Origin of the sequence: Pseudomonas sp. S32 (assembly GCF_016648095.1) — a bacterium.
In the GTDB taxonomy this organism is placed as follows: domain Bacteria; phylum Pseudomonadota; class Gammaproteobacteria; order Pseudomonadales; family Pseudomonadaceae; genus Aquipseudomonas; species Aquipseudomonas parafulva.
In genome coordinates this window covers 57,672-113,720 of sequence record NZ_JACVVF010000009.1, presented here as the reverse complement: position 1 = coordinate 113,720, position 56,049 = coordinate 57,672, and the positions used below count along the sequence as shown (strand labels likewise).

54 protein-coding genes and 1 pseudogene (2 of these 55 running past the window's edge) are annotated in these 56,049 nt (G+C 63.9%); 25 read left to right on the top strand and 30 right to left on the bottom strand.

Annotated elements, in window-relative coordinates:
* Together IAE38_RS07465 and coaD are read right to left on the bottom strand one after the other, a co-directional pair.
* Window positions 1–197, bottom strand: partial view of a YfhL family 4Fe-4S dicluster ferredoxin gene (locus tag IAE38_RS07465; RefSeq protein WP_028632069.1) — the 5' portion only. Its footprint begins 55 nt before the window's first position; only the first 197 of its 252 coding nucleotides appear in the window; it begins with the start codon at window positions 195–197; the stop codon falls past the left edge of the window.
* 107 nt (window positions 198–304) lie between these two features.
* The gene (gene coaD / locus IAE38_RS07460) at window positions 305–784 is read right to left on the bottom strand and encodes a pantetheine-phosphate adenylyltransferase (RefSeq protein ID WP_028632068.1); all 480 of its coding nucleotides are present in this window, start codon (window positions 782–784) and stop codon (window positions 305–307) included.
* A 205-nt stretch (window positions 785–989) separates the two neighbouring features.
* On the opposite strand from coaD, the gene IAE38_RS07455 reads away from it, so the two are divergent.
* Window positions 990–1,844: a sulfurtransferase gene (locus IAE38_RS07455; RefSeq protein ID WP_201216832.1), complete on the top strand. Its 855-nt coding sequence runs from the start codon at window positions 990–992 to the stop codon at window positions 1,842–1,844.
* Window positions 1,845–1,851: 7 nt separating this feature from the next.
* Here IAE38_RS07455 and IAE38_RS07450 read toward each other — a convergent pair whose 3' ends face one another.
* The 6 genes and pseudogenes from IAE38_RS07450 to IAE38_RS07425 all read right to left on the bottom strand — a co-directional run bounded on the left by IAE38_RS07450 (window position 1,852) and on the right by IAE38_RS07425 (window position 9,156).
* On the bottom strand, window positions 1,852–2,844 hold the full coding sequence (locus tag IAE38_RS07450; RefSeq protein WP_201211765.1) for a hydrolase: 993 nt from the start codon (window positions 2,842–2,844) through the stop codon (window positions 1,852–1,854).
* Window positions 2,845–2,903: 59 nt separating this feature from the next.
* A complete protein-coding gene (locus IAE38_RS07445) occupies window positions 2,904–4,304 on the bottom strand; it encodes a M16 family metallopeptidase (RefSeq protein WP_201216830.1) in 1,401 nt (466 codons plus the stop codon).
* The gene (locus IAE38_RS07440; protein WP_201216828.1) at window positions 4,301–5,533 is read right to left on the bottom strand and encodes a M16 family metallopeptidase; all 1,233 of its coding nucleotides are present in this window, start codon (window positions 5,531–5,533) and stop codon (window positions 4,301–4,303) included. Before IAE38_RS07440 ends, IAE38_RS07445 begins: the two co-directional genes overlap by 4 nt.
* A gap of 182 nt (window positions 5,534–5,715) precedes the next feature.
* Window positions 5,716–6,318: a 16S rRNA (guanine(966)-N(2))-methyltransferase RsmD gene (gene rsmD / locus IAE38_RS07435; RefSeq protein ID WP_201163020.1), complete on the bottom strand. Its 603-nt coding sequence runs from the start codon at window positions 6,316–6,318 to the stop codon at window positions 5,716–5,718.
* A pseudogene (locus IAE38_RS07430) lies at window positions 6,318–7,670 on the bottom strand (M16 family metallopeptidase); the annotation flags it as partial. The pseudogene IAE38_RS07430 and the gene rsmD, both read right to left, overlap by 1 nt.
* 130 nt (window positions 7,671–7,800) lie before the next feature.
* Window positions 7,801–9,156, bottom strand: coding sequence for a M16 family metallopeptidase (locus IAE38_RS07425; RefSeq protein WP_028632061.1), 1,356 nt, complete (start codon window positions 9,154–9,156; stop codon window positions 7,801–7,803).
* Between the two features lie 230 nt (window positions 9,157–9,386).
* Between IAE38_RS07425 and ftsY the strand changes: the two genes are divergently transcribed.
* The 4 genes from ftsY (at window position 9,387) to rpoH (ending at window position 13,561) form a co-directional block, all read left to right on the top strand.
* A complete protein-coding gene (ftsY, locus tag IAE38_RS07420; RefSeq protein WP_201216823.1) occupies window positions 9,387–10,904 on the top strand; it encodes a signal recognition particle-docking protein FtsY in 1,518 nt (505 codons plus the stop codon).
* 2 nt (window positions 10,905–10,906) lie between these two features.
* On the top strand, window positions 10,907–11,578 hold the full coding sequence (gene ftsE / locus IAE38_RS07415; RefSeq protein ID WP_028632059.1) for a cell division ATP-binding protein FtsE: 672 nt from the start codon (window positions 10,907–10,909) through the stop codon (window positions 11,576–11,578).
* Complete coding sequence (gene ftsX, locus IAE38_RS07410; RefSeq protein ID WP_028632058.1) at window positions 11,575–12,597, top strand: permease-like cell division protein FtsX; 1,023 nt, start codon at window positions 11,575–11,577, stop codon at window positions 12,595–12,597. Before ftsE ends, ftsX begins: the two co-directional genes overlap by 4 nt.
* Window positions 12,598–12,706: 109 nt before the next feature.
* The gene (gene rpoH, locus IAE38_RS07405) at window positions 12,707–13,561 is read left to right on the top strand and encodes an RNA polymerase sigma factor RpoH (protein ID WP_028632057.1); all 855 of its coding nucleotides are present in this window, start codon (window positions 12,707–12,709) and stop codon (window positions 13,559–13,561) included.
* 65 nt (window positions 13,562–13,626) lie between these two features.
* Here the strand turns inward: rpoH and mtgA are convergent, their stop codons facing one another.
* Window positions 13,627–14,337, bottom strand: coding sequence for a monofunctional biosynthetic peptidoglycan transglycosylase (gene mtgA / locus IAE38_RS07400; protein WP_201216842.1), 711 nt, complete (start codon window positions 14,335–14,337; stop codon window positions 13,627–13,629).
* A gap of 64 nt (window positions 14,338–14,401) precedes the next feature.
* Between mtgA and IAE38_RS07395 the strand changes: the two genes are divergently transcribed.
* From IAE38_RS07395 to trmB, 4 genes are all read left to right on the top strand, one after another.
* Window positions 14,402–14,773, top strand: coding sequence for a DUF423 domain-containing protein (locus tag IAE38_RS07395; RefSeq protein WP_060480819.1), 372 nt, complete (start codon window positions 14,402–14,404; stop codon window positions 14,771–14,773).
* 102 nt (window positions 14,774–14,875) lie between these two features.
* Window positions 14,876–15,076, top strand: coding sequence for a sulfur carrier protein ThiS (gene thiS, locus IAE38_RS07390; protein ID WP_201216821.1), 201 nt, complete (start codon window positions 14,876–14,878; stop codon window positions 15,074–15,076).
* A gap of 53 nt (window positions 15,077–15,129) precedes the next feature.
* Window positions 15,130–15,924, top strand: coding sequence for a thiazole synthase (locus IAE38_RS07385; protein WP_043208630.1), 795 nt, complete (start codon window positions 15,130–15,132; stop codon window positions 15,922–15,924).
* Window positions 15,925–15,933: 9 nt separating this feature from the next.
* Window positions 15,934–16,656 carry a tRNA (guanosine(46)-N7)-methyltransferase TrmB gene (gene trmB, locus IAE38_RS07380; RefSeq protein ID WP_060480818.1) on the top strand — a complete coding sequence of 241 codons (723 nt, stop codon included), beginning with the start codon at window positions 15,934–15,936 and terminating at the stop codon, window positions 16,654–16,656.
* A gap of 285 nt (window positions 16,657–16,941) precedes the next feature.
* Here the strand turns inward: trmB and IAE38_RS07375 are convergent, their stop codons facing one another.
* The 9 genes from IAE38_RS07375 to IAE38_RS07335 all read right to left on the bottom strand — a co-directional run bounded on the left by IAE38_RS07375 (window position 16,942) and on the right by IAE38_RS07335 (window position 23,498).
* A complete protein-coding gene (locus tag IAE38_RS07375; RefSeq protein WP_060480817.1) occupies window positions 16,942–17,268 on the bottom strand; it encodes a DUF3392 family protein in 327 nt (108 codons plus the stop codon).
* 9 nt (window positions 17,269–17,277) lie between these two features.
* On the bottom strand, window positions 17,278–18,453 hold the full coding sequence (gene hemW / locus IAE38_RS07370) for a radical SAM family heme chaperone HemW (RefSeq protein WP_201216819.1): 1,176 nt from the start codon (window positions 18,451–18,453) through the stop codon (window positions 17,278–17,280).
* Window positions 18,450–19,046 (bottom strand): RdgB/HAM1 family non-canonical purine NTP pyrophosphatase, encoded by a 597-nt coding sequence (gene rdgB / locus IAE38_RS07365; RefSeq protein WP_028632049.1) that lies wholly within the window; start codon window positions 19,044–19,046, stop codon window positions 18,450–18,452. The genes hemW and rdgB overlap by 4 nt, the downstream gene beginning before the upstream one ends.
* A complete protein-coding gene (locus IAE38_RS07360) occupies window positions 19,043–19,477 on the bottom strand; it encodes a DUF4426 domain-containing protein (protein ID WP_028632048.1) in 435 nt (144 codons plus the stop codon). The genes rdgB and IAE38_RS07360 overlap by 4 nt, the downstream gene beginning before the upstream one ends.
* A 20-nt stretch (window positions 19,478–19,497) precedes the next feature.
* On the bottom strand, window positions 19,498–20,118 hold the full coding sequence (gene metW, locus IAE38_RS07355; protein WP_028632047.1) for a methionine biosynthesis protein MetW: 621 nt from the start codon (window positions 20,116–20,118) through the stop codon (window positions 19,498–19,500).
* Window positions 20,119–20,125: 7 nt separating this feature from the next.
* A complete protein-coding gene (gene metX / locus IAE38_RS07350) occupies window positions 20,126–21,265 on the bottom strand; it encodes a homoserine O-succinyltransferase MetX (protein WP_201216817.1) in 1,140 nt (379 codons plus the stop codon).
* Window positions 21,266–21,353: 88 nt separating this feature from the next.
* A complete protein-coding gene (locus IAE38_RS07345) occupies window positions 21,354–21,944 on the bottom strand; it encodes a YggT family protein (RefSeq protein ID WP_060480814.1) in 591 nt (196 codons plus the stop codon).
* A gap of 10 nt (window positions 21,945–21,954) precedes the next feature.
* Entirely contained in the window at window positions 21,955–22,773 is an 819-nt protein-coding gene (gene proC, locus IAE38_RS07340; RefSeq protein ID WP_201216815.1) for a pyrroline-5-carboxylate reductase, read from the bottom strand.
* A 38-nt stretch (window positions 22,774–22,811) separates the two neighbouring features.
* The gene (locus IAE38_RS07335) at window positions 22,812–23,498 is read right to left on the bottom strand and encodes a YggS family pyridoxal phosphate-dependent enzyme (protein WP_201216812.1); all 687 of its coding nucleotides are present in this window, start codon (window positions 23,496–23,498) and stop codon (window positions 22,812–22,814) included.
* Window positions 23,499–23,562: 64 nt separating this feature from the next.
* On the opposite strand from IAE38_RS07335, the gene IAE38_RS07330 reads away from it, so the two are divergent.
* On the top strand, window positions 23,563–24,561 hold the full coding sequence (locus IAE38_RS07330) for a type IV pilus twitching motility protein PilT (protein ID WP_201216810.1): 999 nt from the start codon (window positions 23,563–23,565) through the stop codon (window positions 24,559–24,561).
* Window positions 24,562–24,639: 78 nt separating this feature from the next.
* On the opposite strand, the gene IAE38_RS07325 is transcribed toward IAE38_RS07330, so the two are convergent.
* The gene (locus tag IAE38_RS07325; protein ID WP_201163028.1) at window positions 24,640–25,269 is read right to left on the bottom strand and encodes a C40 family peptidase; all 630 of its coding nucleotides are present in this window, start codon (window positions 25,267–25,269) and stop codon (window positions 24,640–24,642) included.
* 168 nt (window positions 25,270–25,437) lie between these two features.
* On the opposite strand from IAE38_RS07325, the gene IAE38_RS07320 reads away from it, so the two are divergent.
* A complete protein-coding gene (locus IAE38_RS07320; protein ID WP_028632040.1) occupies window positions 25,438–25,857 on the top strand; it encodes an NINE protein in 420 nt (139 codons plus the stop codon).
* A 60-nt stretch (window positions 25,858–25,917) separates the two neighbouring features.
* On the opposite strand, the gene IAE38_RS07315 is transcribed toward IAE38_RS07320, so the two are convergent.
* From IAE38_RS07315 to IAE38_RS07300, 4 genes are read right to left on the bottom strand one after another with little or no spacing between them, the layout of a single operon-like run.
* Window positions 25,918–26,619 (bottom strand): SPOR domain-containing protein, encoded by a 702-nt coding sequence (locus tag IAE38_RS07315; RefSeq protein WP_028632039.1) that lies wholly within the window; start codon window positions 26,617–26,619, stop codon window positions 25,918–25,920.
* 1 nt (window position 26,620) lies between these two features.
* Complete coding sequence (gene argS, locus IAE38_RS07310) at window positions 26,621–28,357, bottom strand: arginine--tRNA ligase (protein ID WP_201163029.1); 1,737 nt, start codon at window positions 28,355–28,357, stop codon at window positions 26,621–26,623.
* Window positions 28,354–28,578, bottom strand: coding sequence for a hypothetical protein (locus tag IAE38_RS07305; RefSeq protein ID WP_201163030.1), 225 nt, complete (start codon window positions 28,576–28,578; stop codon window positions 28,354–28,356). Before IAE38_RS07305 ends, argS begins: the two co-directional genes overlap by 4 nt.
* Before the next feature lie 50 nt (window positions 28,579–28,628).
* Window positions 28,629–30,848 (bottom strand): primosomal protein N', encoded by a 2,220-nt coding sequence (locus IAE38_RS07300; RefSeq protein ID WP_201216808.1) that lies wholly within the window; start codon window positions 30,846–30,848, stop codon window positions 28,629–28,631.
* 167 nt (window positions 30,849–31,015) lie between these two features.
* Here IAE38_RS07300 and rpmE point away from each other — a divergent pair, with 167 nt between their 5' ends.
* The 3 genes from rpmE (at window position 31,016) to IAE38_RS07285 (ending at window position 33,501) form a co-directional block, all read left to right on the top strand.
* The gene (rpmE, locus tag IAE38_RS07295; protein WP_028632036.1) at window positions 31,016–31,231 is read left to right on the top strand and encodes a 50S ribosomal protein L31; all 216 of its coding nucleotides are present in this window, start codon (window positions 31,016–31,018) and stop codon (window positions 31,229–31,231) included.
* Window positions 31,232–31,233: 2 nt separating this feature from the next.
* Window positions 31,234–32,064, top strand: a complete 831-nt coding sequence (locus IAE38_RS07290; RefSeq protein ID WP_201216806.1) for a thermonuclease family protein — start codon at window positions 31,234–31,236, stop codon at window positions 32,062–32,064.
* Window positions 32,065–32,232: 168 nt separating this feature from the next.
* Window positions 32,233–33,501, top strand: a complete 1,269-nt coding sequence (locus IAE38_RS07285; protein ID WP_028632034.1) for a malic enzyme-like NAD(P)-binding protein — start codon at window positions 32,233–32,235, stop codon at window positions 33,499–33,501.
* Window positions 33,502–33,628: 127 nt separating this feature from the next.
* On the opposite strand, the gene IAE38_RS07280 is transcribed toward IAE38_RS07285, so the two are convergent.
* Entirely contained in the window at window positions 33,629–36,070 is a 2,442-nt protein-coding gene (locus tag IAE38_RS07280; RefSeq protein ID WP_201163033.1) for a penicillin-binding protein 1A, read from the bottom strand.
* Window positions 36,071–36,246: 176 nt separating this feature from the next.
* On the opposite strand from IAE38_RS07280, the gene pilM reads away from it, so the two are divergent.
* The 10 genes from pilM (at window position 36,247) to hemE (ending at window position 50,751) form a co-directional block, all read left to right on the top strand.
* Window positions 36,247–37,110, top strand: coding sequence for a type IV pilus biogenesis protein PilM (gene pilM, locus IAE38_RS07275; protein WP_201216804.1), 864 nt, complete (start codon window positions 36,247–36,249; stop codon window positions 37,108–37,110).
* Window positions 37,107–37,643, top strand: coding sequence for a PilN domain-containing protein (locus tag IAE38_RS07270; protein WP_201216802.1), 537 nt, complete (start codon window positions 37,107–37,109; stop codon window positions 37,641–37,643). Before pilM ends, IAE38_RS07270 begins: the two co-directional genes overlap by 4 nt.
* Entirely contained in the window at window positions 37,640–38,656 is a 1,017-nt protein-coding gene (locus tag IAE38_RS07265) for a pilus assembly protein PilP (protein ID WP_201216800.1), read from the top strand. The genes IAE38_RS07270 and IAE38_RS07265 overlap by 4 nt, the downstream gene beginning before the upstream one ends.
* A complete protein-coding gene (locus tag IAE38_RS07260) occupies window positions 38,580–39,848 on the top strand; it encodes a type IV pilus secretin PilQ (RefSeq protein WP_201216798.1) in 1,269 nt (422 codons plus the stop codon). Before IAE38_RS07265 ends, IAE38_RS07260 begins: the two co-directional genes overlap by 77 nt.
* A gap of 4 nt (window positions 39,849–39,852) precedes the next feature.
* Window positions 39,853–40,371 carry a shikimate kinase AroK gene (aroK, locus tag IAE38_RS07255; protein ID WP_028632028.1) on the top strand — a complete coding sequence of 173 codons (519 nt, stop codon included), beginning with the start codon at window positions 39,853–39,855 and terminating at the stop codon, window positions 40,369–40,371.
* A gap of 96 nt (window positions 40,372–40,467) precedes the next feature.
* The gene (gene aroB / locus IAE38_RS07250; protein WP_201211704.1) at window positions 40,468–41,565 is read left to right on the top strand and encodes a 3-dehydroquinate synthase; all 1,098 of its coding nucleotides are present in this window, start codon (window positions 40,468–40,470) and stop codon (window positions 41,563–41,565) included.
* Window positions 41,566–41,580: 15 nt separating this feature from the next.
* A complete protein-coding gene (locus tag IAE38_RS07245; RefSeq protein ID WP_060480802.1) occupies window positions 41,581–43,164 on the top strand; it encodes an SPOR domain-containing protein in 1,584 nt (527 codons plus the stop codon).
* 371 nt (window positions 43,165–43,535) lie between these two features.
* Complete coding sequence (gene gltB / locus IAE38_RS07240; RefSeq protein WP_201216796.1) at window positions 43,536–47,981, top strand: glutamate synthase large subunit; 4,446 nt, start codon at window positions 43,536–43,538, stop codon at window positions 47,979–47,981.
* Window positions 47,982–48,104: 123 nt separating this feature from the next.
* Window positions 48,105–49,523, top strand: a complete 1,419-nt coding sequence (locus IAE38_RS07235) for an FAD-dependent oxidoreductase (protein WP_028632024.1) — start codon at window positions 48,105–48,107, stop codon at window positions 49,521–49,523.
* Between the two features lie 163 nt (window positions 49,524–49,686).
* Complete coding sequence (gene hemE / locus IAE38_RS07230) at window positions 49,687–50,751, top strand: uroporphyrinogen decarboxylase (protein ID WP_028632023.1); 1,065 nt, start codon at window positions 49,687–49,689, stop codon at window positions 50,749–50,751.
* A gap of 30 nt (window positions 50,752–50,781) precedes the next feature.
* Here hemE and IAE38_RS07225 read toward each other — a convergent pair whose 3' ends face one another.
* Window positions 50,782–52,026 (bottom strand): MFS transporter, encoded by a 1,245-nt coding sequence (locus IAE38_RS07225; RefSeq protein WP_201216794.1) that lies wholly within the window; start codon window positions 52,024–52,026, stop codon window positions 50,782–50,784.
* 109 nt (window positions 52,027–52,135) lie between these two features.
* Here IAE38_RS07225 and IAE38_RS07220 point away from each other — a divergent pair, with 109 nt between their 5' ends.
* Window positions 52,136–53,029, top strand: a complete 894-nt coding sequence (locus IAE38_RS07220) for a LysR family transcriptional regulator (RefSeq protein ID WP_201163044.1) — start codon at window positions 52,136–52,138, stop codon at window positions 53,027–53,029.
* Between the two features lie 29 nt (window positions 53,030–53,058).
* On the opposite strand, the gene IAE38_RS07215 is transcribed toward IAE38_RS07220, so the two are convergent.
* The 5 genes in view from IAE38_RS07215 to IAE38_RS07195 are tightly spaced (at most 22 nt apart) and all read right to left on the bottom strand, a layout consistent with a single transcriptional unit that may run on beyond the window.
* Window positions 53,059–53,505, bottom strand: coding sequence for a hypothetical protein (locus IAE38_RS07215; protein WP_028632020.1), 447 nt, complete (start codon window positions 53,503–53,505; stop codon window positions 53,059–53,061).
* A gap of 21 nt (window positions 53,506–53,526) precedes the next feature.
* Window positions 53,527–53,952 carry a hypothetical protein gene (locus IAE38_RS07210; protein WP_201216792.1) on the bottom strand — a complete coding sequence of 142 codons (426 nt, stop codon included), beginning with the start codon at window positions 53,950–53,952 and terminating at the stop codon, window positions 53,527–53,529.
* A gap of 22 nt (window positions 53,953–53,974) precedes the next feature.
* Window positions 53,975–55,201 (bottom strand): beta-ketoacyl-ACP synthase, encoded by a 1,227-nt coding sequence (locus tag IAE38_RS07205; RefSeq protein ID WP_060480797.1) that lies wholly within the window; start codon window positions 55,199–55,201, stop codon window positions 53,975–53,977.
* Window positions 55,201–55,929, bottom strand: a complete 729-nt coding sequence (gene fabG, locus IAE38_RS07200; protein ID WP_028632017.1) for a 3-oxoacyl-ACP reductase FabG — start codon at window positions 55,927–55,929, stop codon at window positions 55,201–55,203. The genes IAE38_RS07205 and fabG overlap by 1 nt, the downstream gene beginning before the upstream one ends.
* Window positions 55,922–56,049 carry the 3' portion of a hotdog family protein gene (locus IAE38_RS07195; protein ID WP_028632016.1) on the bottom strand. It continues 343 nt past the right edge of the window, so 128 of the gene's 471 nt are visible here — the last part of the coding sequence; its start codon lies off the right edge, out of view; it ends in the stop codon at window positions 55,922–55,924. The genes fabG and IAE38_RS07195 overlap by 8 nt, the downstream gene beginning before the upstream one ends.

Sequence of the window (56,049 nt, the reverse complement as noted above, 5' to 3'; positions counted from 1 at the left end):
GGGTGGGCTTCATCCAGCGGGATGCAGTCTACCGGGCATACCTGCTGGCATTGAGGCTCATCGTAGTGCCCTACGCACTGGGTGCACAGGTTGGGGTCGATCACGTAGATCTCTTCGCCTTGGGAGATGGCCTCGTTCGGGCACTCGGGTTCGCAGACGTCGCAATTGATGCAATCGTCGGTGATGATCAAAGACATGGGGGCTCCGGCCGGGGCTCCTGGCCCGGGCATGTTCAACGCAAGGGCACAATTGTGCCGCATTCGCGCCCGCAGTGCACGCGGGCGCGACAAACTGGCAAGCGTGGCTACTGCTTGAAGCGCTCGGTCAGCGCGTCTGCCACCGCCGGGTGGACGAACTTGCTGATATCGCCGCCCAGCGCTGCGATTTCCCGCACCAGGGTCGAGGAAATGAACGAGTAGCGCTCGGAAGGCGTGAGGAACAGGCTTTCTACATCCGGCGCCAGTTGCCGGTTCATGTTCGCCAGCTGGAACTCGTACTCGAAATCGGACACCGCGCGCAGGCCACGAAGAAAGACGTTGGCGCCCTGTTCCTTGGCAAAGTGCGCCAGGAGCGAAGAAAAGCCGATGACTTCGACATTGGGCAGGTGCTTGGTGACCTCACGCGCCAGCGCTACCCGTTGCTCCAGTGGGAACAGCGGGTTTTTCTTGGGGCTGGCTGCCACCGCGATGATCACGGTGTCGAACAGCCGCGAGGCGCGCTCGACCAGATCGCCATGGCCTTTGGTAATGGGGTCGAAAGTACCCGGGTACAACACTCGGTTCATCGCGTCATCCTGGCTGGAGTGCGTTGGGGAGTCGGATGGTAGCGCAGCGACTGCGCCCGGCCAAGTCATGTGGCCGGCTGGGGCCACTATACTTCTCCCCATGCTGCGGCGCGAGGTTTGTGCGCCATCGCCAGGTATTTCATGTACCGTTCAACCAGGCCCTGCAGACCTGGCAAGGCTTGGCGTCATCGACCAGGAGATTGTCATGCCACTTGCGCAACTGATCACCCCACAGCAATTGGCCGAGCGGCTGGACTCGCCCGGGCTGGTGATCCTCGACTGCCGCTTTGCCCTTGAGGATGGGGACTATGGCCAGCGTAGTTACGCTCAAGGGCATATCGCCGGGGCCCATTTCGCCGACCTGGAGCGTGACCTCAGCGGCCCGATCAGCAAAGGGGTGACCGGCAGGCACCCGTTGCCCGACCCGGCCAGGCTGGCCGAGCGGCTGCGCGACTGGGGTATCGACGACGATAGCCAGGTGGTGCTTTACGACGATGGCCCCGGGGCTTTCGCTGCCCGGGCCTGGTGGCTGCTTGCCTGGCTGGGCAAGCGTAGCGGCGTGGCGATTCTGGACGGGGGGCTGAAGGCCTGGCACGCCGCACATTTGCCATTAAGCCTAGACCCACCGCCCAAGCGTCAGGGAGCGTTCGTTGGCAAACCCGACGGCAAGCTGCTGATCGATGCCGAGCACTTGGCCAGCCGCCTGGGTGCGAGCGACCTGACCCTGCTCGATGCCCGCGCGCAGCCACGCTTTCGCGGTGAGGTAGAGCCGATAGACCCGGTGGCGGGGCACATCCCCGGCGCCCAATGTGCGGCCTTTACCGACAACCTGGGGCCTGACGGGCGTTTCCTGCCGCCTGAGCAGCTGCGGCAGCGGTTTGACCAGCAGTTGGCCGGGCGTGCGCCGGAGCAGGTTGTGGCGTACTGCGGCTCAGGTGTAACGGCGTGCCATAACCTGTTTGCCCTGGCGCTTGCCGGTTACCCGTTAGGCAAGCTGTATGCCGGCTCGTGGAGTGAGTGGATCAACGACCCGGCACGGGGTGTAGCGACTGGCAACTGATCGCGGCTCATTGGCCCTGCATCAGCCACTGCGGTATCCGGCGTTCGAGGTAATACCCCGGGCGCCGCAGGCTGCCCTCCACAAACCCCACATGGCCACCTCGACCGTGCAGTTCGAACCGGGTGTTCGAAGCCAGGTCCCCAGGCCCCGGCAGGCTCCGGGTCGAAACGAACGGGTCATCGTTGGCGTGGATAATCAACGTGGGCGTACAGTTCTGCTTGAGGAAGAAGTGGCTGGATGACCGACGGTAGTAATCGTGCACGTCGCTGAAGCCGTTGAGTGGCGCGGTGACCTTGGCGTCGAACTCCCAGAACGTGCGCAGGTTGCCCAGTGGCCCCAATTGTTCCAGGGTTGCCAACCGGTCGTGATGGGCATTGTCATGGAAGTGACGTTGCTTGACCTGCACATAGGCCAGCATCTCGCGCATGAAGTGGGCCTGGTACACCTTGGAAAACCCCTGGGCGATGCGGTCGGCGCAGTGATCAAGACGAAACGGCACCGAAACCGCCACCGCGGCCTGCAACTGGCTGGCCGCGCCGCATTCGCCCAGGTACTTGAGCAGCACGTTGCCACCCAGCGAGTAACCTACCGCATACAGGGGCGCCAGTGGGCGCCGCGCCCTTACGTGGCTGACGACTTCAGCCAGGTCTTCGCTGGCACCGGAGTGATAGCTGCGTGGCAGCAGGTTGGGTTCACCCGAACAACCACGCCAGTTTACCGCTGCGCTGGCCCAACCACAGGCGTGCAAGGCTTGCTGCAGCCCTTTTACGTAATGTGACTGGGACGAGCCGGTGAGGCCGTGTAGCACCAGTACCAAGGGGGCGTCTGGCTGGTGTGGGCCGTACCAGTCGAGGTCGATGAAGTCGCCATCGGCCAGCCACATACGCTCCCGCTCGCGCTGCAAGTCAGGCATCTTGCGCCACAGCGGCCCCCACAATGTCTGCAGGTGCGGATTGGAAAGGCCGGTGGCGGGGCGAAAGGTGGCGTCAGGGTTGGGCATGCTGGGCGGCTCATGAGGTGCCCGCCTAGCATGCCACGAACCGCGCCGCCCTGCCTGGGCTAGCGCTCGTCTGCTGTGGGCTGCGAGAGCGGCAGTTGCTCGACGGCAGGGCCGCTGGTAACGAACACTTCTGGCGCCTGGCCCAGCCATACCTGAGCGGCTTCCAGCAGGTTGGCAGGTGTCAGCGCCGCCAGGGTGTCCACGTAGGTAGTCAGGTGGTCGGCCGGCAAGCCTTGGTGGCTGTAGGTTGCAAGTGCACTGGCCAGTTTGCCGTGGTCGGCCAGGTCATGGTGCAGCCGGGCGGCGATCTGGTTTACCGCCAGGTCACACTCGGCCTGGCTGGGCCCATGCTCGCGCAGGCAGTTCAGCATGGCCGATACCAGCGCACCCGATGCATCGCGGTGCTGGGGCACGACATCCCAATGAATCTGGAACAGGGTGGTTGCATCGAGCGGCCTGAGAAACGCCGACACGGCGTAGGTAAGGCTGCGCAGGTGGCGCAGCTCCTGGGTAAGGCGAGCCTCGTAACTGCCCCCCAGAATGGCCGTGAGCAGCACCAGTGCAGGGTAGGGCGGGTCTTTGGGGGCAACCCTGGCCGCGATGGTCAGCATCGCCTGGGTAGCGCTGCCAGCGAAATCCAGGTGTTGCACCAGGGGTAGAGGGTCGGCCGGGGCGGGCGGGGTTTGCGCCGCCCACTGCTGCGGTAGCGCCTGCACCAGCACATTTACCAACTGCTCGGCCTCAGCGCGGCTCACATCACCGACCAGGCCGATGTCCAGATTGTTGGCCGAGTAGGCCTTCTGGTGGAAGGCGCGAACCTGCTCGGCACCCAGGTCATCAGCCGGTCGTGCAGCCGGCTGCGCAGCGTAGGGGTGGCCGTGGAACACATGGCTCATGGTGGCATTGGCCATTCGCAGAATGGGGTGTCGGCTTTGCCGGGCCTGATTGAACGCTATGCGTTCGCGGATCTTCGCCACCTCAGCCTCGCGCAGTGCTGGCCGGGCCACCATTTGCGTCAGCAAGCCGATCGCTTGTGCCCGTAACGTGGGCATGCTCAGGCATCGCAGGGCGATGGAGGTGCTGTCCTCGCTGATTTTTCTGCTCAGGGTTGCACCCAGCCCTGCCAGCCGTTGGGCGAACTGTGCCGCGTCCAGGTCTTCGGTGCCTTGGTCGAGGCTGTACAGGGCAAGTGCTGCCAGGCCTGGGGTGTCACCGTCCAGCATGCTGCCGGCCCTGAAGCGCAGCACCAGGTCGATCATGGGGCGACCCTGCGCGGCAATGAAGCTGACGCGCGTTCCCTCGGCCGTTTGCCATTGCTCGGCGGTCGCCTGCACGGAGGGCGCCCTGCCGAGCTCGATAGCCTGCATGGACTCCAGGTTCGCCATCGCGGCCAATGCCGGGTCTGTGGTGGGGCCTTGGCAAAGCAGGGGTTGATGAGGTGGCAACTGTTCGTGCGTCATGCTTGCGCTCCTGGCCGAAGGAAGGTGATGGTCAGGCGCTCACGCCCCAGGTAGGTATTGGCCACTTGTTGCAGGGTGCTTGCGTCGATGGCCACCAGCCGAGCTGCTTCGCTGTCGACCAGGCTGGCGGGTTGACCGGCCGCAGCTACCGAGCCAATGCGCTCGGCCTGCGAGGCGGGGTCTTCAAGGGTGAACAGCCGCCTTGCCAGCAGGCCCAGCTTCAGGTGCTGCAGATCACTGCTGGGCAGCGTCAGGCTGCGTAGCTGGTCAATTTGCTGGTACACCGCCTCGGCGGCCTGCTCGGGGGTGGCGTGGGTGGTATTCACATAGGCAGCAACGGTGAGCAGCGTGTCCCCGCGTACCAGGGGGTCATAATTCACTCTTACACCTGTCAGTACACGCTGGTCCCGCACCAGTTCGCTGTAGAGCCAAGAGCTGGCGCCTTGGCCAAGCAGCTCACCGATCAGTTCGAGGGCCGCGGTGGTAGTTTCGTCGGGTGCGGTGGCGCAGCCAGGAACGTTGAACGACATGAACAGGCCATGGGCGAGCCCCGGCAAGCTGACGGTGTGCGTGCGCGCTTGTAGCGCGTCGTCGTGCCTGGGTGCCGGGCAGTCTGTGACAGGCCCACTGACCAGGGGTGAAAAGTACTTGTCCACAGGCCCGCGCAGGGTCGCCAGGTCGATATCGCCGACCACCACCAGGGTGGCATTGCTCGGGCGGTACCAGGTGCGGTACCAGGTACGCAGTTGCTGCAGGTCGAGGCTGCCCAGGTCGGCCGCGGTGCCGAAGCTTGGGGCTGCATAGGGGCTGTTACCGTGTGCCAGTGCCTGGTGGTGGTCGAGTGCTTGCTGAGCTGGCTGTGTATCGAGCTTGAGGCGGCGTTCATCGACGATCGCCTTGGCAGCCCGGGCCAGGTCAGGGGCGTCGAAGGTGGCGCTGTGCATGGCATCGGCCATGATCTCCAGCGCCACTGGCAAGCGTGAGACGGGTAGCGAGATCTCGTAAGCGGTCGCATCCAGGCGGGTGCTGGCATTGGCCCGGCCGCCCAGCCGTGCGACGACGCGGGAATAATCCCCAGCCGCGAGCTTGCTGCTGCCTTCGAAGATCAGGTGTTCCAGCAGGTGTGAAAGGTTGGTGTGGCCTGCCGGTTCGTGGCTGGTGCCCACGTGGTACCACAGTTGCACAGCGGCAAGCGAGGTTCCGTGCTGCTGGCGAAGGTAAACGGACAAGCCGTTTTCCAGGGTGAAATGCTGAAGAGGGGAAGGGGTGGCCGCTGCAAGAGACGCAAGTGCCTCGGGCACCCCTTCGAGAGGGGCCGGCGCAGGTGAGGGTAGTGGCATGGCTGAAGTGCTCGGGTGGTTGGAAACCCCAACAGCTTCAGCCAATGGCGCGCCCTGCCTGCGCTAGATAACTAGCCCCGCTGCCACAGTGCGTAATGCACCTGGCCGGTTTTTTTCTCACGGTGCAGGCGCCAGCTGGCAGGCAGTTGCAGGCTGGACGGCGCCGCTTCGCTCTCGGTGTACACCCATGCCTGCTCGCGCAACCACTGGTTCTGCTCCAGCAGGTTGCAGGTTTCAGCCAGCAGTTGCTGGTGGAACGGCGGGTCGAGGAACACCACATCGAACTGCTGTTTGGCCGGTGCCTGCAGGTAGCGCAGGGCGTCGGTCTGCAGGATCTGCCCCCGTGGGCAACGCAGAAGCTCCAGGTTGTTTTTCAGGTTGGCGATGGCGGCCGGGTTGCTGTCCAGCGCCACGGCATCCTCGGCCCCGCGTGACAAGGCCTCGAGCACCAGGGCGCCGCTGCCGGTGAAGGCATCCAGTACCCGGGCCCCTTCGATGTAGGGCGCCAGCCAGTTGAACAGGGTTTCACGTACCCGGTCGGGGGTTGGGCGCAGGCCTTCGCCGTCAGGCACCGCCAGGCGCCGGCTGCGCCAATGGCCGGCGATAATGCGCAGGTGGCCCGAGCCTTTGCTCTGGCCCGGCTGCGGGCGGGCGGGAGGGGTGGATCTTGGCATTAGTGCTCCGGTACCCCGAGGGCTGGCTCGGTGGGTTTGTCGGTGGGGGCAGGCAACGGCTTTTGCGGCACGTTCGGGCCGACGGTGACGATCACCAGCTTGTCAGCGGCCAGGTGCCGGTTCATGGCGGCCTTGACCTGCTCGACGGTCAGCGCCTGGGACTGCTGCATGAAGTCCTCCAGCCAGGTCAGTGGCAGGTTGTAGAAGCCAATGGCGCCCAACTGCCCGACGATGCTTTCGTTGCTGGCATTGGACAGCGGGAAGCTGCCGGCCAGCTCGCGTTTGGCGTCGTCCAGCTCCTGCTGGGTCGGGCCCGTGCTGAGGTAATCGGCAAGAATACCCTGAACCAGCTTCAACGTCCCTTCGCTAAGCTCGGCACGGGTTTGCAGGTTGATCATGAAGGGCCCGCGCACCTGCATCGGGCTGAACGCCGAATACACGCCGTAGGTCAGGCCACGTTTTTCCCGCACTTCGCTCATCAGCCGCGTACCGAACGCGCCACCGCCCAGGATCTGGTTGCCCAGCGAAAGCGCTGGCCAGTCCTTGTCCTGGCGGTCGATGCCCAGCTCGGCCAGCATCAGGTGGGTTTGCTTGGAGGGGAAGTCGATGTGGGTGAGCCCGGCCTTGGCGTCGGCTGGCTGGGCCGGGGCGGGCAATGCACGGCCTTTCGGCAGGCCGGCGGACACCTGGGCGGCGATGGCCTCGGCCTCGCTGCGGCTCAGGTCGCCGACCAAGGCAATGACCGCGTTGCCTGGGGTATAGGCCTTGGCATGGAATGCACGCAATTGTGCAAGGCCAAGGCTGTTGATGCTCTCAGGGCTGCCGTCGCTCGGGTGCGCGTAGGGGTGGGTACCGTAGAGTTTTTCGAACAGCGCCTTGCCTGCGATTTTACCCGGGTTCTGCTTGTCGTACTCGAAGCCCGCCAGCATCTGGTTCTTGATGCGTTTGAGGGCCTCCTCAGGGAAGGTGGGCTTGCCCGCAACCTCAGTGAACAGCTTCAGTGCAGGCTCACGCTTGTCCTTGGCACTGAGGCTGCGCAGCGAGGCCACGGCCATGTCGCGGTAGGAGCCATTGCCGAAGTCCGCGCCCAGGCCCTCGAAGCCCTGGGCGATGGCGGTCACGTCCTTGCCGGCCACGCCTTCATTGAGCATGGCGTTGGTCAGTGCTGCCACCCCGGGGGTGGCGCCATCCTGGCTGCTGCCAGCGGCGAAGGTTACGCGCAGGTCGAACATGGGCAGTTCGCGGGCTTCGACGAACAGCACGCGTGCGCCCTCGGCCGTATTCCAATGCTGAATGTTCAACTGACGACGGCTGGGGGCCTTGCCGTCGAGCTCGGCCAGCGATTGCAGCGTATTGGCCGGGCGGGCCGCCGCGGTGTCGGGCTTGGCCGCCTGGTCGGCCAGGGCCGGTGCGGCCAGCACGGTCGCCAGTGCCAGGGCACGGATGCCCGTGGCCAACAGGGTGGGGCGTGATGCGCGGCGGTCACTCATGGGCGGACTCCTCGGGCAGTACATGGGCAACGCTCAGGCGTTCGCGGGTGAAATAGGTGCGCGCGGCGTTCTGGATGTCCTGCGGGGTGACGCGCTTGAGCTCGTCCAGCTCGCTGTCGATCAGCTTCCAGGACAGGCCGACGGTTTCCAGCTGGCCAATGGTGGTGGCCTGGCTGCTGATGGAGTCGCGGTCGTAGACCAGGCCGGCAATGACCTGGGCGCGTACCCGCTCCAGTTCCTCGGCGGTGGGCGGGGTGGTCTTGAGTTCATCCAGCAATTGCCAGATGCCTTTTTCGACGTCGGCCAGGGTCTTGTGCTTCTGCACGTTGGGGGTGGCCGAGATCAGGAACAGGCTGTCGCCGCGGGTGAAGGCGTTGTAGCTGGACGATGCGCCAGCCACCAGCTCCTGGCCGCGCTCCAGGCGGGCAGGCATGCGCGCACTGTAGCCTCCGTCGAGCAGCGCCGAGATCAGGCGCAGGGCATGCACCGTGCGCGGGTCCTGTGCGGTGGGCAGGCCCGGCACGTTGAAGCCGTAGATCAGGCTGGGCAACTGGGTGCGCACATGCAGGGTCAGCTGGCGCTGGCCAGGTTCGGCCAGCTCCAGTGGCAGCTTGGCGGCGGGCACGGTGCGCTTGGGGATGGCGCCAAAGTACTTTTGCGCCAGGCCTTTCACCTCATCGGCGGTGACATCGCCCACCACCACCAGCGTAGCGTTGTTGGGGGCGTACCAGGACTCGTACCAGTGGCGCAGCTCTTCGACCTTCATGCGGTCAAGGTCGGCCATCCAGCCGATGGTGGGGGTGTGATAGCCGCTGGCAGGGTAGGCCATGGCGCGGAACAGCTCGAATGCCTTGGCATTGGGCTGGTCGTCGGTGCGCAGGCGGCGTTCTTCCTTGATGACCTCGATTTCACGGCTGAACTCGTCGGCCGGCAGGCGCAGGCTGGCCAGGCGGTCGGCTTCGAGTTCCAGAGCCACCGGCAGGCGGTCGCGGGCCAGCACCTGGTAATAAGCGGTGTAGTCGTCGCTGGTGAAGGCGTTTTCTTCGGCACCCAGGTCGCGCAGGATGCGCGAGGCTTCGCCCGGGCCGATTTTGGCACTGCCCTTGAACATCATGTGCTCAAGCGCGTGGGACAGGCCTGTCTGGCCGGGGGTTTCGTAGCTGGAGCCAACCTTGTACCAGATTTGCGAAACCACCACCGGGGCACGGTGGTCCTCACGCACGACCACTTTGAGGCCGTTGTCGAGGATGAATTCGTGGGTGGGTTGCACATCGGCGGCGAAGGCCGCGAGCGGCAGGCACAGTGTGCCGAGCAACAGGCCTGCGGCGCGGCGGGCTAGAGCATTCATACGGTGTTTAACCTGTTCGGCGGCCCGCTGGGTTTAGCGTCGGCAGGCCAGGAGGTGCTAGGATACTGATCCGGTTGCCTGGCGACCATGCCTGTCGCCGTTCTGGCTTGCAGGACATCAAGACAAAACGTTGCGCATGAACCAGCCGGCTTCAAGATAGTCTGTTCTGCGTAGAAAGAATTCCCGATGCGCCATAGCTGGCCCATCGCTACCCTGAGATAGCCGTCTCCATGTTTGGTTCCAACGACGACAAGAAAGCGCCGGCCGAGGCCAGCGAGAAGAAAGGCCTGTTCAGCTGGTTTCGCAAGAAGCCGCAGCAACCTGTCGCCGAACAGCCGCAAACCCCAGAACCGCCGTCCGCCGAGCCGCATGCTGGCGAGTCGGTAGCGCCTGCCCCGGTTGCCGAGCAGCCGCAGGAAGCGCCGGCCGAGCCTGTTGCCCCTGCGCCGCAGCCTGCCACGCCCGAACCGCAGCCTGTCACCCCCGCACCGGTCGTTTCACCGCCTGCGCCAGCGCCCGTGACTCCCCCCAGCGTGCCCGAGCCTGAGCAGGTTGAACCCGTTGTGCCTGCGCCGGTTGCCCAGCCAGTTGTCGAAGCGCCTGGCACGCAGCCCGTCGAGCAGGCCGCGCCTATCAGCAACCTGGTGTTGCCCGTGGCTGAAGAGCCTGTGGCGCTGGTGCCGGACCTCGAACCCAAGGCCCCGCCTGCCATCCCCGAGCGCCAGACCCCCGAGCCTGCCGCCCCCGTTGCCGTCGAAGTGGCTGAAGCCCAGGTAGATGCGCCTGCCGAAGCGGCGGTGGCCGCCCAGGTGGAAGCCGCGAAGCCTGGCTTCTTCGCCCGCCTCAAACAGGGCCTGTCCAAGACCAGCGCCAGCATTGGCGAAGGCATGGCCAGCCTGTTCCTGGGCAAGAAGGTGATCGATGACGACCTGCTGGATGAAATCGAAACCCGCCTGCTAACGGCCGACGTGGGTGTGGAGGCCACCTCCACGATCGTGCAGAACCTGACCCAGAAGGTCGCCCGCAAGCAGCTGGCTGACGCCGATGCGCTGTACAAGTCGCTGCAGGAAGAGCTGGCTGCGCTGCTCAGGCCGGTTGAGCAGCCGCTGGTGGTGCAGGCGCAGAACAAGCCCTACGTGATCCTTGTGGTCGGTGTGAACGGCGCCGGTAAGACCACCACCATCGGCAAGCTGGCCAAGAAGCTGCAACTGGAAGGCAAAAAGGTCATGCTGGCTGCGGGTGACACCTTCCGTGCCGCTGCCGTGGAACAGTTGCAGGTGTGGGGTGAGCGCAACAAGATCCCGGTCATCGCCCAGCACACCGGCGCCGATTCAGCTTCGGTGATTTTCGATGCCGTGCAGGCTGCCAAGGCCCGTGGCGTCGACGTGCTGATCGCCGACACCGCCGGCCGCCTGCACACCAAAGACAACCTGATGGAAGAGCTGAAGAAAGTGCGCCGGGTCATCGGCAAGCTTGACCCCGAAGCGCCTCACGAGGTGCTGCTGGTGCTCGATGCCGGTACCGGCCAGAACGCCATCAGCCAGGCCAAGTACTTCAACCAGAGCGTCGAACTGACCGGCCTGGCCCTGACCAAGCTGGACGGCACGGCCAAGGGCGGCGTGATCTTCGCCCTGGCCAAGCAGTTCAAGCTGCCCATCCGCTTCATCGGTGTCGGTGAAGGTATCGATGACCTGCGCACCTTCGAAGCCGAGCCGTTCGTCAAGGCTCTGTTCGCCGAGCGAGACTGACCATGATCCGATTCGAACAGGTTGCCAAGCGCTATCCCAATGGTCATGTGGGGCTGCATGAGCTGAGTTTCCGGGCGCGCCGGGGCGAATTCCTGTTCGTCACCGGCCATTCGGGCGCCGGCAAGAGTACCTTGCTGCGCCTGCTGCTGGCCATGGAGCGCCCCACCAGCGGCAAGCTGATGCTGGCCGGCCAGGACCTGGGCCAGATCAGCAACTCGCAGATCCCGTTCCTGCGCCGCCAGATCGGCGTGGTGTTCCAGAACCACCAGTTGCTGTTCGACCGCACGGTCTTCAACAACATCGCCCTGCCGCTGCAGATTCTTGGCTTGTCCAAGCCCGAAATCGCCAAGCGTGTGGATTCCGCGCTGGAGCGTGTTTCGCTGTCCGACAAGGGCGAGCTGTACCCGGCGGACTTGTCCACGGGCCAGCAGCAGCGGGTAGGCATCGCCCGCGCCATCGTTCACCAGCCAGCCCTGCTGCTGGCCGACGAACCCACCGGTAACCTCGACCCGCGCCTGGCGGCAGAAATCATGGGCGTGTTCGAAGACATCAACCGGCTGGGCACCACTGTTTTGATCGCCAGCCACGACCTGGCACTGATTGCGCGCATGCGCCACCGCATGCTGACCCTGCAGCGCGGCCGCTTGATCGGCGATGGGGAGGCCGGGCAATGAGCACTACACGTACGCCGAAGGTGTCCGAACGGGTGGCGCCTAAACCGGCCGACCCGCAAGCGCCTAAAAAACGCACCGCCGACGATGACGGGCCAGACCTGCGCACGCTGATGCATGCCTGGCTTGAAAGCCACCGTGCCAGCCTGGCGGACAGCTTGCGCCGCCTGGGCAAGCAGCCGATTGGCAGCTTTTTCACCTGCATGGTGATGGCGGTGGCCCTGAGCATGCCCATGGGCCTGTCGTTGCTGCTCAAGAACGTGGAGCAACTGGGCGGTTCGTGGCAGCGCGCGGCGCAGATTTCCCTGTACCTCAAGCTCGATGCCAACAGCCGTGATGGCGAGGCGTTGCGCGATGAGATCAAGGGCATGCCCGGCGTAGCCGAAGCCCAATACGTCAGCCGCGAGCAGGCACTGCAGGAGTTCCAGCAGCAGTCCGGGCTGGGTGAAGCCTTGCGCGAATTGCCCGACAACCCACTGCCCGGTGTGGTGGTGGTCACCCCCACCGAGGTCGACAAGCCAGCCCTCGAAGCGCTGCGCCAGCGCCTGTCGGAGCTGCCGCGCGTTGACGTGGCTCAGCTTGACCTGGTGTGGGTGGAGCGCCTGGCGGCCATCCTCAAACTGGGCGACCGGTTCGTGTTCGGCCTGGCGGTGATGCTGATTTCTGCATTGTTGTTAGTAATCGGTAACACAATTCGTCTACATATCGAAAACCGCCGTATCGAGATCGAAGTCATCAAGCTGGTCGGCGGTACCGATGCCTACGTGCGCCGGCCCTTCCTGTACATGGGCGCCCTGTACGGGCTGGGCGCGGGCCTGCTGGCGTGGGCCATCCTGGCGTTTGGCCTGAGCTGGCTGAACGAGGCCGTGGTTGGCTTGTCCGGCCTGTACGGCAGTGACTTCGCCCTGGGCGGGGTACCACCGTCCGATGGTCTGTCGCTCTTGATCGGAGCGGTGCTGTTGGGGTATATCGGTGCATGGATCGCAGTGGCCCGCCACCTGAACGAGCTGGCACCGCGATAGTTTTCTGTGCCTCATTGACGTTCTGTTCACGCAGGAACTTGTACCGTGGTTCCAGGTCAATGTAGGCAGCGCCCAAAAGGCGCGAGTTTAGTAAGTCGGAGGTTCTTGAATGACCACATCGTTGCAGCCTGCCTATGCCCTGGTACCCGGTGCAAACCTGGAAGCCTACGTGCACACGGTCAACAGCATCCCGCTGCTGACGGTCGAGCAGGAGCGTGATCTGGCCGAGCGTCTCTACTATGAGCAGGATCTCGAGGCCGCTCGGCAGATGGTGATGGCCCACCTGCGTTTCGTCGTACACATTGCCCGTAGCTACGCAGGCTACGGGTTGGCCCAGGCTGACCTGGTGCAGGAAGGTAACGTCGGCCTGATGAAGGCCGTGAAGCGCTTCAACCCCGAAATGGGCGTGCGCCTGGTGTCGTTCGCCGTGCACTGGATCAAGGCTGAGATCCACGAGTTCATCTTGCGTAACTGGCGCATCGTCAAGGTGGCTACCACCAAGGCGCAGCGCAAGCTGTTCTTCAACCTGCGCAGCCAGAAGAAGCGTCTGGCGTGGCTGAACAACGACGAGGTGCATCGGGTGGCCGAAAGCCTCGGCGTAGAGCCGCGGGAGGTGCGCGAGATGGAAAGCCGCCTGAGCGGCCACGACATGGCGTTCGACCCGGCTTCCGAGGCGGATGACGACAGTGCCTTCCAGTCGCCTGCGCACTACCTGGAAGACCACCGTTACGACCCGGCCGTGCAATTGGAGGATGCTGACTGGAGCGACAACTCCACCAGCAACCTGCATCAGGCCCTGCAAGGCCTGGACGACCGTAGCCGCGATATCCTGTACCAGCGCTGGCTGGCGGAAGAGAAGGCCACCCTGCACGAGCTGGCAGACAAGTACAGCGTATCGGCCGAGCGTATTCGCCAGCTGGAGAAGAATGCGATGAACAAGGTCAAGGCGTTGATCGCTGCCTGACCCTGGTTCACGTCGCAAAAAAAGCCGCTGCCCCGCAAGGGACAGCGGCTTTTTCATGGCTGTGTTCAGAGCTTGCGGGAAGTGTTCAGTTGCATCAGGTAGCTGGGGCCGCCCAGTTGGCTCATCTGCCGGCTGATCCAGCCGGCGCGGCTGGCCACATAGGCACTGGGCCGGCCCGCGTTCCATTTGATCGGGCTTGGCAGCACCGCCGCCAGCTGCGCGGCCTGCTGGCGGTTCAGGCGGCTTGCGTCCACACCGAAGTGATAGCGTGCTGCAGCCTGCGCGCCGAATACCCCTGGGCCCCACTCGGCGCTGTTCAGGTACACCTCAAGGATGCGCTCCTTGGACCATAACAGCTCCATCAGGGCCGTGAACCATGCTTCCAGCCCCTTGCGCAACCAGCTGCGCCCCGACCACAGGAACAGGTTCTTGGCCACCTGCTGGGTTAGGGTGCTGGCGCCACGGATGCCGCCGCCGCGTTCGTTGTAGGCCAGCGCAGCCTGGATGGCTGGCAGGTCGAAGCCCCAGTGAGTGGCGAATTTCTGGTCCTCGCCAGCGATTACCGCCACTTTCAGGTCATCGGAAATGCGCGCCCACGGCACCCAGTCACGCTGCAGGTCGATGGGCTCGCCGTCTACCCAGGACTCCACCTTGCGCTCCACCATCAATGCCGTACCCGGTGGCGGTACCCAGCGGAACACCAGCACCAGCACGATACTGCCGGCGGCGAACCAGAGCAGGGCGCGGTACAGGCGGCGTAAGAGGTTTGGCAGCATGGGGATGGCTTGGCCGTACGGATGGAAGGGGCCATTATACAGACCCGATACAAGGAGTCGTCCCATGCTTCGCAGCTTCCTGATGCTTGCCGCCTTTTTCGGTTTTACCGGTGTCGCACTGGGCGCCTTCGCCGCGCACGGCCTCAAGAACAGGCTCAGTGCCGATTACCTGGCGATTTTCCACACTGGTGTGACCTACCAACTGGTGCATGCCCTGGCGCTGTTCGGGGTTGCACTGCTGGCAGCGCACTTGCCCGGGCGGCTTGTCGGTTGGGCAGGCGGCCTGTTCGTGCTGGGTATCGTGCTGTTTTCCGGCAGCCTTTACCTGCTCACCCTCAGTGGCATCGGCAAGCTTGGCATCATCACCCCCATCGGCGGTGTGTGCTTCCTTGCCGGCTGGCTGTGCCTGGGGCTTGCCGCGTGGCGGCTGGGCTGACTGGGCGGCCCGCTATCGCGACTAATGGCGTGTGGCGGCCTTGGGTTGCAGGCCCTTTCGGGGCTAGAATGCGGGCCCCAAAGAACAATGGTGGCCGTGAGCATGCGCATTCAACTCAATGGTGAGCCTTACGAATTGCCGTCGGGCGAGAGCGTCGCGGCCCTGCTGGCCCGCCTGGACCTGGCTGGCCGCCGCGTGGCGGTAGAGCTCAACCAGGATATCGTGCCGCGCAGCCAGCACGACAGCACTGCGCTGCGCGAGGGCGACCAGGTCGAAGTGGTGCACGCCATCGGCGGCGGCTGATCGCTGCCGGCGAACCCCCTGCAAGCCCAGCAACCTTTTCCCGAGGAACAACCATGAGCAACGTTCGCAGCGACAAGCCCTTCACCCTGGCCGGCCGTACGTTCCAGTCGCGCCTGCTGGTCGGCACCGGCAAGTACCGTGACATGGAAGAAACCCGCCTGGCCATCGAAGCCTCGGGTGCCGAAATCGTCACCGTTGCCGTGCGCCGCACCAACATCGGCCAGAACCCGGGTGAGCCGAACCTGCTCGATGTGCTGCCGCCAGATCGCTATACCATCTTGCCGAACACCGCAGGTTGCTATGACGCCGTCGAGGCCGTGCGCACCTGCCGCCTGGCCCGAGAGCTGCTCGATGGCCACAACCTGGTCAAGCTGGAAGTGCTGGCCGACCAGAAAACCCTGTTCCCCAACGTGATCGAAACCCTCAAGGCTGCCGAAGTGCTGGTCAAGGATGGTTTCGACGTGATGGTCTACACCAGCGACGACCCGATCATCGCCCGTCAGCTCGCCGAAGCCGGCTGCATCGCGGTCATGCCCCTGGCAGGCCTGATCGGCACCGGGCTGGGCATCTGCAACCCGTACAACCTGCAGATCATCCTTGAGGAATCGAAGGTGCCCGTGCTGGTCGACGCCGGTGTAGGCACCGCATCGGATGCCACCATCGCCATGGAAATGGGCTGCGAGGCGGTGCTGATGAATTCGGCCATTGCCCACGCCCAGCAGCCGGTGCTTATGGCTGAGGCCATGAAGCATGCCATTGTCGCCGGCCGCATGGCCTACCTGGCCGGCCGTATGCCCAAGAAACTCTATGCCAGCGCGTCTTCACCGCTGGAAGGTCTGATCAAGTAAGAGCCCCTGATGACTGAATCGCACGATACGCCGACCACCCCTGACGGCGACGCCCGCCCACACCGTCGCATCAAGAGCTTCGTGATGCGCGCCGGGCGCATGACCGAAGGCCAGCAACGTGGCCTGGACCAAGGTGGCCCGCAGTTCATCCTGCCGCTGGCCGACAGCCCTGTGGACTACGATCAGGTGTTTGGCCGGTCGGCGCCGCGCACGCTGGAAATCGGTTTTGGCATGGGCCATTCCCTGCTGGAAATGGCGGCGGCCGCGCCAGATCAGGATTTTATCGGCGTAGAGGTTCACCGCCCGGGTGTGGGTGCGCTGCTCAACGGTGTGCTCACCCAGGGCCTGCAGAACCTGCGGGTGTATGACTGCGATGCCATCGAAGTGCTGAACCGCTGCGTGGCCGACAACAGCCTCGACCGCCTGATGCTGTTCTTCCCCGACCCCTGGCACAAGGCGCGTCACCATAAGCGCCGTATCGTGCAGCTGGAGTTTGCCGAGCTGGTGCGCCGCAAGCTCAAGCCCGGTGGGGTGTTCCACATGGCGACGGACTGGGAGCCCTACGCCGAGTACATGCTGGAAGTGATGAACGCAGCGCCGGGCTATCGCAACCGCGCGGCGGATGGCACCTATGTGCCCCGCCCCGAAGAACGCCCGATCACCAAGTTCGAACGCCGCGGCGAGCGGCTGGGGCATGGGGTGTGGGACTTGAAGTTCGAGAAGGTTGACTGATCGGCTTTCGCAAGCTGTGGGAGCAACTGTCTTCCCCAAGATCTCAAAGCTGGCGCAATCACTGTGGGAGCGGGTTTACCCGCGAAGCAAACAGCGCGGTGTATGGCACCGGCTTTGCCGGTGTTCGCGGCTGAAGCCGCTCCCACAAGGTGGATTGCGCCAGCATTCAGACTTTGTGGAAGACAGTTGCTCCCACGGGTTGGTGCTGAATCACAAGATTATGTGCACTTGCGTGAGCATCAGCTTCGCGTGCCGACCAACTGCAGACCGCGCCTGACTGGTCAATCACCCGCGCCGATCAGCAACCACCCCAATCAGCACCAGCACCACCAGCAACACCGGCGCCAGCGCATAGTTGTTGAACTGGCCCAACCCTTTCACCACCCACGGTGTGGCATAGATCAGTGCCGCGCCGCTGCCGATCATCACCAGCAAGGCCATCAGGGGTACCCGTAGGGCGCCTGCCAGGCTGCCCAGGCGTTGCTCCACCCAGGTCTTGATGTCGGTGCCGAACAGCACCAGTAGGCAGCCCACCAAGGCGAGCGAAATTTCAGACAGGTTGCTGCGGCTCCAGCGGGAAACCGTCGCGAGCAGATCAAGTACCAGATCCATGGGTCATCCTTAGGTCAAGAAATACTGCAGCAGGTCGTTGAGGAACAACTGCCCCCGGGGCGTTGCGGCCAGCCGATCCGGTTCGACCTGCAAAAGGCCCTTTTGTTCGGCACTGCGGCGGGCCTCGGCCAGTTGCGCGAGGGGCAGCCCGGTGCGTTCGGTGAACAGCCGGGCTTCAACGCCATCAGTGAGCCGCAGGGCGTTCATCAGGAACTCGAACGGCAGTTCCGCGACCGGCAGCAGCTTTTCCCCCGCCTTGAATGGTTTGGCCAGGTTCAGGTAGTCCTTGGGCAGGCGCGTCTTCCAGGTGCGCAGAATGCGGCCATCGGCAAAGGTGAGCTTGCCATGGGCGCCGGCGCCGATGCCGATGAAGTCGCCAAAACGCCAGTAGTTCAGGTTATGCCGGGCAGCGCGGCCAGGTTGGGCGTAGGCGGACACTTCGTACTGGGCAAAGCCGTTGGCGGCCATGAGGTGCTGGCCGGCTTCCTGGATATCCCAGAGGATATCGTCTTCGGGCAGCGCTGGCGGCTGGTTCCAGAACACGGTGTTAGGTTCCACCGTCAGCTGGTACCACGACAGGTGCGTCGGGCCCAGGTCGATGGCCTGGCGCAGGTCGCCGAGCGCATCATCCAGCGACTGGTCGGGCAGGCCGTGCATCAGGTCCATGTTGAAATTATCGAAGCCGGCGGCGCGTGCCATACCTGCTGCGCGTACCGCTTCGTCGCCGTTGTGGATACGCCCCAGCGCCTCCAGTTTGCCGGGCTGGAAGCTCTGCACGCCGATGGACAGGCGGTTGATGCCCGTTTGCCGGTAGGCCTTGAACTTGTCCTGTTCGAACGTACCCGGGTTGGCCTCCAGGGTTATCTCGATGTCCGCTGCAAACGCAATGCGTTGTTCCACACCGCGCAGCAGCCGGCCCAAGGCGGCGGCGCTGAACAGGCTGGGCGTGCCGCCCCCGAAGAAGATCGAGCTGATGGGGCGGCCCTGTACGGCGGCCAGCTCCTGGTCAAGGTCGGTGAGCAGTGCCGCGACATAGGCATCCTCCGGCAGCTCAGGCCCGGCCGCGTGGGAATTGAAGTCGCAGTACGGGCATTTGCGTACGCACCAGGGGATGTGGATGTACAGCGACAGCGGCGGCAGTTGCTGGAAGCCTGCCGCAGCGGGGGAGGACTGCGGTGGGATCATGCCAGGCCCAGACGTTGACGCAACAGGGCCATGGCGCGGGCGCGGTGGCTTAGCTGGTTCTTGTCCGCGGGCGCCAGGTCGGCGCTGGAGCAGTCTCGTTCGGGCACCCAGAACAGCGGATCGTAGCCAAAACCGTGGTCACCGCTGGCCTGGAACAGAATACGGCCATGCCACAACCCTTCGCACAGGATCGGCAGTGGGTCGTCTGCGTGGCGCACCAGCGCCAGCACGCAGACGAACTGGGCGCCGCGCTCGGCCTCAGGCACGTCTTTCAGTGCTTCGAGCAGCTTGGCGTTGTTCGCCGCGTCACCCTGGCCATTGGCATAACGCGCCGAGTAAATCCCCGGAGCACCCCCCAGGAAGTCCACGGCCAGGCCCGAGTCATCGGCCAGCGCCGGTAAGCCGGAGATGCGCGCTGCATTGCGGGCCTTGAGGATGGCGTTTTCAACGAACGACAGGCCGGTTTCTTCCGGTTCGACCTGGCTGAACTCGCCAATGGACCGCAATTGCACGCTCTGGCCGAGCATGGCTTGCAGTTCCTTGAGTTTGCCGGCGTTGTGGCTGGCCAATACCAGTTGCTGGAAATTCATCATTCGCCTGGGAACACTTCCTGGTTGAAACTGAAGGAGTTGCCGATGCCGCCGGTTTCGACATTCAGGTCGAACGTGACGGTTTCGGGCTGTTCGATCTTGAACTGGGCCACGTACGACACCGTGCCCTGGTCGGTAACCTGCCTGAACGACAGGGGGCTGCTGCGCCCGGTGAGGTCCTTGACCGTACCGCTGACCACTGCCGTTGCCGGTTTGCCGGCCTTGAGCGCAGTCAGGGTGAGTACCCCCAGGTTCTTGCTGCGTACCAGGCCCGTGGCCGCAGCTACCTGGGGTGTGAGCATGCTCGAGGTGAAGGCGCTGTAGTGCACCGTCACGTTGCCGAATACCTCTTTGCGATCGGCGCGGGCAGTATCGGCGGCCACCGCCGGCAAGGCCAGACACAAACTGACGAGAAACAATGCAAGGCGACGCATGGTGCGATCCCTCCGAATAATCAGACTGCGAGCTGGTGTTCCTGCAGGCCGGGGCTGCTGACCCGGTAGATGCCGATTTCACCCAGAAGATTAGGCCAAAGCCGGCCACCCCACCCATTGCGGTGCAGGTTATCGACAGCCAGGCGGTCCAGCACCTTGGCCTTGCGTTCGTGCACCAGCTCCTCGAAGTCGGCGAAGGTGCAGAAGTGGATGTTTGGCGTGTTGTACCAGGTATACGGCATGAAGTCCGACACCGGCATGCGGCCTTTGGTCGCCAGGTACCAGCGGCAGCGCCAATGGCCGAAGTTGGGGAAGGTGATGATGCACTGGCGGCCCACGCGCAGCATCTCGTCCAGGATACGGTCGGGGTACTCCACGGCCTGCAAGGCCTGGGTCATGATCACCACGTCGAAACTGTTGCTGGCGAAGTTGCCCAGGCCTTTGTCGAGGTCTTGCTCGATGACATTCACGCCCTTGGCGACGCACGCAGCGATATTATCGGCGTCGATTTCCAGGCCGTAACCGGTGACCTGCTTGCGATCGCGCAGCGAAGCCAGCAGTTCGCCGCTACCGCAGCCCAGGTCGAGGACCCGGCTACCGGCGGGGATCCAGTCGTGGATGATTTCCAGATCGGCTCTCATGCTGTCCTCAGATGGCAATGCGGTTCATGTAGTTCGAGAAACCCTGCATGTAGCGAGGTGTGGGGATCAGGAAAGCATCGTGCCCATAGGGCGAGTCGATTTCCAGGTAGCAGACGTTCTTGCGGGCGGCCATCAGCGCGTCGACGATTTCCCGCGAGCGGGCAGGGGAAAAACGCCAGTCGGTGGTGAACGACATGATGCAGTAGTTGGCCTTGACGTCGGCCAGGGTCGCCGCCAGGTCGCCGCCGTGGGTGGCTGCCGGGTCGAAATAATCCAGCGCCTTGGTCATCAACAGGTAGGTATTGGCATCGAAGCGACCGGAAAACTCTTCGCCCTGATAGCGCAGGTAGCTTTCTACCTGGAACTCGACACTGTGGAAGTCGTAGTTGAGTTTGTCGCTTTTCAGCTCACGGCCGAATTTCTCACCCATCGAGTCATCGGACAGGTAGGTGATATGGCCGACCATGCGCGCCAGCATCAGGCCGCGTTTGGGGATCACCCCCTGGTCCTGGAACGAACCGCCATGGAACTCGGGGTCGGTCAGAATCGCCTGGCGCGCCACTTCGTTGAAGGCAATGTTCTGCGCCGACAGCTTGGGTGCCGATGCGATGTCGACGCAGTGGCGCACGCGCTCGGGGTAGGTGATGGTCCACTGCAGCGCCTGCATGCCGCCCAGGCTGCCACCGACCACTGCCGCCCACTGTTCGATGCCCAGGCGCTGGGCCAGGCGCACCTGGCTGTGCACCCAGTCTTCCACCGTAAGCACCGGGAAATCGGCACCGTAGGGCTTGTTGGTGGCGGGGTTGAGGCTGCTGGGGCCGGTGCTGCCGTTGCAGCCGCCCAGGTTGTTCAGGCTGACCACGAAGAAGCGGTTGGTGTCGATTGGCTTGCCTGGGCCGATGCAGCTGTCCCACCAACCCGGCTTGCGGTCGCTGGCGTCATGGTAGCCGGCAGCGTGGTGGTGGCCGGACAAGGCATGGCAGATAAGCACAGCGTTGCTCGCGCTGGCGTTCAGGGTGCCGTAGGTTTCGTAGACCAGCTCGTAGCTGATCAGGGAGCGGCCGCAGGCCAGGGCCAGCGGTTCATCGAACCTGGCGGTTTGCGGTACTACCAGACCGACGGAATCTTCGGGAAAGACAGTGGACATCGACCCTGCTCACGCTTGACGGAGGCGTAAGTCTAAAGAGCGCTACCCCCAGCGGCAAGCAAAGGCTTGCTGCCGGGGGTGGGCCGGGTCAGATCATGCGCCACAGCTCTTGCGGCATGCCGGCATAGGCGGCCAGCGGTGGCATGACGAACGACTGGATCACCTGGATCGCCAGGAAGGCGAAGATCGGCGAAATATCCATGCCGCCCAGGTTGGGCACGATGCGGCGGAAGGGCGCCAGTACCGGCTCGCTGATCTGGTAGGCAAGCTCTGCCGCCGGGTTGTTCGAGTTGGGGGCCACCCACGACACGATCACCATCACGATCATCGCTACCCAGAAGATCTTCAGGAACAGCGAGGTGATGCCGATGATGGCCCACATCAACAGGTGCAGCACGTCACCGAAGGTGCCGTAGGTGACCATCAGCACAAAGCCCATCAGCAGCGCCTGGATGACCACCGCCAGCAGCAGCGACGAGGTATCCAGCCCGGCAATGCTGGGGATGACCCGGCGAATGGGTTTGAGCAGTGGCTGGGTGGCGCGTACGGTGAACTGGGACAACGGGTTGTAGAAATTGGCCTTTACCAGTTGCAGCACGAAACGCAGCAGCACGATCACCAGATACAGGCTGACCAGGGTTTGCACCACGAAGATCGCGGCGCCGGACAGTGCATTCATCTAAAACTCCTTATTGGCCCAGTTGTTCGGCCAGCTCTGCGGAACGCTTGGCGGCGGCCTGCAGTGCCTGCTCGACGATGGCTTCGAAACCGCTCGCCTGGAACGACGTGATGGCGGCTTCGGTGGTGCCCGCGGGCGAGGTGACGCGACGGCGCAGTTCGGCTGCATCCACTTCGCTGGCCACCGCCATGCGGGCAGCACCCAGTGCGGTGTGCAGGGTCAGCTGAGTGGCGGTTTCACGGGGCAGGCCGAGTTTCTCGCCTGCGGCCGTCATGGCCTCGATCAGCAGGAAGAAGTACGCCGGGCCACTGCCGGAAACAGCCGTCACTGCGTCCAGTTGCTGCTCCTGCTCAAGCCACAGCGCGGTACCCACTGCCGACAGTAGCTGTTCGGCCTGCTGACGCTGTTCGGCAGAGACCTCGTGGGTGGCATACAGGCCGCTGACGCCCTGGCGCAGCAGGGCCGGGGTGTTGGGCATGCAGCGCACCACCGGCCGGGCACCGAGCCAGCTTTGCAGGCTTGCGCAGGTAATGCCCGCAGCAATGGACACAATCAGCTGGCCGCCCTGCAGGTTGGGTTGCAGGGCCTGGCACACGGTTTTCATCACTTGTGGCTTGACCGCCAGCACGATCACGTCGGCGTCAGCGATGGCCTGGGCGTTGTCTTCGAAGGTTTCGATGCCGTGATCGGCCTGGATGCGGGTGCGGGTGTCGGCGCCAGGGTCGCTGGCGCGGATCTGCGAAGCCTCCAGGCCCTGGGCACGCAGACCACCGATCAGGCTGGCGGCCATGTTGCCGGCGCCAATAAAGGCAATACGTGTCTGGCTCATGTCAGGTCCTTGTGGGGAAGAGTGAGTAAAGCATGGAATCAGGCGTTGCCGTAATCGCGTGCACCGAACAGGGCGGTGCCAATGCGCACCCAGGTCGCTCCCTGGGCAATGGCGGCTTCCAGGTCGTGGCTCATGCCCATGGACAAGGTGTCCAGGCCAAGCCCCAGGCCTTCTTGCAACTGGCGCAACCTCTCAAAGGCGGCCTCTTGGGCGGCGCGGTCTTCGGTGGGCTCGGGGATTGCCATCAGTCCGCGTAGCTGCAAGTTGGGCAGTGCCGCAATCGCCTCGGCCAACGCTGGCAGGTCGGTGGGGGCACAGCCGGCCTTGCTGTCTTCGCCACTCACGTTCACCTGCAGGCAGATGTTGAGTGGCGCCAGCCCGGTGGGGCGTTGCTCCGACAGGCGCTGGGCAATTTTCAGGCGATCCACGGAATGTACCCAGTCGAAGTGCTCGGCGATGGCTTTGGTCTTGTTCGACTGAATGGGGCCGATGAAGTGCCAGATCAAGGGCAGGTCGCCCAGTTGCTGCTGCTTTGTCAGCGCCTCTTGTAGGTAGTTTTCCCCAAAGTCGCGCACACCCGCAGCGTGAACCTCGCGGATCGCGCTGGCCGGCTTGGTTTTGCTCACGGCCAGCAGGTGCACGCTGGCGGGGTCGCGCCCGGCGGCCTGGGCACCCTCGGTGATGCGGGCGCAAATCGTGGATAGGTTGTCTGCTAGGGTGGACATTGATCGATGCCGGCAGCTGAGAGGTTGCCGCATTTTACCTGGTTGAACGCCGAAGGGGAGTCTCATGGACGTGACTGACCTGCTGGGCAGGGCCGTGGCAGCGGGGGCGTGCGACCTGCACCTCGCTGCGGGCCAGGTACCCATGCTGCGCAAGGACGGCCAATTGCAGCGCTTGCCGGGCCCCGCCTTGCAGGGGCCCGAGCTGGCTGAGGGTATGGCCTGCATGCTGAGCGAGGCCCAACTGCACCAGTGGCAACACGGCGATGAACTGGACATGGCATTGGCACTGCCGCCGCTGGGGCGTTTCCGGTTGAACCTGTTCAGGCAATTGAACGGCCTTGCACTCACGTTCCGCCTGATACCCGGGCGTATTGCCGGGGTGGACGAGCTCGACCTGGCAGGCATTTTCAACACCATCGCAGGCTGCGACGATGGGCTGGTGCTGGTCGGCGGCCCTACCGGCTGCGGCAAATCCAGCACCCTGGCCACGCTGGTGGATCAGTTGAACCGCGAACGGGCCTTGCACATCATCACCCTCGAAGACCCGGTGGAAGTTATTCACAGCAGCCAGCGCAGCCTGGTGAACCAGCGTGAAGTTGGCCGGCACTGCACGGGCTTCGCCCAAGGTTTGCGCAGTGCCCTGCGCCAGGACCCGGACGTGATCATGATCGGCGAGTTACGCGACCTGGCCACCATCCGCCTGGCGCTGCGTGCGGCCGAGACCGGTCACCTGGTACTGGCCACGGTGCACACGCGCTCGGCAGTGAACAGTATCGACAGGCTGGTGGAGGTGTTTGCTGCCGAAGAAAAGCCCCTTGTACGCGCCATGCTCGCGCAATCGCTGCAGGTAGTGGTGGTGCAGCGGCTGGTCAGGCGGGCAGGCGGGGGCAGGGTGGCTGCACGGGAAGTGCTGGTGGCCACCGCGGCTGTGCGCAACTTGATCCGCGAGGGGCGCATGGCGCAGTTGCATTCAGTGATGCAAGCCGGTACGGCAGATGGGATGCAGACGATGGAGGGGGCAATGCGCAGGCTGCGGGACAGGGGGTTGGTTGAGGCGGATTAGTCGAGGCGGGGTGACGCCCGTGCTGCCCGTTGCGTAGGGATGACGCCAGGCAGGCAGCACGCACGTGCAGCCGTGGTTTCAGCGCTTGGCCAGGTTCAGCTGTTGCTGCTCCTTGGGCAATACACGCTTGGCGACAACGTAATGCTTTTGCCAGTAAGGCTTGCTCAGGTTGTCGATGCTAACCCGCTTGCCCCGGCGAGGCGCATGGATGAAGCGGTCGTTGCCCAGGTAGATCGCAACGTGGTTCACCCGGCGGCTCTTGATGTTGAAGAAAATCAGGTCGCCCGGCTTCAGGTCACCCTTGGCCACCTTCGTGCCGTGGCCCTGGGCCATGGCGCTGGAGGTGCGCGGCAGGTTCACGTCGGCAACGTCGTTGAAGGCGTATTGCACCAGCCCGCTGCAATCGAAACCTTTTTTGGGGTTGCTGCCGCCCCAAACATAAGGGGTACCCAGCACGTTGACGGCCCGGCTGAGCACGTCGCTGCTCTGCTTGGCAGACATGGCGACAGCGGGCCTGCCATGTTTGCTGCTGGCGGCATTGCCAGGGCGAGCATGCAGGGTGGCCTGTTTGACAGGGGCACGCTTCACTGCGGCATTGGTGGTATAGCCGGTGAAACCGTTGGGAAGACGTTGCTCACGGTTGGTGGCGTGGGCGGCCAGGGGCAATAATAGGCAGAGGGTCAGCCATGTCTTGATCAAAGGCGGCATAGATGAAGCTCTTATGAATAGTTGTGTGTTGGGCGCGCAACTTTATAACAGCTTTTTGATCAATCTTTGATCCGTTGGTCGATTCTTCACGTACCGTATGTCGGCCCGGGCGAAAAAAGTCACAACTTTTTTTAGAAAAATTTCATCCGCAGCGCACGAGGTTTATGCATGAACAGTTATCAACAGGGCGCACCCCTGCACGACACCCACAGCAAGGTGATCGGCTACCTGCTGTGGATCCTGGGCTTTACCGGGTCCCATCGCTTCTACTACGGCAAGCCCATCACCGGCACCCTCTGGTTCTTCACCTTCGGCTTGTTCGGCATCGGTTGGCTGATCGACCTGTTCCTGATTCCGTCCATGGACCGTGAGGCGGACCTGCGTTTCGAGTCCGGGCGTATCGATTACAACATCGCCTGGATCCTGCTGACCTTCCTCGGCGTGTTTGGCCTGCACCGCCTTTACCAGGGCAAATGGGTCACCGCGATCATTTACTTCCTGACCGGTGGCCTGTTCCTGTTGGGTGTGCTGTACGACTTCTGGACCCTGAACACCCAGGTGTCCGAGCGCAATGCGGGGCGGGGTTGAGGCGCGGCCCGGGTGGGAGCACCTGTGCAAGGTTGCTCACACCCGGGCCTGAAAGGCCGCTTACTGGCGGGTTTGGCGCTGTTGCAGCAACAGGTTGCTGAAGCCCGCGCCGGCCAGTTGCTTCTGCGCGACGGTCAGTTGTTCGCGGTTGCTGAAGGGGCCGACCAGTACCCGATACCAGGTTTCTTCCTTGACCGTGCCGGATTCAACCTTCACCGCCTGGCCCAGCAGGATGATCTGCGCGCGCACCTTGTCGGCGTCCGCCTGTTTGCGGAATGAACCCGCCTGCAGGAAGAACTGCGTGGTCGCTGCCGGTTTGATGACGGGCGGTGCCGGTGGCGGCGTTTGCCCCAGCAGTGCAGCCTGGGCACGGGCCGTGTCGATCTTCGCGGCTTCGGCCGGTGTCACCGGGGTGACCGGCTGGGCCGGTACTGGCGGCGTCTTCTCCGGCACCGCTTCGGGCGGCACGATCACTTCCGATTCGGGCAGCAGGGTATAGAAGTCATACTTCGGCTTCACCGGCTGCTGCACAGTAGGGGCCTGAGTCGATTTGCCGGCTTCGGCCGCTTTCTCGGTTTTCTGCTGCTCGGGCTTGGTGCGCTTGATATCCGCACCGCCGGGTTCGAGCTTCATCAGGAACACGATGAATGCGCCCACGGTAAGGCCGACCGCCAGCCATACCCAACCCGGGATAGGTTTTTTGGCCGGCGCTGTCTGGCGGCTGGCGCCGCGCTTGGGGGCAGGTTTCTTCTTGGCAGCCAACTTACATGCGCTCCAGGGTTTCCAGGCCGAGCAGTTCCAGACCTTGTTTGAGGGTGCGGCCGGTCAGGGCAGCCAGGCGCAGGCGGCTTTGCTGCTGCTGCGGGGTTTCGGCGGCCAGAATCGGGCAGTTCTCGTAGAAGCTGGAGAACAGCCCGGCCAGGTCGTACAGGTAGCTGCACAGCACGTGCGGCGTGCCTTTCTCGGCCACGTTGTTGAGGATTTCCCCGAACTGCGCCAGGCGTGCGGCCAGGTCCTGCTCATGGGCGGCTTCCAGTACGATGCTGCCCTCGACTTCCTCGAAGCCCTTGCCCAGCTTGCGGAACACGCCGGCCACGCGGGTATAGGCGTACAGCAGGTACGGCGCAGTGTTGCCTTCGAAGTTGAGCATCTGTTCGAAGTTGAAGCTGTAGTCGCTGGTGCGGTGCTTGGACAGGTCCGCGTACTTCACCGCACCAATGCCCACCACTTCACCGATGTGGCGCAGGTCGTCGTCGGCCAGGGTCGGGTTCTTTTCCTTCACCAGCGCGTAGGCGCGGTCCTTGGCTTCGGTCAGCAGGTCGATCAGCTTGACGGTGCCACCGTCGCGGGTCTTGAACGGGCGGCCGTCGGCGCCGTTCATGGTGCCGAAGCCCATGTGCTCCATTTGCATCGGGTGGCCGACGAAGCCGGCACGGCGCGCTACCTCGAACACCTGGTTGAAGTGCAGGGCCTGGCGCTGGTCGACAAAGTACAGGGCGCGGTCAGCCTGCAGCACGTTGCTGCGGTAGCGCACGGCAGCCAGGTCGGTGGTGGCGTACAGGTAACCGCCATCGGCCTTCTGCACGATCACTGGCAGTGGTTCGCCTTCGCTGTTCTTGAATGCTTCGAGGAATACGCACTGGGCGCCCTGGTCCTCGACCAGCAGGCCTTTGGCCTTCAGCTCGCGGACGACATTGGCCAGGTCGTCGTTGTAGGCACTCTCGCCCATGACGTCGGCCATGGTCAGCTTGACGTTCAGCAGCTCGTAGGTTTTCTGGCAGTGCGACAGGGAGATGTCCTTGAAGCGTGTCCACAGGGCCATGCACTCCGGGTCACCCGCCTGCAGCTTCACCACCAGGCCTCGCGCTCGGGTAGCGAAGGCCTCGGATTCGTCGAAGCGCTTTTTGGCGGCGCGGTAGAAGTTCTCCAGGTCCGACAGCTCGTCGCTGGTGATCGGGTTTTCTTCAAGGTACGCCAGCAGCATGCCGAACTGGGTGCCCCAGTCGCCCACGTGGTTCTGGCGAATCACCTGGTCGCCGAGAAACTCCAGCACACGCGCCACGCTGTCACCAATGATGGTGGAACGCAGGTGGCCGACGTGCATTTCCTTGGCGAGGTTCGGCGCCGACAGGTCGACGACCACTTTCTGCGCAGGGCCGGCCTTGCGTGCGCCCAGGCGGGCATCGCCCAGGGCGGCATCCAGGCGGCTGGCCAGGGCTGCGGTGTTCTGGAAGAAATTCAGAAAGCCCGGGCCGGCGATTTCGACCTTGGTGATGTCGGCACTGGCCGGCAGGGCATCGATCAGCTTCTCGGCCAGGTCGCGCGGCTTCATGCCGGCAGGCTTGGCCAGCATCATGGCGATGTTGCTGGCGAAGTCACCGTGGGTCTTGTCCCGGGCGTTTTCCACCTGAATCGCCGGCGACAGGCCGTCAGGCAGCACACCGTCGTTGACGAGTTGGGTGAGGGCTTGCTGGATCAGCTGGCGAATGGTGTCTTTCATGGAAATCTCTTTTCGACCGCAAGCGCGGTGAGCGCCTGGATGCGCAGGTGGAAAAACTGGGCATTATCCGTGGCTGGGAGCAGGTTGCCAACCTTTGAGCTGCAAGCGGCAAGCTGCAAGCTGCAAGAAAAAGCGATATCGCGCTGGCGCTGGTTTTTCTTGCAGCTTGTAGCTCGTGGTTTGCTTTGAGCCACAAGCCACAAGCTGTAAGAAGAAGCCATGCCACACGCGCACTGCTCTTTCTTGCAGCTTACAGCTTGCAGCTTGCAGCTCAGTACAGGTCGAGGGGGTCGACGTCCAGGGACCAGCGTACCTGGCGGCCGCTCGGCATCTGCTCCAGTACCAGCAACCAGGCGCTGATCAGCCGGTGCAGGGGCGCACGGGTGGCGGCCTGTAGCAGCAGCTGGGCACGGAAGCGCCCGGCGCGGCGTTCCATGGGGGCGGGCACTGGGCCGAGCAGTTCGATGCCCGGCAGGCCTTGCTCTGCCACCAGGCGCTCGGCGGCTGCGCACGCCTCATCGAGAAACGCTTCGGCCTGGCCGGGCTTGTGCGCCTCGGCCCGCAGCAACGCCAAGTGGGAAAAGGGGGGCAGCCCGGCGGCGCGGCGCTCGTCCAGCGCCTGCTCGGCGAAGGCGAAGTAGCCCTGTTCGGTCAGTTGTACCAGCAGCGGATGGTCTGCCAAGTGCGTCTGGATGATCACCTTGCCAGGGTCCTCTGCACGCCCTGCGCGCCCGGCCACCTGCACGATCAACTGGGCCATGCGCTCGCTGGCGCGGAAATCGCCAGAGAACAACCCGCCGTCGGCATCGAGGATGGCCACCAGGGTCACCCGGGGAAAATGGTGCCCCTTGGCCAGCATCTGGGTGCCGACCAGGATGCTCGGCTGGCCACGCTGGATGGTGTTGAACAGCTGCTGCATCGCGTCTTTGCGCGAGGTACTGTCGCGGTCCACGCGCAGCACCGGGTAGTCCGGGAACAATACCTTCAGGCGCTCTTCGGCACGCTCTGTACCGGCCCCCACCGGGCGCAGGTCCACGTGGTTGCACTGTGGGCAATGGTGCGGCAGGCGCTCGTCATAGCCGCAGTGGTGGCAGCGCAGCACCCCGGAGCGCTGGTGCACCGTCATGCGCGCATCGCAACGCGGGCACTCGGACAACCACCCGCAGTCGTGGCACAGCAAGGTTGGCGCGAACCCGCGGCGGTTGAGAAACACCAATACCTGCTGGCCGGCTTCCAGTGTCTGGCGGATGGCCTGCTGCAACGGGCCGCTGATACCGCTGTCCAGCGGCAGGCTCTTCACATCCAGGCGCAGCATGCGCGGCGGGCGGGCACCACCGGCACGCTGGTTCATGCGCAGCAGACGATAGCGCCCGGTCAAGGCATTGTGCAGGGTTTCCAGTGAAGGCGTGGCCGAACCGAGCACAATGGGCACGTTGTCCTGGTGGGCGCGAACCAGAGCAAGGTCGCGGGCGTGGTAGCGCAAGCCTTCCTGCTGTTTATAGGAGCCGTCGTGCTCCTCGTCGATGATGATCAGCCCAGGGTTTTTCATGGGTGTGAACAGCGCCGAACGGGTGCCGATGATGATATCTGCCTCGCCGTCGCGTGCAGCCAGCCAGGCGTCGAGGCGCTCACGGTCGCTCACCGCCGAGTGCAGCAACGCAATGCGGGCATTGAAGCGTTGTTCGAAACGCGCCAGGGTCTGCGGGCCGAGGTTGATTTCGGGGATCAGCACCAAGGCCTGCTTGCCGGCCTCCAGGGTTTCGCGGATCAGTTGCAGGTACACCTCGGTCTTGCCGCTGCCGGTCACGCCTGCCAGCAGAAACGCGCCAAAGTGGCCAAAGCCTTCCAGTACGGCATCGAAGGCATCGCGTTGTTCGTCGTTGAGCGGCAGTTCCGACTGGGCCAGCCAATGCTCGCGGCGTTCCTGGGGCAGGTGGCGGCGAACCTCTAGCTGCACCAGGTCCTTGGCCAGCAGCAGGTCAAGGCTGTCCTTGTTCAGGTTGAGCTTGCTCAGCAGGCTGTGGGGCACGCCGTGGGGGTGCTGGGCTAGGGTCTTGAGCGCGTCACGCTGGCGCGGCGCGCGGGCAATGCGTGGGTCTTCCAGGCGTGCGCCAGGGGCTACATGCCAGAAGCGCTCCTGGCGCATCTCTGCCGGCTCGCCCTGGCGCAGCAGGGTAGGGAGCGCCCAGCTCAGGGTGTCGCCCAGGCTGTGCTGGTAGTATTGCGCCGCCCACAGGCACAGCTTGAACAGCGATGGCGGTATCGGCGATACCGGGTCGAGCAGAGCGCTGGCGGGCTTGAGCTTGTCGGCGGGCACCTCGCTCTCGGCGCAGACGTCTACCAGCACGCCGATCATTTCCCGGCGACCGAACGGCACGCGTATGCGCATGCCTGGGCTCAAGGCCTGGTGTGCGATGCTGGCCGGTGCCTTGTAGTCGAACAGCCGACGCAGCGGGGAGGGCAGGGCAAGGCGCAGGATGACGTCGGGCACGCGGAAAGTCTCGGAGGGCGTTTCAAGAACTGGCGAGCCTAGCAGACGACGGTCGGTACACGCGACAACTTGCACTGGCGCAGCGCTCTGGTATTATTCGCCGCCTAATTACGTGCGGTATTCAACAATTGGTGTTGGGTGGCGGCACGCAGCTCGAGGAAGTGACCATGAAAGCAGATATTCATCCAAACTACGAAGTAGTTGCAGTCACCTGCAGCTGCGGCGCCAAATTCGAGACCCGTTCGACCCTGGCCAAGCCGCTGGCGATCGACGTGTGCTCGCTGTGCCACCCGTTCTACACTGGCAAGCAGAAAGTCCTGGACACCGGTGGCCGCGTACAGAAGTTCGCCGACCGCTTCGGCATGTTCGGTACCAAGAAGTAATCATGCGCAAGGCGAACCCTTCGGGTTTCGCAGTGCTGCTGAAAAAGGCGCCCCTTGTGGGCGCTTTTTTTATGGCCCTGTCTTGGCACCTCCCGGCACAGGCATTCTGCCCGCTGCCGCAGCGCCCACAGCAGGTCGCGGTGCGGTACGTGGTAGATGGCGATACCGTGCGCCTGGTCGACGGCCGCAGTGTGCGCATGATCGGCATCAATGCCCCGGAAATCGGCCGCAAGGGCCAGGCCAGCGAGCCTTATGCCGAGGCCGCCCGGCGTCGCCTGCAGGCCTTGGTCAAGGCCAGTGACGGGCGGCTCGGCCTGGTACCAGGCGTGGAAAAGAAAGACAGATACGGCCGCACTTTGGCGCATCTGTACAGCCGTACCGGCAACAATCTGGAAGCACAACTGCTTAGCGAGGGCCTGGGCTATCGCATTGCGTTCGCTCCCAATGTGCGCCTCAACACCTGCCAGCAGCGCGCTGAACAGGTTGCACGCAAGGCGGGTGCCGGCCTTTGGAAAACGTCGCCGGTGGTGTCTGCACGCGCGCTCAGGCAACCCGGGTTCGCGGTTGTGAGTGGGCGTATCAAGGCTGTACAGCGCCACCGGGGCGGTATCTGGCTGAACCTGGACGACGCAGTCACGCTGCAGGTGCCCGCTCGTCTGCAACGTACTGTGCCTGCCGGCTTCTTCGATAACCTGAAAGGGCAGCGAGTCGAGGCGCGCGGCTGGGTGAGGGACCGCGCCCGTAAAAACTCGGGCAGGCCCGGGCCCCGACGCTGGTTCATGCAGTTGACCGATCCGAGCATGTTGGAGCGGGCTGCGGGTCAAAAGATGTAGACATTTCGCTATTGGATTGTACACACTGTAAGGCGTATGCCCCGTGGGTTATAGCGTAAAGTCTTAGGCTAAAGGCCTTGACACTAGTGACCGACCAGTCTTGTGACTCCCCGGCTCTTTGCGTATCCTCGGCGGTCCGTCAGAACAGCCAATAGCGGAATGCCCACCATGTCAGACCTGAAAACCGCCGCTCTCGAATACCACGCCAAGCCTCGTCCGGGGAAACTGAGCGTGGAACTCTCCAAGCCCACCGCCACCGCCCGTGACCTCGCCCTGGCCTACAGCCCAGGTGTAGCAGAGCCTGTGCGGGAAATCGGCCGTGATGCAGAGCTGGCCTACAAGTACACCGGTAAAGGCAACCTGGTTGCGGTGATTTCCGACGGTACTGCCATCCTCGGTCTGGGTGACCTCGGCCCGCTGGCCTCCAAGCCGGTCATGGAAGGCAAGGGTGTTCTGTTCAAGCGTTTCGCCGGCATCGACGTGTTCGACATCGAAGTCGAGTCGGAAAGCCCGCAAGCGTTCATCGACACCGTACGCCGCATCTCGATCACCTTCGGTGGCATCAACCTCGAAGACATCAAGGCCCCCGAGTGCTTTGAAATCGAGCGCACCCTGATCGAGCAGTGCGATATCCCGGTGTTCCACGACGACCAGCACGGCACTGCCATCGTGACGGCTGCTGGCATGATCAACGCCCTGGAAATCGCCGGCAAGAAGCTCGAAGACGCCAAGATCGTGTGCCTGGGGGCCGGTGCTGCCGCCATCTCCTGCATGAAGCTGCTGGTGAGCATGGGTGGCAAGGTCGAGAACATCTACATGATCGACCGTAATGGCGTGATCCACGCTGGCCGTGACGACCTGAACCAGTACAAGGCGCAGTTCGCCCACGCCACCGACAAGCGCACCCTGGCCGATGCCCTCGACGGCGCCGACGTGTTCGTTGGCCTGTCCGGCCCGAACCTGCTCAGTGCTGAAGGCCTGAAGTCGATGGCTGCCAACCCGATCGTGTTCGCCTGCTCCAACCCGGACCCGGAAATCGCCCCGGAACTGGCTCACGCCACCCGCAACGACGTGATCATGGCCACCGGTCGCTCCGACTACCCGAACCAGGTCAACAACGTGCTGGGCTTCCCGTTCATCTTCCGCGGCGCCCTGGACGTACGTGCCAAGCGCATCAACGAAGAAATGAAGATCGCTGCGGCCATCGCCCTGAAAGACCTGGCCAAGCAGCCGGTGCCCAAGGAAGTTTGTGAAGCCTACGGCGTGGAAGGCCTGGAATTCGGCCGTGAGTACATCATTCCGAAGCCACTGGACGCTCGCCTGATCACCGTCGTGTCCGACGCCGTGGCCAAGGCCGCCATCGAGTCCGGCGTAGCCACCCTGCCGTATCCGAAGCACTACCCGCTGACCAGCGTGGATGACGTGTTCAACGGCTGATTGCCGCTGTCGCGACATTAAAAAGCCCCGGCTCGTGTGAGCCGGGGCTTTTTGTTGGGCGGTATCTTGTGGCACCTGGGCGGCGCGATCAGCGCGCCCAGGCAAAACCTTTGTCAGCCACCCTGCCTCAGAACAGATCCATCGGCGCGGCTTCGTCTGCTGGCAGTGGGCTGCCAGGCGCCACACCATTGCCCAGCTCGTCGTTGGACGGTGGCGAGTCCTCGGCCTTGAACAGCTCGAAGTAGGCATTTGGCGTGCTTGGCGTGGCAGCGCGGCCACTGACCGGGTCCACGCGCAGGCTGAGGATGCCTTCGGGCTCTGCAGGGGGGTGTTCCGGCATGCCCTTGAGGGCCGCGCCCATGAAGCCCATCCAGATCGGCAGGGCAGCAGTGCCGCCGTATTCCCGGCGGCCCAGGGTTTCGGGCTGGTCGAAGCCTACCCAGACCGTGGTCACGTAATCGGCGTTATAGCCAGAGAACCAGGCATCCTTGGATTCGTTGGTGGTACCGGTCTTGCCGGCCAGGTCGGTGCGGCCGAGGGCCAGCGCGCGGCGCCCGGTGCCGCGCTTGATCACGTCCTGCAGCATGCTGGTGAGGATGTAGGTGGTGCGGCCATCAATGATCTTTTCTGCCACGGCTGGCACCTGCGCAGCCTGCTCCGGCGCCGTAGCGCCTTCACCCGGCATCTGCGTGGTGATCGGCTGCTCGGGGGCGGCCAGGCCAGCCTGGTCCTGGGCACCTTGGGGTACGCGGGCCGGGTTGGCGGTGAACAGCGTTTCGCCGCTGCGGCTCTCGATGCGGTCGATCAGGTACGGGGTGATCTTGTAGCCGCCGTTGGCGAACGTGCTCCAGCCGGTGGCGATTTCCATGGGGGTGAGCGTTGCAGTGCCCAGCGCCAGCGACAGGTTGCGTGGCAGGTCCTGCTTGTTGAAGCCGAACTTGGCGATGTAATCGATGGTGCGGTCGACACCCATGGCCTGCAGCAGGCGGATCGATACCAGGTTACGCGACTTGTACAAGGCTTCGCGCATGCGGATGGGGCCAAGGAAGGTGTTGGTGTCGTTCTTCGGCCGCCACACTTTGTCCACCGACTCGTCGACGAACACGATCGGGGCATCGTTCACCAGGCTTGAAGCGGTGTAGCCGCTGTCCAGCGCGGCGCTGTAGATGAAGGGCTTGAAGCTTGAGCCTGGCTGGCGTTTGGCCTGCATGGCACGGTTGTAGTTGCTTTGCTCGAACGAGAACCCCCCCACCAGCGCACGGATCGCACCGCTGGTCGGGTCCAGCGTAACCAGTGCGCTCTGCGCCCCTGGCACCTGGCTGAACTTGAGTGCCCCATCGTTCAGGCGCTGCAGCCGCACCAGGTCGCCCACTTGGGCCACATCTGCCGGCGACTGAGGCGCGCGGCCTTGGGCATTGGTATTGATGAACGGGCGAGCCCACTTCATGGTGTCCCAGGCGACGGACTGCTCCTTGCCACTGCGGGTGAGCACCTTCAGGCCGGTTTTCTCTACCTGGGTGACGATGGCAGGCTCCAGGCCACCCAGGGTGCGCTGCTTGGCCAGTTCTTGCAGCCAGGCAGCCTGGGTACGGCCCGGGAAGCGTGCCTCCGGGCCACGGTAGCCGTGGCGTTCGTCGTAGTCGGTCAGGCCCTTGAGGATGGCCTGGTTGGCCATGTCCTGGGTGTCGCTGGGCACTGTGGTGGTAACGCGGAACCCTTCGGTGTAGGCGTCGCTGCCGTAGCGGCCGACCATTTCGGCACGGGCCATTTCGGCGATGTAAGGGGCATTCACTTCGGGCGTGGGCACGTGGTAGCTGGCGTTGAGCGGCTCGGCCAGGGCGGCCTGGTAGCTCGCTTCGTCGATTTTGCCCAGCTTGTACATGCGGCCGAGAATCCAGTCGCGACGCTCTTTGGCGCGCACCGGGTTGGCCAGCGGGTTGAAGCGCGAGGGGGCCTTCGGCAGGCCGGCGATCATCGCCATCTGCGCAAGGCTTACGTCGCGGATCGACTTGCCGTAGTAAACCTGTGCGGCGGCATCGATGCCGTAGGCACGGTTACCCAGGTAGATCTTGTTGACGTACAGCTCGAGGATCTCGTCTTTGGTCAGCTCGCGCTCGATCTGCAGGGCAAGCAGAATCTCGTTGGTCTTGCGCGAGAAGCTGCGCTCGCTGGTGAGGAAGAAGTTCTTCGCCACCTGCATGGTGATGGTGCTGCCGCCGGTCTGGATATGGCCGGTCTTGACCAGCTGGGTGGCGGCGCGCATCAGGCTGCTCGGGTCTACACCGTAGTGGTTGAGGAAGTTGTCGTCCTCGGCAGACAGAAGCGCCTGAATGAACTGTGGCGGAATTTCCGCGAAACGGATGGGCGAGCGGCGCATTTCGCCAAACTCGGCGATCAGCTTGCCGTCGCTGCTGTACACCTTGAGGGGGATCTGCAACTGGATGCTTCTGAGCGAATCGACCGAAGGCAGGTTGGGACTAAGATACAGAAACGCACCGCTCACACCGAGTACGAGCGCGCAGATGACTGCGACGGAAGACCACCAGAAGAACTTAAGCAGACGTATCAAGGCTTTTCGGTGTCCAGTTTGTGAGTGAATTGCACGCGGGTCCGGCGGACCAAAACGCCGGGCATTATAAGCATTTTTTCCCCTCTTCGGGTTACCGCCCAGGTGGCTGGTCGTCGTTCTGGCCAGCGCGCATCTGGTCGCAAACCGAAAGGGCGGCAGGCAACAGGAACGCCGCGATGATAGGACGCTTTGGCAAGGATGCCGGTTCATTTTCAGGGTTGGAAATTACCGCGGGGAGCGTTCGAGCCCTGCAGTTACGGCGGCGCAAGCGGCATTACCGTTTGGTGAGTTGGGCAGAGGAGCTGTTCGACCCGCCAGCCGGCACCCACTGGATGGCGCAGCCGGCCTCGGTGGTGGCTGCCCTGCAGCGTATGCGCAGGCGCAGCGGGTTGCGCAAGGTGGCCATGGCGCTGCCGGCCGATCAGGTCATCTGCAAGTATTGCCAACTCCCCCTGGGGTTGGGTGAGGGGCAGATGGAGGCGCAGTTGCTGGCCGATGCCGAGCGGCTGTTTCCTTTTCCGCTCGATGACCTGGCACTGGACTTCCAGGTGCTCCACGCTTGTGCGGCGCAACCAGGTTTCGCGCAGGTGATGGTGGCCGCCTGCAGGCAGAGCACCCTGGCCTCGCTCGAGGCGCTGGTGGCGGAAGCGGGGCTGCAGCTGGAGGCTGTTGAAGTGGACACGCTCGCCCTGCGGCGGCTCGTGCCCGCAGCCAGTGATCAGGACGTGGCCCTGCTGCGACTGAACCGGCACGATGCCACTTTGCACCGCCTAAAGCCTGGTGGCGGCTGCCTGCGGCGTGAGCTGTTGCTGGATGCAGGCCCTACACCCGAGAGCATTCAGCGGCAACTGAGCGACGAGTGCCTGCCCGGCCACCTGTGGGTCGTCAGCGCCGAGCCGTACCAACAAGCCTGGCTGGCCGAGCTGCAAAGCAGCCTCAATGTGCATTGCAGCCCGGTGCCCGGGCTGGCCGGACTCGTTCCGTTCAATAGCGCCATGCTCCTGGCTGGCGCACTGGCCGTCGGGGGGGTGTGCAGGTGATCCGGCTCAACCTGCTGCCCTGGCGCGAGCGGCAGCGCCAAGCAGCATCGCGGCGTTTTTATGGCCAGCTTCTGGCAAGTGCCGTGCTGGCCCTGTGCGCGGTCATGGTCGTGGACCAAATGGCCCGCCAGCGCGGGGAACAGCAACGGCTAAGCAACCTGCAGCGCGAGGTTGCAATCTCGTCACGGCGCCAGCAGGCGCATGCCTTGGCTGAGCTGCGTGAACAGCATGCTGTGCTGGCGGCCAGGTTGGCCGAACTGGAAGGCCTACGCGGTCACCCTGATGTGCTGGCAGGCCTGTTTGCCGACCTGGAGGGTGCGTTGCCCGGCGAGATGCAACTGCTGGGCCTGCACATGCAGGCTGGCCACGTGCGCTTGACTGGCGTGGCACCCTCCGGTGCGGTGATTGCCCAGTTCATGCGTGACCTGCAGCGTTCCGGCGTGCTGGCCGACCTTGAACTCAAGTCCATCAAGAGCCTGCCGGGCGTAGACGAGTTCGTGCTCACAGCTCGAGCGGCGGCATTCTGGTCATGAACACCACGGCGTTATTGGGCGGCCTGGCCATCATCGGCCGCACGCCATGGTTCAGGCGGCTGGCACCATGGTTGTTGGCCTTTGGCTTGTTCACCCTTGGCTGCATGGTTCGTCTGCCTACGGCGATGCAGCAGCAAAGGGGTGAGCATGCCCGGTCTGCCGCATTGGAGGCGCAACACACTGCGGCGGTGCAGCAACTGGCGGAGCGGGAGGCTTTGAAGGCGAAGGTGGCAACTGCCGAACGGCATATCCAGGAGGCACTGTGGTACCTCGATGCAGGGCAGGGGATGAGTGACCTGCTGGAGCGGCTGTCAGCCTCGGCGGGTAGCCACGGCGTGTTGATCGAGCAGTTGCAGGTGCGTGATGCCGAGCAGCAGGCGGGGTTGCAACGGGTACCGCTGGAGTTGCAGGTCACAGGGCCCTACAGGGCTGTGCGTGTGTGGCTGAACGAGTGGTTTGCGCAGCCGGCGGTATTTCGCAGCGGTGATTTGGCGATTGCAGGTGTTGATGGCCAGCCAGCGATCGTGCGTCTGCGATTGCACGTAGACACCTACCAGGCAAAAGCGCCGCCGCCCTCGGCTGAGTTTCTGGCGCGCTTGCCTGCCAGGCAACTGGCCGCAGGGCCTTGCGCTGATCCCTTTGCACCCAGGCTCGCGCCCTGGCGAGGGAACAGGCTGACCGGGGTGCCGCTGAAACAGGTGCAGATGGTTGGCCACCTGTCACGCGGCGATGCGCACGAGGCGTTGGTCGTGGTTGCCGGCACCCTGTATCGCCTGCGCACAGGTGACCGGGTGGGGCGCGACAATGGCGTGGTGGTGCAGGTCACCCCAGGCCAGGTCGAAGTGCAAGAACGGCTTTTCATGACGGGGGTGTGGCACCCGCGCACTGCCTTCCTTTCTCTGCAGCGACGTACGGGCAAGGAGGCCCCGGTTCAGGATGAAAACATTGAGCAAATGGCTGCTGACGTTACTGCTGCCGCTCCAGGCGGCGGCAGCGTCGACCTATCAGGGTGAGGCCTTGTCGCTGAACTTTCAGGATGTGGAAGTGCGGGCCGTTTTGCAGGTGCTGGCTGATTACGCCGGTATCAATCTGGTGGCCAGCGATGCCGTGCAGGGCAATGTCACCTTGCGGCTGCAGGATGTGCCCTGGGATCAGGCGCTGGACCTGGTGCTGCGCAGCAAAGGGCTGGGGCGACGCAAAGATGGCAATGTGCTGCTGGTCGCGCCCCTGTCGGAACTCAGCTCGGCACCGCAGGGGGCGCCCGGCGGCCTCGGGCTGGAGGCGCAGTGGCAGCCCATGCAGCGCGAACTGTTGCCTGTGCATCATGCCAAGGCCGCCGACCTGGCGGATTTGCTGCTGGCCAGCCTGGCCGACGACGGCATTCTCAGTGGCCGAGGCAGCCTGAGTGTGGATGCCCGCACCAACACGCTGGTGGTGCATCAACCCGCTGATCGCCTGGCCGAGGTGCGAGCGTTGGTGGCCCAGCTGGATGTGCCGGTGCGTCAGGTGGCCATCGAAGCACGCATCGTCGAGGCCAATGTCGGTTATGAGAAGGGCCTGGGTGTGCGTTGGGGCGGGCGCCTATACAGTGAGGCACCGCGGCTGGGCAAGGAGTTGTTCGTCGACCTTGGCGTGGAGCGGGCCGGCAGCAGCCTGGGGCTGGGCCTGCTGCGCGGTGGGGTGCTGCTTGACCTCGAACTCAGCGCCATGGAGAAGAGCGGCAAGGGCGAGATCATCTCGCAGCCCAAGGTGGTGACCGCCGACAAGGAAACTGCCCGCATCCTCAAGGGCACCGAGGTGCCCTACCAGCAATCCAGCAAGAGCGGCGCCACCTCGGTTGCGTTTCGCGAGGCGTCCCTGTCGCTGGAAGTGACCCCGCAGATCACCCCGGACAACCAGGTCATCATGACGGTGAAGGTGACCAAGGACGAGCCGGATTACGTCAATGCCTTGAACGACATTCCGCCCATTCGTAAAAACGAGGTCAATGCCAAGGTGCGCGTGGCAGATGGGGACACCATCGTGATCGGCGGTGTGTACTCCACCTCGCAAAACAATATGGTCGACAAGGTGCCATTTTTGGGCGATCTGCCGTATGTTGGGCGGCTGTTTCGACGCGATGTATTACAAGAGAAAAAATCCGAGCTGCTGGTCTTCCTGACTCCGCGTATCATGAGTGACCAGGCGATTGCTGTGAGTCGTTGATTCTGTGCGAAATTTGATACTTGTGGGGCCCATGGGTGCTGGCAAAAGCACCATCGGGCGCCTATTGGCCAAAGAGCTGCGCCTGCTGTTCAAGGATTCCGACAAGGAAATCGAACTGCGATGCGGCGCCAACATCCCGTGGATCTTCGACAAGGAAGGGGAGCCGGGCTTCCGTGACCGCGAGCAGGCCATGCTCGCCGAACTGTGCGAACTCGACGGCGTGGTGGTTGCCACCGGCGGCGGCGCGGTGATGCGTGAAGCCAACCGCCTTGCCCTGCACCAGGGCGGGCGGGTCATCTACCTGCATGCCTCGGTCGAGCAGCAGGTCGGGCGCACCGCCCGCGACCGCAACCGCCCCCTGCTGCGCACTGCGAACCCCGAAGCCACCCTGCGCACCTTGCTCGAAACCCGTGACCCGCTCTACCGGGAGATCGCGGACCTTGTGGTGGAAACCGACGAACGGCCGCCGCGCATGGTGGTAATCGACATTCTCGAGCGCCTGCAGCAGTTGCCCCCCCGTTAACCCGGGACTATTCTCGGCCTCCTGCGTCGAGCGAGGTCAAACGTTACCGCGTGGCTTGCCCGAACGGCGCCGCGCCCAAGATCATTGTGGGGATACATGCAGACACTGAAGGTCGACCTGGGCGAGCGTAGCTACCCGATCTACATTGGCGAAGGCCTGCTGGACCAGCCCGAGCTGCTGGCGCCGCACATCGCCGGGCGGCAGGTGGCCATTGTCTCCAACGAGACCGTTGCCCCTCTGTACCTCGAACGCCTCACCCGTACCCTGGGTGCCTACACTGTGCTGCCGGTGGTGCTGCCCGATGGCGAGGCGCACAAGAACTGGCAAACCCTGCAACTGATCTTCGACGGCCTGCTGACGGCACGGCACGACCGCCGCACCACCGTGATCGCCCTGGGCGGCGGCGTGATCGGCGACATGGCCGGCTTTGCCGCTGCGTGCTACCAGCGCGGCGTTGATTTCATCCAGGTCCCCACCACCCTGCTGTCCCAGGTGGATTCCTCGGTTGGCGGCAAGACTGGCATCAACCACCCGCTGGGCAAAAACATGGTCGGCGCGTTCTACCAGCCCAATGCGGTGCTGATCGATACCACCAGCCTGAGCACCCTGCCAGCACGCGAGCTGTCCGCCGGCCTGGCCGAAGTGATCAAGTACGGCCTGATCTGCGACAAGCCCTTCCTGGAATGGCTCGAAGACAATATGCAGGCGCTGCGTGGCCTTGACCCGGCAGCGCTCACCCAGGCCATCAGCCGCTCCTGTGCAGCCAAGGCCGCGGTGGTGGGGGCGGATGAGCGCGAGTCAGGCGTGCGCGCCACCCTGAACCTGGGCCACACCTTCGGGCATGCCATCGAGACCCACATGGGCTACGGTGTGTGGCTGCATGGTGAAGCGGTTTCGGCGGGTACGGTAATGGCCCTGGAAATGTCCATGCGCCTTGGCTGGATCACCCAGGCCGAACGTGATCGCGGCATCCGCCTGTTGCGCGATGCAGGTTTGCCGGTGGTGCCACCACAGGAAATGACCCCGGCGCATTTCATGGAGCACATGGCGGTCGACAAGAAGGTGCTGGACGGTCGTCTGCGTCTGGTGCTGCTGCGCCAGATGGGCGAGGCCGTCGTCACCGACGACTATCCTAAAGAGATTCTTCAGGCCACCTTGTCCGCGGATTACCGCGCGATCGTGGCCCAGCTTTGAGGTTGTGACAGCGCAATGACCAGTTTGCATGCCGATGAGGCCTTTCTCGACCATTACCAGTTGAGCCACGACCCGTTTGCACCCCGTGTGCCCGGTTTCAAATTCTTCCCTGCCCAGCGCAAGCCGGTGTTGGGCCAACTGCACCATCTGGCCCGTTACAGCCAGCTGATGCTGGTGGTCAGCGGGCCGTTGGGCAGCGGCAAGACACTGCTGCGCCAGGCCTTGGTGGCCAGCACCAACAAGCAGTCGGTGCAAAGCGTCGTGGTGTCTGCCCGCAGTGCCGGCGATGCCGCCAGCGTGCTGGCGCACATCGCCCAGGACCTGGGCGTTGCCCAGCCCGAAGTGCAGGCCATCCTGTCCAAGGTCGTGCAGCTGGCACTGACCGGCCAGGAGGTTTACCTGCTGGTGGACGATGCGGAACAACTTGGCGAGTCGGCACTCCAAGCGTTGCTGGAGTTGGCAGCAGGCGTGCCGGAAGGCCGCCCGCATGTGTTCCTGTTCGGTGAGCCGTCGCTGATTGCAGGGCTGGACGAACTCGAGATCGAGGAAGAACGTTTCCACATCATCGAGCTTGCCCCCTACAGTGAAGAGGAAACCCGCGAATACCTGGAGCAGCGCCTGGACGGTGCTGGCCGGGGCATCGAGGTGTTCAGCCGTGAGCAGATTGCCGACATCCATGAAAATTCCGACGGTTGGCCTGGCAACATCAACCAGGTCGCCCGTGACACGTTGATCGAAGCCATGATCGCCAGCCGCTCTACGGTCAAGCGACCATCCATGGGGTTCAAAATGCCGAAGAAACATGTGCTCGCGCTGTCTGCTGTGGTCGTTGTCGCCGTCGCGGCTGCCGTGTTGATGCCCAGAAAGGGTGACAAGGCCCCTGCCGAAGCGCCTGCGGCCCAGGCGCAGCTGCCGCTGGGCGATGGCAAGGGTGCGGCTATCGAATTCTCGGGCTCCTCGCAGCCCACGCCATTGCCGCTGGTAGGGCAGTCGCAACCGGTGATGCGCGAACCCCTGGCCCAGGCCGCTGGCATGGGTGAGGGTGAAGAGGGCAGCCCTGCCGGTGACACCGCACTGCAGCCAGGCAACCCACCGCCTACCGTGACCACCATCGCGCCACCCCAGGGCGTGGCGGCGGGCCCTGCGCCAACGCCCGCCCAGCCGGTGCAGCAGGCGGCGGCGCCCAAGCCTGCCGCCACCCAGCAGGCCAAGCCTGCTGCACAGGCCAAGGCCGAGCCTGCACCTACCCAGGTTGCCGTTGCCAAGCCAGCACCCAAAGCGGTCGAGAAACCGGCTGCCGGTGGCAGTGGCAATGGTGGCTGGTACACCGGGCAGAAGCCGGGTAACTACGTGGTGCAAATCCTGGGCACCAGCTCCGAGGCGTCTGCCCAGGCCTTCGTCAAGGCGCAGGGTGGCGAGTACCGCTACTTCAAGAAAACCTTGCAGGGCAAGCCGCTCTACGTGGTCACTTATGGCAGCTTTGCCAACCGTGATGCGGCCGTTGCGGCCATCAAGAACTTGCCAGCGAAGGTCCAGGCTGGTAAACCTTGGCCACGTACCGTCGCCAGCGTCCAACAAGAGCTGGCCTCGGCCCGCTGATACCTTCCGGGCGGCATCACCCCGCCGCCCAGTAGCCAAGCGAATTCTAGCGTTCGACTAGCCTGCTGCGCCCAAGCGCGGCAGGCTTTTCTGTCCCGGACTGCCGGCCACAAGCCTACGTTGCAGTCATGGCTGAAACGCTTCAGACTCAAGTCATGCCGCTACCACGGCAGTTGACGCAAAAACATTCAAAATTGCGACATAAATTTTCAATGGTGAGACATGAAAATTTGTGGGCGCGACTGTCGCTGTGCAACAATGGTTTTCCATGGCCACCGCAAAAAGCTGGCATTTGATCGGCGTGGATGGTAAGTGGTTGTTAAAAAAGAGATTTGCCTCCGTTGAGGGGTGAACCTGGTGAGAAAGTGTCTATGAAAACAGGTCTGTACCATCCCGAAGAATTCAAGGACAACTGTGGTTTTGGCCTGATAGCCCATATGACGGGCGAACCCAGCCACCACCTTCTGCAAACCGCCATGCAGGCGCTCACATGCATGACCCACCGTGGCGGTATCAACGCTGACGGCAAGACCGGTGACGGTTGTGGTCTGCTCATGCAGAAGCCCGACCAGTTCCTGCGCGCCGTGGCCCAGGAGCATTTTGCCGCCGAGCTGCCAAGGCAGTACGCCGTGGGCATGGTGTTCTTCAACCAGGACCCGGTCAAAGCCGAAGCTGCCCGCGCCAACATGGACCGCGAAATCATCGCGGCTGGCCTCAACCTGGTCGGCTGGCGCAAGGTGCCGATCGATACCAGCGTGCTCGGCCGCCTGGCCCTGGAGCGTCTGCCGCAGATCGAGCAGGTGTTCATCGGCGGCGAAGGCCTGAGTGACCAGGAATTCGCCATCAAGCTGTTCAGCGCACGTCGCCGTTCGTCGGTGGCCAACGCCCACGACGCCGACCACTACATCTGCAGCTTTTCGCACAAGACCATCATCTACAAGGGCTTGATGATGCCGCGCGATCTGGCGGCCTTCTACCCGGACCTCGGTGATGAGCGCCTGCAGACCGCCATTTGTGTGTTCCACCAGCGCTTCTCCACCAACACCTTGCCCAAGTGGCCGCTGGCGCAGCCGTTCCGCTTCCTTGCCCACAACGGTGAAATCAACACCATCACCGGTAACCGCAACTGGGCGATGGCACGCCGTACCAAGTTCGCCAATGACCAGATCCCCGACCTCGATGAGCTCGGCCCGCTGGTCAACCGCGTGGGCTCCGACTCTTCCAGCATGGACAACATGCTCGAACTGATGGTGACCGGCGGTATCGACCTGTTCCGTGGCGTGCGCATGCTGGTACCGCCAGCCTGGCAGAACGTCGAGACCATGGACGCCGACCTGCGCGCCTTCTACGAATACAACTCCATGCACATGGAGCCGTGGGATGGCCCGGCCGGTATCGTCATGACCGAAGGCCGCCACGCGGTGTGCCTGCTCGACCGCAACGGCCTGCGCCCGGCGCGTTGGGTCACCACCACCAACGGCTACATCACCATCGCCTCTGAAATCGGCGTATGGGGCTATCAGCCGGATGAAGTGCTGGCAAAAGGCCGTGTGGGCCCGGGCCAGATCCTGGCCGTGGACACCGAAACCGGTCAGATTCTCGACACCGACGCCATCGATGACCGCCTCAAGTCCCGTCACCCCTACAAGCGCTGGCTGCGTCAGCACGCTACGCGCATCCAGGCGACGCTGACCGACGACCAGGGCGTGGCCAGCTACGACGCTGACCAGCTCAAGCAGTTCATGAAGATGTTCCAGGTTACCTTCGAGGAGCGCGACCAGGTACTGCGCCCGCTGGGTGAACAAGGCCAGGAAGCGGTCGGTTCGATGGGGGATGACACCCCCATGGCGGTGCTGTCGCAACGGGTGCGTTCGCCGTATGACTTCTTCCGCCAGCAGTTTGCCCAGGTTACCAACCCGCCGATCGACCCGCTGCGCGAAGCGATCGTGATGTCGCTGGAAATCTGTCTGGGTGCCGAGCGCAACATCTTCCAGGAATCCCCCGAGCATGCCTCGCGGGTGATTCTCAGCTCGCCGGTGGTGTCGCCTGCCAAATGGCGCTCGCTGATGAGCCTGGAGCGTGAAGGCTTCGAGCGCCAGCTGATCGACCTGAACTATGAAGAAAGCGTCGGCCTGGAAGCGGCCATTCGCAACATCGCCGACCAGGCTGAAGAGGCCGTGCGGGCTGGCAAGACCCAGCTGGTACTGAGCGACCGCCACATCGCACCCGGCAAGCTGCCGGTGCATGCGTCGCTGGCCGTGGGCGCTGTGCACCACCGCCTGACCGACAAGGGCCTGCGTTGCGACAGCAACATCCTGGTGGAAACCGCCACCGCCCGGGACCCCCACCACTTCGCAGTGCTGCTGGGCTTCGGCGCCTCGGCGGTGTACCCGTACCTGGCTTACGAAGTGCTGGCCGACCTGATCCGCACTGGCGAAGTGCTGGGCGACCTGGACGAAGTGTTCAAGTACTACCGCAAGGGCATCTCCAAGGGCCTGCTGAAGATCCTGTCGAAGATGGGGATCTCCACCATCGCCTCCTACCGGGGTGCGCAGCTGTTCGAAGCCATCGGCCTGTCCGAAGAAGTGGTCGGCCTGAGCTTCAAGGGCGTTTCCAGCCGCATCAAGGGTGCGCGCTTCCAGGACCTGGAAAGCGACCAGAAGCTGCTGGCCGCCGAAGCCTGGAGTGCGCGCAAGCCGATCCAGCAAGGTGGCTTGCTGAAGTTCGTCCACGGCGGCGAGTACCACGCCTACAACCCGGACGTGGTCAACACCCTGCAAGCCGCCGTGCAGCAGGGCGATTACGCCAAGTTCAAGGAATACACCTCGCTGGTCGACCAGCGCCCGGTGTCGATGATCCGCGACCTGTTGAAAGTGAAGGTGGCCGACCAGCCACTGGCGCTGGACCAGATCGAACCGCTGGACGCCATCCTCAAGCGCTTCGACTCGGCGGGTATCTCGCTGGGTGCACTGTCGCCTGAGGCCCACGAAGCACTGGCCGAAGCCATGAACCGCCTGGGTGCGCGTTCCAACTCCGGTGAGGGCGGCGAAGACCCGTCGCGCTACGGCACCATCCGCAGTTCCAAGATCAAGCAGGTGGCTACCGGCCGTTTCGGCGTTACGCCCGAATACCTGGTCAACGCCGAAGTGCTGCAAATCAAGGTCGCCCAGGGCGCCAAGCCCGGCGAGGGTGGCCAGCTGCCCGGTGGCAAGGTCAATGGCCTGATCGCCCGCCTGCGTTACGCGGTGCCGGGGGTGACGCTGATTTCGCCACCGCCGCACCACGATATCTACTCTATCGAAGACCTGGCCCAGCTGATCTATGACCTCAAGCAGGTCAACCCGCAGGCGCTGGTGTCGGTGAAGCTGGTGGCTGAAGCAGGCGTAGGCACCATTGCTGCCGGCGTGGCCAAGGCCTATGCCGACCTCATTACCATTTCCGGTTATGACGGTGGCACCGGCGCCTCGCCGCTGACGTCGATCAAGTACGCTGGCGCCCCGTGGGAACTGGGCCTTGCAGAAACCCACCAGACCCTGCGCGGCAACGACCTGCGCGGCAAGGTGCGGGTGCAGACCGACGGCGGCCTCAAGACCGGCCTGGACGTGATCAAGGCGGCAATCCTGGGGGCCGAGAGCTTCGGCTTTGGTACCGCCCCGATGATTGCCCTGGGTTGCAAGTACCTGCGCATCTGCCACCTGAACAACTGCGCTACCGGCGTGGCCACCCAGAACGACAAGTTGCGCAAGGACCATTACATCGGCACCGTCGACATGGTGGTCAACTTCTTCACCTTCGTCGCTGAAGAAACCCGTGAGTGGCTGGCCAAGCTGGGCGTACGCAGCCTGGGTGAGCTGATCGGCCGCACCGACCTGCTCGATGTGCTGCCGGGCGACACCGAGCGCCAGCAGTACCTCGACCTGACGCCGCTGCTGGGCAGCTCGCACATCCCGGCAGACAAGCCGCAGTTCTGCGAAGTCGACCGCAACCCACCCTTCGACCAGGGCGAGCTGGCCGAGAAGATGGTCGAGATGGCCATGCCGGCCATCCGCGACCAGGCCGGCGGCGAATTCAGCCTGGACATCTGCAACTGCGACCGCTCCATCGGTGCGCGGGTATCGGGCGAGATTGCCCGGCTGCATGGCAACCAGGGCATGGCCAGCGCGCCGATCACGTTCCGCTTCAACGGTACCGCCGGCCAGAGCTTCGGCGTATGGAACGCCGGTGGCCTGAACCTGTACCTTCAGGGCGACGCCAACGACTATGTGGGCAAGGGCATGACGGGTGGCAAGTTGACCATCGTGCCGCCAGCCGGCAGCCCGTTCAAAACCCAGCACAGCGCCATCGTCGGCAACACCTGCCTGTACGGTGCCACTGGCGGCAAGTTGTTCGCTGCCGGTACTGCAGGCGAGCGCTTCGCTGTACGCAACTCCGGCGCCCATGCCGTTGTCGAGGGCACCGGCGATCACTGCTGTGAATACATGACCGGTGGCTTTGTCTGCGTGCTGGGCAAGACCGGTTACAACTTCGGTTCTGGCATGACGGGCGGCTTCGCCTACGTGCTCGACATGGACAACAGCTTTGTCGACAAGCTCAACCACGAGCTGGTGGAAATCCAGCGCATCAGTGGTGAAGCGATGGAGGCTTACCGCAGCCACCTGGCGCGGGTCCTTGCCGAGTATGTGGATGAAACCGACAGTGAGTGGGGGCGCGAGCTCTCCGAGAACCTGGACGACTACGTGCGGCGCTTCTGGCTGGTCAAGCCCAAGGCCGCCAACCTGAAGCAGTTGCTGTCCAGCACCCGGGCCAACCCGCAGTAATACAGCTGCAAGTAGGCAAGCCCCACGCTGCAGGTAGAAGCAGTACGGGGCTTGCCAGACTTACGTGATCGTCTTGTGGCTTGCAGCTAAATGCTTGCAGCTGCTGTTAAGAGGTTTTTGAAAATGGCTGAACGTCTGAATAACGACTTCCAGTTCATCGAGGTGGGCCGCAAGGACCCGAAGAAAAAGCTGCTGCGCCAGCGCAAGAAGGAGTTCGTGGAAATCTACGAACCGTTCAAGCCGCAGCAGTCTGTGGAACAGGCGCACCGCTGCCTGGGCTGTGGTAACCCGTACTGCGAATGGAAGTGCCCGGTGCACAACTTCATCCCCAACTGGTTGAAGCTGGTGTCCGAAGGCAACATCCTGGCGGCGGCGGAATTGTCGCACCAGACCAACACCCTGCCGGAAGTGTGCGGGCGGGTGTGCCCACAGGACCGCCTGTGTGAAGGTGCCTGCACGCTGAACGACGGCTTTGGCGCGGTGACCATCGGTTCGGTGGAGAAGTACATCACCGATACCGCCTTCGCCATGGGCTGGCGCCCGGACATGTCCAAGGTCAAACCCACCGGCAAGCGCGTTGCCATCATCGGCGCCGGCCCGGCAGGCCTTGGCTGTGCCGACGTGCTGGTGCGCGCCGGCGTAACCCCGGTGGTGTTCGACCGCAACCCGGAAATCGGCGGCCTGCTGACCTTCGGCATCCCCGAATTCAAGCTGGAAAAAACCGTGCTCAGCAACCGCCGTGAAGTGTTCACCGGCATGGGCATCGAGTTCCGCCTGAACACCGAGGTGGGCAAGGATGTAACCCTTGAGCAACTGCTGGCCGAGTACGATGCAGTGTTCATGGGCATGGGCACCTACACCTACATGAAGGGGGGCTTCCCCGGCGAGGACCTGCCAGGGGTGCACGATGCCCTGGACTTCCTGATCGCCAACGTCAACCGCAACCTGGGCTTCGAGAAGTCGCCGGAAGATTTCGTCGACATGCAGGGCAAGCGGGTGGTGGTGCTCGGTGGTGGTGACACCGCCATGGACTGCAACCGCACCTCCATTCGCCAGGGCGCCAAGGCCGTGACCTGTGCCTATCGCCGTGACGAAGCCAACATGCCCGGTTCGCGCAAGGAAGTTAAGAACGCCAAGGAAGAGGGCGTGAAGTTCCTGTACAACCGCCAGCCCATTGCGATCGTGGGTGAGGACAAGGTCGAAGGCGTGAAAGTGGTGGAAACCCGCCTGGGTGAGCCCGACGCCCGTGGCCGCCGCAGCCCGGAGCCAATCCCGGGTTCTGAAGAGATCCTGCCGGCCGATGCCGTGGTCATCGCCTTCGGCTTCCGCCCAAGCCCGGCACCCTGGTTCGAACAGCACGGCATCCAACTGGACAGCCAGGGCCGTGTGGTAGCGCCGGAGCAGGGCAAGTTCAAGCACCAGACCAGCAACCCGAAGGTGTTTGCCGGCGGCGACATGGTGCGCGGGTCCGACCTGGTAGTGACCGCCATTTTCGAAGGGCGCACCGCTGCCGAAGGCATCCTGGACTTCCTGGAAGTGTGAGGTCGGCTGCCGGCTCCTGCAAGGTACGCGGTATCTGCAGGGGCCGGCTTTGTACGCGACACGGTTTGACCCAACGCATCCAATAGACAAAACGCATGGTCTCAGCCGTGCCTTTTGTGCTGGTGTCTGAGAAAATGCCCCCACTTTTTTTCCGGATGCCGACATGACTGCCCTGAAGAACGATCGTTTCCTGCGTGCACTGCTCAAGCAACCCGTAGACGTCACCCCGGTGTGGATGATGCGCCAGGCCGGCCGCTACCTCCCGGAATATCGCGCCAGCCGTGCCAAGGCCGGTGACTTCATGAGCCTGTGCAAAAACCCGCAGTTCGCCTGCGAGGTCACCCTGCAGCCACTGGACCGCTACCCGCTGGACGCCGCGATCCTGTTCTCGGACATCCTTACCATCCCTGATGCCATGGGCCTTGGCCTGTACTTCGAAACCGGCGAAGGCCCGCGTTTCAGAAAGGTGGTCAGCACCCCGGCCGACATCGAGGCACTGCCCGTGCCCGATGCCCAGAAAGACCTGGGCTACGTGATGGACGCCGTCAGCACCATCCGCCGCGAGCTCAATGGCCGGGTACCGCTGATCGGCTTCTCAGGCAGCCCGTGGACGCTGGCCACATACATGGTCGAAGGCGGCTCGTCCAAGGACTTCCGCAAGACCAAGGCCATGGCCTACGACAACCCCCAAGCGCTGCACCTGTTGCTGGACAAGCTGGCCCAATCGGTCACCACCTACCTCAATGGCCAGATCCTGGCCGGCGCACAGGCGGTGCAGATCTTCGACACCTGGGGTGGCAACCTGTCGGCTGCGGCGTACCAGGAGTTTTCCCTGGCCTACATGCGCAAGATCGTCAGTGGCCTGATTCGCGAGCACGAAGGGCGCAAGGTGCCGGTCATCCTGTTCACCAAGAACGGCGGCCTGTGGCTCGAAAGCATTGCCGAAGCGGGTGCCGATGCACTGGGCCTGGACTGGACCTGCGATATCGGCGATGCGCGCCGCCGTGTGGGTAACCAGGTGGCCCTGCAAGGCAACATGGACCCGACCGTGCTGTACGCCCGGCCCGAAGCCATCCGCAAAGAAGTGGCGCGTATTCTGGCCAGCTACGGCCAGGGCAGTGGCCACGTGTTCAACCTGGGCCATGGCATTACCCCGGAAGTCGACCCGGAGCATGCCGGTGTGTTCATCAACGCCGTGCACGAACTGTCAGCGCAGTACCATCAGTAAAGGCCAGCTTGCGGGCATGCCCGCGAGCCCCTACGCCGCCTTTGGCGGTAGCTTGCTCAGGTGCAACGCCACCAGCAGCGCTACCGCCAGCAGGCTGCCGATGAACAACCCGATGCCGTTCCAGCCCCACTGGTGCCAGAACACCCCGCCTGCCGTCCCGGCCACGCTCGACCCCGCGTAGTAGCAGAACAGATACAGCGATGATGCCTGCCCCTTGGCCCGCAAGGCGCGGCGGCCGATCCAGCTGCTGGCCACCGAGTGTGCCCCGAAGAAGCCGAAGGTGAACACCAGCATGCCTATGATCACCATCAACAATGGGCTGGTCAGGGTCATCAGCATGCCCCCCGCCATGACCACGATACTCGCCCAGAACACCTTGCGCCGGCCCAGCTTGTCGGCCAGTGCGCCCACCTGCGCCGAGCTGTAGATACCCGACAGGTACACCACCGACAGCAGCCCCACCAGCGCCTGGTTCATGTGGTAGGGCTCCGCCAGCAGGCGATAGCCAATGTAGTTGAACAGGGTGACGAAGGCGCCCATCAGCAGGAACGCTTCGAGGAACAGCCAAGGCAGCCCGGCATCCTTGAAATGCACCACGAAGCCGTCCAGCAGGCTGCGCGGGTTCATGGCCTGGGGGCGGAAGTTGCGCGACTCGGGCAGCACTCTCCAGAACACCACCGCCGCCAGCAATGCCAGGCCACCCACCGTGAGCATCGCCGTGTGCCAGCTGACGAAGTCGATCAGCACGCCGGTAATCAGCCGGCCGCTCATGCCGCCAATGGCATTGCCGCCGATGTACAGGCCCATGGCCAGGCCGATGTGCTGCGGGTGAATCTCCTCGCTCAGGTAGGTCATTGCCACCGCTGCCAGGCCGCTCAGGGACAGCCCGACCAGTGCGCGGGTGGCCAGCACCAGCTCCCAGCTCGGCATCACGGCGCTGGCGATGGTGCACAGCGCCGCGCACACCAGCGCGAACACCATCACCGGCTTGCGCCCAATGCGGTCGGAGACGGGGCCGGTTATCAACAACCCGAACGCCAGCATGCCGGTAGCGACCGACAGCACCAGGCTGCTCTGCGCGGCATTGATGGCAAATTCCTTCGACAACAGCGGCATCATCGGCTGCACGCAGTACAACAGGGCAAAGGTGGCAAAGCCGCCACTAAACAGCGCCAGCACGGTTTTCATGAAGGCTGGCGTGCCTTTCTCGATCCACAGGTCGTTGATGGAGGCAGTCTCAGGTTCAGCAGGCAAGGGAACAGCGGCGGTTTTCACTGGCGGGTACCTCAGGCGCGATGGAAAAAAGCATATAGCTGCCTAATGATTAGATCCAATATATTGTTCGACCTATTTAAGACGTTTCACGACCTGTTGGAGCCTGCCCATGGAGCTGCGTCACCTGCGCTATTTCGTTGCCGTTGCCGAAGAATTGCACTTTGGCCGCGCAGCCCAGCAGCTGGGCATTTCACAGCCGCCCCTGAGCCAGCAGATCCAGGCGCTGGAGCAGGAACTGGGCGCCAGGTTGTTCGAGCGTACCAACCGTCGGGTGGAACTCAGCGAGGCCGGGCGGCTGTTTCTGGAGGAGGCCCGGCTGGTACTGGCCCAGGTCGAGAAGGCGGCCGATGTGGCCAGGCGTGCCCAGTTGGGGGAGCTGGGCGAGATGAAGATCGGCTTTACGTCCTCTGCGCCCTTCACGTCGAAGATCCCCCAGGCGATCCATGCCTTCCGCCAGCGCTTTCCGGCAGTGCACCTGAACCTCAAGGAAATGAGCAGCCGCGAAGTCGCCGAAGGGGTGTTCGATGAGTCCATCGAAGTGGGCCTGATGCGGCCGATGCCGCTGCCCCAGGGGCTGGTTGCCACGGAGCTGTTCCGCGAGCCACTGGTGGCGGTGATCAATGCCTCGCATGCGCTGGCTCAGGCCACGGAGCAAGGCGTGCATCTGGCAGCGCTGGCCCAGGAGCCTTTTGTGTTCTTCCCGCGCAGCTATGGCAGTGGTTTGTATGCCCAACTGCTGAGCCTGGCGCGTCAGGCAGGCTTCAGCCCGCACTTTGCACAAGAGGCAGGGGAGGCGATGACGATCATCGGGCTGGTGTCGGCGGGGCTCGGGGTGTCGGTGCTGCCGGCTTCTTACCAGCGTATGCGCATCGAGGGCGTGGTGTACCGCACGTTACTGGATACCGAAGCCACGTCTGCCGTGTGGCTGGTACAGCGCCAGTGCCAGAAGTCGGCGATGGCCACAGCCTTCGCCGAACTGCTGACCGGGCAGGTTCAGGCCTGACGCCAGCCTGCCCCGGTTGCGCCTGGGTATCAGTCTACGCGGGCCAGGTCGCCCTTGATGGCAACACCGGCGATGACCGCGCCGGCATGGCACTCGTAGGTGGCCGGGTCTTTGCGCTCGTTGCGCTTGTAGTAGCTGACGATGTTGGTCACGGCATTGGCGTTGGCCTTGCGCGCAGCGTCCTGCATGGTCAGCAGGGCCGACTGTAGGGCCCATTCGCAGGCCACTTCGTCACTCTTGTTGAAGGCGTTGGTCTTCTTGTTGGTCACGGCATTGGGGCTGACCACCTTGACCTTGCCGCGTGGCTGCACGCCCGCCAGGTAGAACTTGACCGAGCCATCGAGCTTTTTCTCGGCAAGCATTTGCTGCACTACCTTGTCGAAGGGCAGGAACAGCGCGGTATCACGGGCCTGGCTCAGGCCTGGCAGTGCAGCCAGCAGCAGGGCAGTGGCGGCGGTAAGGGTCTTCAAGCGCATCGGTTCTTCCTTGGTCGGTGGTTAGGGGGTAACGCTGCTTTGTTGCAACAGGCTCTGGCTGCTCACTGTGTTGAGCTCACGCACGATGCTGCGGTCCAGGTTGTAGACCCAGCGGTTGTAGTTGCGGTGGATCTTGCCGTCCTTGTACCCCAGCTCGCGGCTGTCGCGGTAGGCGATGCGGAACTGGCTGGCGCTGTAGTGGATATCCACGGCAGCGAAGAAGGTGTTGCGCACGGTGATGTCGGCCTGGATCACGCTCGGGTTTACCGAGCGAGCCGTCCAGCCGCGGTCGGCAACGGCCTTCAGAATGGCCTGTTGCACCTGCTGTTGGGTGTAGGGTGTCGCGGAGGCCAGCTGTTCAGCCGGGTTCAGCACCGGCTTCGACGTACAGCCAGCCAAGCCGGTCAGTACAAGGCCCAGGGCCGCTGCGCGGATCAGAGGGGACATTCCATGCTCTCCAGGTTTGGGGTTACGGCCAGCGGCGGAAGATCAACGACGTGTTGACCCCACCGAAAGCAAAATTGTTGTTCATCACGAACTGGTGGTTCATGGTGCGGAACTCGCCACGCAGGTAGTCCAGTTCGCCACAGCGCGGGTCTACTTCGTCCAGGTTCAAGGTGTGCACGTAGCGGTCACTGTTCATCATCTCGATGCTGAACCACGACTCCAGTGCCCCGCACGCCCCGAGCGTGTGGCCAAGGAAGCTCTTCTGCGAACTGATGGGCATGTGGGTGCCGAACAGGCTGCTGGTCGCCAGGGTCTCAGCGATGTCGCCCTGCTCGGTGGCGGTACCGTGGCCATTCACATAGCCGATTGCTGCGGGTGCCAGGCCGGCATCCTCCAGCGCCAGCTCCATGGCGCGGCGCATGGTCGTCTGCTCCGGGCGGGTGGTGTGCTGGCCATCGGCGTTGCTGCCAAAACCGACGATTTCGGCGTGTATCCTGGCCCCGCGGGCGCGGGCGTGTTCAAGTTCTTCAAGCACCAGCATGCCGCCGCCCTCGCCAATCACCAGGCCATCACGGCGGCAGTCATAGGGGCGTGGGCTAAGGTGCGGGGTGTCGTTCATCAGGCTGGTGGCGTACAGCGCATCGAACACCATCGCCTCAGTGGGGCACAGCTCTTCGGCGCCCCCCGCCAGCATCATCGGCAGGCGCCCGTACTTGATTGCCTCATAGGCGTAGCCGATGCCCTGGCTGCCGCTGGTGCAGGCACTGGAGGTGGGGATCAGGCGCCCGGTGAGGCCGAAGAAGATGCTGATATTGGCGGCGGTGGTGTGCGGCATCATGCGCACGTAGGAATTGGCGTTGAGGCCGTCGGCCACCGAGTTGAGCAGCATGTTGCCGAACGCCTTGATCTCGTCCGTGCTGCCGGTGGACGAGCCGCAGGCCACCCCCATGCGCCCATCGCGAATGCTCGGGTCATCCAGCAGGCCTGCATCGGCCAGTGCCCGCTCGGCCGCGGCCACCGCCAGGCGTGATACCCGGCCCATGCTGCGCAGTTGCTTGCGGGTCCAGTGGGCGGGCACCTTGAAATCATCGACGGGGCCGGCCAGCCGCGTGTTCATTTCTTCGAAGCGGTCCCATTCGTCCATGCGCCGGATGCCACTGCGCTGGCTGGCGAAATGCCCGGCGATGGTCGCCCAGTCGCTGCCCAGCGAGGTGATGCCGGCCATGCCGGTGACGACAACCCGGCGCATCAGCACAACCCCCCATTCACGGCCAGCACCTGGCGGGTGATGTAGGCAGCCTCCGCCGACATCAGGAAGTTGACTGCACCGGCCACTTCTTCAGCGGTGCCCATGCGCCCGGCAGGGATCATCTTCATCAGCTCGTCCACAGGCACGTGCTCGTCGAGCATGGCCGTGTCGATCAGCCCAGGGGCCACGCAATTGACGGTGATGCGGCGTTTGCCCAGCTCGATCGCCAGCGCCTTCGCCGCGCCGATCAGCCCCGCCTTGGAGGCGCTGTAGTTGACCTGGCCACGGTTACCGATCAACCCCGATACCGAGGTGATGCAGACGATGCGCCCGGGTGCCCGACGGCGGATCATTGGCATGGTCAGTGGCTGCAGAACGTTGTAGAAACCGTCCAGGTTGGTGCGCAGCACCTGGTCCCAATCTTCGTCGGTAAGCGCCGGGAAGGCGCCATCGCGGGTCAGCCCGGCGTTGCACACCACGCCGTAATACGCCCCATGCTGCTCCACATCGCTCTCCAGGGCGGCGCGGCAGGCGGCACGGTCGGCAATGTCGAACTGCAGCACCCTTGCCTGTTGGCCCAGGGCCCGCACGTTTTCGGCCACGGCGTCGGCCTCGGCACGGCCACTGCGGCAATGCAGGACCAGGTCGTAACCGGACCGGGCCAGGCGCAGGGCGATGGCGCGGCCAATGCCGCGGCTCGAACCGGTGACCAGAATGGTGTCAGTCATGGGGGGACTCCTCAGGGCCCGCTTCGGCCAGGTAGCTGGCCGCTTGCGGCGGGCGGTACACGTTCAGGCGGGCGCTGGCATGGATGCCGGGGCCGCGCAGGTGGCATTCGAACACGCCCA

Coding starts and splice junctions, on each gene's coding strand:
- coaD (WP_028632068.1), bottom strand. CDS start 784: ATGAACCGAGTGTTGTACCCGGGTACTTTCGACCCCATTACCAAAGGC.
- IAE38_RS07455 (WP_201216832.1), top strand. CDS start 990: ATGCCACTTGCGCAACTGATCACCCCACAGCAATTGGCCGAGCGGCTG.
- IAE38_RS07450 (WP_201211765.1), bottom strand. CDS start 2,844: ATGCCCAACCCTGACGCCACCTTTCGCCCCGCCACCGGCCTTTCCAAT.
- IAE38_RS07445 (WP_201216830.1), bottom strand. CDS start 4,304: ATGACGCACGAACAGTTGCCACCTCATCAACCCCTGCTTTGCCAAGGC.
- rsmD (WP_201163020.1), bottom strand. CDS start 6,318: ATGCCAAGATCCACCCCTCCCGCCCGCCCGCAGCCGGGCCAGAGCAAA.
- IAE38_RS07425 (WP_028632061.1), bottom strand. CDS start 9,156: ATGAATGCTCTAGCCCGCCGCGCCGCAGGCCTGTTGCTCGGCACACTG.
- ftsY (WP_201216823.1), top strand. CDS start 9,387: ATGTTTGGTTCCAACGACGACAAGAAAGCGCCGGCCGAGGCCAGCGAG.
- ftsE (WP_028632059.1), top strand. CDS start 10,907: ATGATCCGATTCGAACAGGTTGCCAAGCGCTATCCCAATGGTCATGTG.
- ftsX (WP_028632058.1), top strand. CDS start 11,575: ATGAGCACTACACGTACGCCGAAGGTGTCCGAACGGGTGGCGCCTAAA.
- rpoH (WP_028632057.1), top strand. CDS start 12,707: ATGACCACATCGTTGCAGCCTGCCTATGCCCTGGTACCCGGTGCAAAC.
- mtgA (WP_201216842.1), bottom strand. CDS start 14,337: ATGCTGCCAAACCTCTTACGCCGCCTGTACCGCGCCCTGCTCTGGTTC.
- IAE38_RS07395 (WP_060480819.1), top strand. CDS start 14,402: ATGCTTCGCAGCTTCCTGATGCTTGCCGCCTTTTTCGGTTTTACCGGT.
- thiS (WP_201216821.1), top strand. CDS start 14,876: ATGCGCATTCAACTCAATGGTGAGCCTTACGAATTGCCGTCGGGCGAG.
- IAE38_RS07385 (WP_043208630.1), top strand. CDS start 15,130: ATGAGCAACGTTCGCAGCGACAAGCCCTTCACCCTGGCCGGCCGTACG.
- trmB (WP_060480818.1), top strand. CDS start 15,934: ATGACTGAATCGCACGATACGCCGACCACCCCTGACGGCGACGCCCGC.
- IAE38_RS07375 (WP_060480817.1), bottom strand. CDS start 17,268: ATGGATCTGGTACTTGATCTGCTCGCGACGGTTTCCCGCTGGAGCCGC.
- hemW (WP_201216819.1), bottom strand. CDS start 18,453: ATGATCCCACCGCAGTCCTCCCCCGCTGCGGCAGGCTTCCAGCAACTG.
- rdgB (WP_028632049.1), bottom strand. CDS start 19,046: ATGATGAATTTCCAGCAACTGGTATTGGCCAGCCACAACGCCGGCAAA.
- IAE38_RS07360 (WP_028632048.1), bottom strand. CDS start 19,477: ATGCGTCGCCTTGCATTGTTTCTCGTCAGTTTGTGTCTGGCCTTGCCG.
- metW (WP_028632047.1), bottom strand. CDS start 20,118: ATGAGAGCCGATCTGGAAATCATCCACGACTGGATCCCCGCCGGTAGC.
- metX (WP_201216817.1), bottom strand. CDS start 21,265: ATGTCCACTGTCTTTCCCGAAGATTCCGTCGGTCTGGTAGTACCGCAA.
- IAE38_RS07345 (WP_060480814.1), bottom strand. CDS start 21,944: ATGAATGCACTGTCCGGCGCCGCGATCTTCGTGGTGCAAACCCTGGTC.
- proC (WP_201216815.1), bottom strand. CDS start 22,773: ATGAGCCAGACACGTATTGCCTTTATTGGCGCCGGCAACATGGCCGCC.
- IAE38_RS07335 (WP_201216812.1), bottom strand. CDS start 23,498: ATGTCCACCCTAGCAGACAACCTATCCACGATTTGCGCCCGCATCACC.
- IAE38_RS07330 (WP_201216810.1), top strand. CDS start 23,563: ATGGACGTGACTGACCTGCTGGGCAGGGCCGTGGCAGCGGGGGCGTGC.
- IAE38_RS07325 (WP_201163028.1), bottom strand. CDS start 25,269: ATGCCGCCTTTGATCAAGACATGGCTGACCCTCTGCCTATTATTGCCC.
- IAE38_RS07320 (WP_028632040.1), top strand. CDS start 25,438: ATGAACAGTTATCAACAGGGCGCACCCCTGCACGACACCCACAGCAAG.
- argS (WP_201163029.1), bottom strand. CDS start 28,357: ATGAAAGACACCATTCGCCAGCTGATCCAGCAAGCCCTCACCCAACTC.
- IAE38_RS07305 (WP_201163030.1), bottom strand. CDS start 28,578: ATGGCTTCTTCTTACAGCTTGTGGCTTGTGGCTCAAAGCAAACCACGA.
- rpmE (WP_028632036.1), top strand. CDS start 31,016: ATGAAAGCAGATATTCATCCAAACTACGAAGTAGTTGCAGTCACCTGC.
- IAE38_RS07290 (WP_201216806.1), top strand. CDS start 31,234: ATGCGCAAGGCGAACCCTTCGGGTTTCGCAGTGCTGCTGAAAAAGGCG.
- IAE38_RS07285 (WP_028632034.1), top strand. CDS start 32,233: ATGTCAGACCTGAAAACCGCCGCTCTCGAATACCACGCCAAGCCTCGT.
- pilM (WP_201216804.1), top strand. CDS start 36,247: ATGATAGGACGCTTTGGCAAGGATGCCGGTTCATTTTCAGGGTTGGAA.
- IAE38_RS07265 (WP_201216800.1), top strand. CDS start 37,640: ATGAACACCACGGCGTTATTGGGCGGCCTGGCCATCATCGGCCGCACG.
- IAE38_RS07260 (WP_201216798.1), top strand. CDS start 38,580: ATGAAAACATTGAGCAAATGGCTGCTGACGTTACTGCTGCCGCTCCAG.
- aroB (WP_201211704.1), top strand. CDS start 40,468: ATGCAGACACTGAAGGTCGACCTGGGCGAGCGTAGCTACCCGATCTAC.
- IAE38_RS07245 (WP_060480802.1), top strand. CDS start 41,581: ATGACCAGTTTGCATGCCGATGAGGCCTTTCTCGACCATTACCAGTTG.
- gltB (WP_201216796.1), top strand. CDS start 43,536: ATGAAAACAGGTCTGTACCATCCCGAAGAATTCAAGGACAACTGTGGT.
- IAE38_RS07235 (WP_028632024.1), top strand. CDS start 48,105: ATGGCTGAACGTCTGAATAACGACTTCCAGTTCATCGAGGTGGGCCGC.
- hemE (WP_028632023.1), top strand. CDS start 49,687: ATGACTGCCCTGAAGAACGATCGTTTCCTGCGTGCACTGCTCAAGCAA.
- IAE38_RS07220 (WP_201163044.1), top strand. CDS start 52,136: ATGGAGCTGCGTCACCTGCGCTATTTCGTTGCCGTTGCCGAAGAATTG.
- IAE38_RS07215 (WP_028632020.1), bottom strand. CDS start 53,505: ATGCGCTTGAAGACCCTTACCGCCGCCACTGCCCTGCTGCTGGCTGCA.
- IAE38_RS07210 (WP_201216792.1), bottom strand. CDS start 53,952: ATGTCCCCTCTGATCCGCGCAGCGGCCCTGGGCCTTGTACTGACCGGC.
- IAE38_RS07205 (WP_060480797.1), bottom strand. CDS start 55,201: ATGCGCCGGGTTGTCGTCACCGGCATGGCCGGCATCACCTCGCTGGGC.
- fabG (WP_028632017.1), bottom strand. CDS start 55,929: ATGACTGACACCATTCTGGTCACCGGTTCGAGCCGCGGCATTGGCCGC.